At 60.1% G+C, this 57671-nt stretch carries 40 protein-coding genes, 1 tRNA gene and 1 pseudogene (1 of these 42 running past the window's edge); 28 read left to right on the forward strand and 14 right to left on the reverse strand.

Annotated elements, in window-relative coordinates; genetic code table 11:
• Window positions 1-671, reverse strand: a 671-nt coding sequence (locus tag C6366_RS02300) for a hypothetical protein (RefSeq protein WP_199221397.1), incomplete at its 3' end; no start/stop codon positions are given.
• A gap of 690 nt (window positions 672-1361) precedes the next feature.
• On the opposite strand from C6366_RS02300, the gene C6366_RS19165 reads away from it, so the two are divergent.
• On the forward strand, window positions 1362-1631 hold the full coding sequence (locus tag C6366_RS19165) for a hypothetical protein (RefSeq protein ID WP_146164743.1): 270 nt from the start codon (window positions 1362-1364) through the stop codon (window positions 1629-1631).
• 292 nt (window positions 1632-1923) lie between these two features.
• On the opposite strand, the pseudogene C6366_RS02305 reads toward C6366_RS19165, so the two are convergent.
• Window positions 1924-3303: pseudogene (locus C6366_RS02305) on the reverse strand (thiamine pyrophosphate-dependent enzyme); the annotation flags it as partial.
• Window positions 3304-3754: 451 nt separating this feature from the next.
• Between C6366_RS02305 and C6366_RS02310 the strand changes: the two are divergent.
• The 22 genes from C6366_RS02310 (at window position 3755) to pabB (ending at window position 39240) form a co-directional block, all read left to right on the forward strand.
• A complete protein-coding gene (locus tag C6366_RS02310; protein ID WP_158269603.1) occupies window positions 3755-5662 on the forward strand; it encodes an MASE3 domain-containing protein in 1908 nt (635 codons plus the stop codon).
• Window positions 5659-7068 carry a sigma-54 dependent transcriptional regulator gene (locus tag C6366_RS02315; RefSeq protein WP_107735740.1) on the forward strand — a complete coding sequence of 470 codons (1410 nt, stop codon included), beginning with the start codon at window positions 5659-5661 and terminating at the stop codon, window positions 7066-7068. The genes C6366_RS02310 and C6366_RS02315 overlap by 4 nt, the downstream gene beginning before the upstream one ends.
• A 442-nt stretch (window positions 7069-7510) precedes the next feature.
• On the forward strand, window positions 7511-7921 hold the full coding sequence (locus tag C6366_RS02320) for a response regulator (protein WP_107735741.1): 411 nt from the start codon (window positions 7511-7513) through the stop codon (window positions 7919-7921).
• Window positions 7922-7952: 31 nt separating this feature from the next.
• Window positions 7953-10007, forward strand: coding sequence for a methyl-accepting chemotaxis protein (locus C6366_RS02325; RefSeq protein ID WP_107735742.1), 2055 nt, complete (start codon window positions 7953-7955; stop codon window positions 10005-10007).
• Between the two features lie 126 nt (window positions 10008-10133).
• Complete coding sequence (locus C6366_RS02330) at window positions 10134-10637, forward strand: chemotaxis protein CheW (RefSeq protein WP_107735743.1); 504 nt, start codon at window positions 10134-10136, stop codon at window positions 10635-10637.
• A gap of 228 nt (window positions 10638-10865) precedes the next feature.
• On the forward strand, window positions 10866-11702 hold the full coding sequence (locus C6366_RS02335; protein ID WP_158269604.1) for a protein-glutamate O-methyltransferase CheR: 837 nt from the start codon (window positions 10866-10868) through the stop codon (window positions 11700-11702).
• A 16-nt stretch (window positions 11703-11718) separates the two neighbouring features.
• Window positions 11719-14343: an ATP-binding protein gene (locus C6366_RS02340; RefSeq protein ID WP_107735745.1), complete on the forward strand. Its 2625-nt coding sequence runs from the start codon at window positions 11719-11721 to the stop codon at window positions 14341-14343.
• 18 nt (window positions 14344-14361) lie between these two features.
• The gene (locus tag C6366_RS02345; RefSeq protein WP_107735746.1) at window positions 14362-16434 is read left to right on the forward strand and encodes a response regulator; all 2073 of its coding nucleotides are present in this window, start codon (window positions 14362-14364) and stop codon (window positions 16432-16434) included.
• 165 nt (window positions 16435-16599) lie between these two features.
• The gene (locus C6366_RS02350) at window positions 16600-18696 is read left to right on the forward strand and encodes a methyl-accepting chemotaxis protein (protein WP_107735747.1); all 2097 of its coding nucleotides are present in this window, start codon (window positions 16600-16602) and stop codon (window positions 18694-18696) included.
• Window positions 18697-18701: 5 nt separating this feature from the next.
• The gene (locus tag C6366_RS02355) at window positions 18702-20567 is read left to right on the forward strand and encodes a hypothetical protein (protein WP_107735748.1); all 1866 of its coding nucleotides are present in this window, start codon (window positions 18702-18704) and stop codon (window positions 20565-20567) included.
• A 25-nt stretch (window positions 20568-20592) separates the two neighbouring features.
• Window positions 20593-20952 (forward strand): STAS domain-containing protein, encoded by a 360-nt coding sequence (locus C6366_RS02360; protein WP_107735749.1) that lies wholly within the window; start codon window positions 20593-20595, stop codon window positions 20950-20952.
• On the forward strand, window positions 20924-21286 hold the full coding sequence (locus tag C6366_RS02365) for a response regulator (protein WP_107735750.1): 363 nt from the start codon (window positions 20924-20926) through the stop codon (window positions 21284-21286). Before C6366_RS02360 ends, C6366_RS02365 begins: the two co-directional genes overlap by 29 nt.
• Window positions 21287-21356: 70 nt before the next feature.
• Window positions 21357-23498 carry a chemotaxis protein CheA gene (locus C6366_RS02370; protein ID WP_107735751.1) on the forward strand — a complete coding sequence of 714 codons (2142 nt, stop codon included), beginning with the start codon at window positions 21357-21359 and terminating at the stop codon, window positions 23496-23498.
• 226 nt (window positions 23499-23724) lie between these two features.
• Entirely contained in the window at window positions 23725-24906 is a 1182-nt protein-coding gene (locus C6366_RS02375; protein WP_107735752.1) for a response regulator, read from the forward strand.
• Window positions 24907-25107: 201 nt separating this feature from the next.
• Entirely contained in the window at window positions 25108-28992 is a 3885-nt protein-coding gene (locus tag C6366_RS02380; RefSeq protein WP_107735753.1) for an ATP-binding protein, read from the forward strand.
• Complete coding sequence (locus C6366_RS02385; protein ID WP_158269605.1) at window positions 28989-29384, forward strand: PleD family two-component system response regulator; 396 nt, start codon at window positions 28989-28991, stop codon at window positions 29382-29384. The genes C6366_RS02380 and C6366_RS02385 overlap by 4 nt, the downstream gene beginning before the upstream one ends.
• Window positions 29385-29443: 59 nt before the next feature.
• Entirely contained in the window at window positions 29444-29839 is a 396-nt protein-coding gene (locus C6366_RS02390) for a response regulator (RefSeq protein WP_107735755.1), read from the forward strand.
• 164 nt (window positions 29840-30003) lie between these two features.
• Window positions 30004-33708 carry a response regulator gene (locus tag C6366_RS02395; protein ID WP_107735756.1) on the forward strand — a complete coding sequence of 1235 codons (3705 nt, stop codon included), beginning with the start codon at window positions 30004-30006 and terminating at the stop codon, window positions 33706-33708.
• Window positions 33708-34826, forward strand: coding sequence for a PotD/PotF family extracellular solute-binding protein (locus C6366_RS02400; protein WP_107735757.1), 1119 nt, complete (start codon window positions 33708-33710; stop codon window positions 34824-34826). Before C6366_RS02395 ends, C6366_RS02400 begins: the two co-directional genes overlap by 1 nt.
• A 7-nt stretch (window positions 34827-34833) precedes the next feature.
• On the forward strand, window positions 34834-37242 hold the full coding sequence (locus tag C6366_RS02405) for a response regulator (protein ID WP_107735758.1): 2409 nt from the start codon (window positions 34834-34836) through the stop codon (window positions 37240-37242).
• A gap of 31 nt (window positions 37243-37273) precedes the next feature.
• Window positions 37274-37417: a hypothetical protein gene (locus C6366_RS19470; protein WP_158269606.1), complete on the forward strand. Its 144-nt coding sequence runs from the start codon at window positions 37274-37276 to the stop codon at window positions 37415-37417.
• Window positions 37418-37419: 2 nt separating this feature from the next.
• Window positions 37420-39240, forward strand: a complete 1821-nt coding sequence (gene pabB / locus C6366_RS02410) for an aminodeoxychorismate synthase component I (RefSeq protein WP_158269607.1) — start codon at window positions 37420-37422, stop codon at window positions 39238-39240.
• Window positions 39241-39304: 64 nt separating this feature from the next.
• Here the strand turns inward: pabB and C6366_RS02415 are convergent, their stop codons facing one another.
• The gene (locus C6366_RS02415; RefSeq protein ID WP_107735760.1) at window positions 39305-39700 is read right to left on the reverse strand and encodes a type II toxin-antitoxin system VapC family toxin; all 396 of its coding nucleotides are present in this window, start codon (window positions 39698-39700) and stop codon (window positions 39305-39307) included.
• Complete coding sequence (locus C6366_RS02420; RefSeq protein WP_107735761.1) at window positions 39697-39939, reverse strand: antitoxin; 243 nt, start codon at window positions 39937-39939, stop codon at window positions 39697-39699. The genes C6366_RS02415 and C6366_RS02420 overlap by 4 nt, the downstream gene beginning before the upstream one ends.
• Window positions 39940-40096: 157 nt before the next feature.
• Here C6366_RS02420 and C6366_RS02425 point away from each other — a divergent pair, with 157 nt between their 5' ends.
• Both C6366_RS02425 and C6366_RS02430 read left to right on the forward strand, forming a co-directional pair.
• On the forward strand, window positions 40097-40456 hold the full coding sequence (locus tag C6366_RS02425) for a helix-turn-helix transcriptional regulator (RefSeq protein ID WP_107735762.1): 360 nt from the start codon (window positions 40097-40099) through the stop codon (window positions 40454-40456).
• 351 nt (window positions 40457-40807) lie between these two features.
• Window positions 40808-42061, forward strand: coding sequence for an SO_0444 family Cu/Zn efflux transporter (locus tag C6366_RS02430; protein WP_199221398.1), 1254 nt, complete (start codon window positions 40808-40810; stop codon window positions 42059-42061).
• A 387-nt stretch (window positions 42062-42448) separates the two neighbouring features.
• Here C6366_RS02430 and C6366_RS02435 read toward each other — a convergent pair whose 3' ends face one another.
• From C6366_RS02435 to C6366_RS02450, 4 genes are all read right to left on the reverse strand, one after another.
• A complete protein-coding gene (locus tag C6366_RS02435; protein ID WP_199221399.1) occupies window positions 42449-43918 on the reverse strand; it encodes a TolC family protein in 1470 nt (489 codons plus the stop codon).
• Window positions 43919-44052: 134 nt separating this feature from the next.
• Window positions 44053-44196 carry an EAL domain-containing protein gene (locus tag C6366_RS02440; RefSeq protein ID WP_107735764.1) on the reverse strand — a complete coding sequence of 48 codons (144 nt, stop codon included), beginning with the start codon at window positions 44194-44196 and terminating at the stop codon, window positions 44053-44055.
• Between the two features lie 9 nt (window positions 44197-44205).
• On the reverse strand, window positions 44206-44475 hold the full coding sequence (locus C6366_RS02445) for a hypothetical protein (RefSeq protein WP_146164744.1): 270 nt from the start codon (window positions 44473-44475) through the stop codon (window positions 44206-44208).
• A gap of 2 nt (window positions 44476-44477) precedes the next feature.
• Entirely contained in the window at window positions 44478-45596 is a 1119-nt protein-coding gene (locus tag C6366_RS02450) for a phosphate/phosphite/phosphonate ABC transporter substrate-binding protein (protein WP_107735766.1), read from the reverse strand.
• Between the two features lie 285 nt (window positions 45597-45881).
• Between C6366_RS02450 and C6366_RS02455 the strand changes: the two genes are divergently transcribed.
• Both C6366_RS02455 and tsaA read left to right on the forward strand, forming a co-directional pair.
• Window positions 45882-46388, forward strand: a complete 507-nt coding sequence (locus C6366_RS02455) for a hypothetical protein (protein WP_107735767.1) — start codon at window positions 45882-45884, stop codon at window positions 46386-46388.
• Window positions 46389-46577: 189 nt separating this feature from the next.
• On the forward strand, window positions 46578-47054 hold the full coding sequence (gene tsaA / locus C6366_RS02460) for a tRNA (N6-threonylcarbamoyladenosine(37)-N6)-methyltransferase TrmO (RefSeq protein ID WP_107735768.1): 477 nt from the start codon (window positions 46578-46580) through the stop codon (window positions 47052-47054).
• 10 nt (window positions 47055-47064) lie between these two features.
• On the opposite strand, the gene C6366_RS20530 is transcribed toward tsaA, so the two are convergent.
• The 5 genes from C6366_RS20530 to C6366_RS02485 are packed head-to-tail and all read right to left on the reverse strand — an operon-like array spanning window position 47065 to window position 56492.
• Window positions 47065-50730, reverse strand: a complete 3666-nt coding sequence (locus C6366_RS20530) for a PD-(D/E)XK nuclease family protein (protein ID WP_107735769.1) — start codon at window positions 50728-50730, stop codon at window positions 47065-47067.
• Window positions 50731-50732: 2 nt separating this feature from the next.
• On the reverse strand, window positions 50733-53417 hold the full coding sequence (locus C6366_RS02470) for an exodeoxyribonuclease V subunit beta (RefSeq protein WP_107735770.1): 2685 nt from the start codon (window positions 53415-53417) through the stop codon (window positions 50733-50735).
• Window positions 53418-53449: 32 nt separating this feature from the next.
• On the reverse strand, window positions 53450-54157 hold the full coding sequence (locus C6366_RS02475) for a hypothetical protein (RefSeq protein ID WP_146164745.1): 708 nt from the start codon (window positions 54155-54157) through the stop codon (window positions 53450-53452).
• An 18-nt stretch (window positions 54158-54175) separates the two neighbouring features.
• The gene (locus tag C6366_RS02480; protein ID WP_107735772.1) at window positions 54176-55006 is read right to left on the reverse strand and encodes a DUF362 domain-containing protein; all 831 of its coding nucleotides are present in this window, start codon (window positions 55004-55006) and stop codon (window positions 54176-54178) included.
• On the reverse strand, window positions 54999-56492 hold the full coding sequence (locus tag C6366_RS02485; RefSeq protein WP_199221400.1) for a DHA2 family efflux MFS transporter permease subunit: 1494 nt from the start codon (window positions 56490-56492) through the stop codon (window positions 54999-55001). Before C6366_RS02485 ends, C6366_RS02480 begins: the two co-directional genes overlap by 8 nt.
• A 138-nt stretch (window positions 56493-56630) precedes the next feature.
• Here C6366_RS02485 and C6366_RS02490 point away from each other — a divergent pair.
• Window positions 56631-56720, forward strand: a tRNA-Ser gene (locus tag C6366_RS02490).
• A gap of 693 nt (window positions 56721-57413) precedes the next feature.
• Here the strand turns inward: C6366_RS02490 and C6366_RS02495 are convergent.
• Window positions 57414-57671, reverse strand: the end of a protein-coding gene (locus tag C6366_RS02495) for a Uma2 family endonuclease (protein WP_107735773.1). It continues 333 nt past the right edge of the window; 258 of the gene's 591 nt are visible here — the last part of the coding sequence; the start codon falls outside the window, past its right edge — the gene reads right to left on this strand; its stop codon occupies window positions 57414-57416.

Consider the following 57671-nt stretch of genomic DNA (forward strand, 5'->3'; position numbering starts at 1 on the left):
ACCTTTTCCTTGTGGCCGTCGTAACGCGCCTCGGGATCGTGTGGGTTGTTCAAAGCGCTACCTCTGAACTCCTGGTCCAGTTTCACCTCGACGATATCGTCCTGGACCTGGATCTGCTCTCTGGCCAGCCGCTGAAGCAATTGGAAGGACTCCAGGCCTGAGACCGAGGCATGTTCGGCGAAACGATCAATCAAAAAGAGGATGTCCTTGGCCGCCTCGACCAGGATTTGCTTATACTGGCTGGGCTTGCCAGCCGTAAACCATGTATCTTTTTCTTTCTTCGGCACGTATCTTTCCCGGGTCTCCTCAGGAAGGCGGGAAAAGATGATCGGGTGGCACTTGTTCAGTTCTTTGTAGAATAATTGAATCGTGGTTCGATAAAGTTCCAGCCTGGACATCTGCTTCAAGTGCGTACCAACAAGGGTTGAGTCCTTTCGCTGGATGCCGTGTTCAAGCTTGAGCCTTTCACTGATTCGTTCCAAGACCTGCTCGAAAACCAAGTGGCCCTCACCAAGCAATTTGGCTCTGTAAGAGTAGTAGGTCCGTTGCGAAAGATAGGCGTCCCTGGGCAGATCGAGGGCATACCGGACGGTATCGTAAAAGCAGTAAGCCTCGACGGCCTCCTCGTCGGTGAAGTCCATGAGGGCTTGGATGATAAACAATCCGAGCATGGACTGAATATCTTTAGTAGGCCTCCCAGTATCGACAGAGAAATGTTTTTTGAACATAGTAACTGGGAGATGTGGCAATATTTCTTGCCTAAACGTATAATAAACAGTCTTCTTGATAGCACTTGACTGTTTACCTGGAAGCAAAAATGTATCGTCTATAAGGCTTATCCTGTTCCTATTCTTGTATCGCAACACAGCAGTGACCTCGTTTTTTCAAATTGTATATCACCACTATAGTATATAATGCAAGTAAATTTTTATGTTAAATTGAATGTCTGTCCGGACTTTTTGCAGTAACACCAATGATTAATGATATATATGTTGCTATCTGTCGCTGATATCAGTCCGGTTGATACGCCTATCAAGGTGGTGAAAAGTAGCCTTAAATTATTTCACGTCCGCCACGACAAGACGACGAACAACATCTTTGATTCCCTTCATTGCCATATGTAGGGAAAGTGCCCCAAACCTAAACCGGCTAAATCCAGACTTGATTTAGCCAAATTACGTCTCGTTTTCAGTGTATGCACCCCTTTTGATTAAAGGTGACTGATGGGGATGCCTCCAGCAGTTGCTTCAACTGGGATTGCACACTATGCTACGTTGTTGCGTAAATTTCACGTCCGATGTTTGTGAACTGTTTTTACTGGAAGATCTTAACACAAATTTTAACAAATTGGGGATAATGCGATGGATGTTAAAAAAATGTGGGGAGTAATTTTTGTCGTTCTTGGTGTTGGCCTTGTTTGTTGGGGAGGGTATTCCCTAGTTCAAGTGTCTTCTGCTTCTGCACAGATGAAGCAACTTGGAGGAAGCATGCTACTTGATGTTATGGGGGTAAATGAAGCTATTTCTGCAGCCAGGAATAGAGGAATAGTTATTCTTGTTTTAGGTCTTGCAGCAGCGGTAGGCGGCACATTGCTATTGAAAGAGAAAAATAAAGAATTATCTACAAGCTAGGCAAAAAGAGGGCAATAGCTTGATAAACATCGTACAAGAAATAGGGCTCTTAGACGCTTGATGTGGAATAGGCGTAACAGTCCGACATTGTACGCAATTTCTGAAGGGACGTAAAGAGCCTCCGGGTGCTACATGATTTTGGGCTCAATTCCCAGTCAATGTCGAAGAAACCCTTTTCTGATGACGTTATCAACCTTTTTCACCAACAAGAACGCCGGGTCCATGAAAATGGACCCGGCGTTCTTGTTGGTGAAGCCCTCCAAGACTCAGGGAGGCGGTTGTTTTATGGGGGTTACTCTCCCCGTCCGGAATCGCAGGGCTCGCCGGAGGCGTCTGGCCCGGCGTGCTCGGCGGTGTCCGTGAGCACGCAGGCCGGCAGCGGGGCCACGTTGGCCTCGTCGTATGGGTTGGCCTCGGCCATCAGGTTCAGGATCTTCCAACGTTCGTTGACCTCGTGTTCCACGGCTTCACGCAGCTTCTTGGCGTCCACGGGATTGGACTTGGCCAGGGCCGCGAAGCGGTTTTCGGTCAGCAGGAAGTCCTGGATGGTGCCGTCCGGGGCCTTGGAGTCGATGACCAGCGGGTTTTCGCCGCGCAGGGCACGACGGGGGTCGTCGCGGAACAGGGGCCAGTAGCCGGATTCCACGGCATTCTTGGTCTGCTCCTGGGTCTTGCCCATGCCCTTCTTCAGCCCCTGGTTGATGCAGGGGGCGTAGGCGATGATGATCGAGGGGCCCTTGTAGCTTTCCGCCTCGGTCAGGGCCTTGAGGAACTGGTTCTTGTTCGCGCCCATGCCCACGGCGGCCACGTAGACGTAGCCGTAGGTCATCAGCATCCGGGCCAAATCCTTCTTGCGGATTTGCTTGCCGGCCGCGGCGAACTTGGCGATGGCCCCGGTGGGCGTGGCCTTGGAGGACTGCCCGCCGGTGTTGGAGTAGACTTCGGTATCCATGACCAGGATGTTCATGTCGTCGCCCGAGGCCATGACGTGGTCCAGGCCGCCGAAGCCGATGTCATAGGCCCAGCCGTCGCCGCCAAAGGACCAGATGGACTTCTTGGTGTACAGATCGGCGCAGGTCTTGATTTCCGCGTACTTGGAATCCGCGTTGTTTGCCAGCAGGGCCTTGAGCTTGTCGCCGGCGGCCCTGGAAGCATCCGGGTCGTCCTTTCCGGCCAGCCAGGAACGCATGGCCGAGGCCAACTCGCCGTCCGCGCCGTTGTTCAGCACGGCTTCCATCAGCTGGGCCAGTCGCTCCCGGCGCTGCCGGATGCCCTGGGCAATGCCGTAGCCGAACTCCGCGCAGTCTTCGAACAGGGAGTTGCCCCAGGCCGGGCCGTGGCCGTCCTTGTTCACCGCGTACGGGGTGGACGGAGCGGACGCGCCCCAGATGGAGGAGCAGCCCGTGGCGTTGGTGATGATCATCCGCTCGCCGTAGAGCTGGGTGATGACCTTGACGTAGGGCGTCTCGCCGCATCCGGCGCAGGCCCCGGAGAACTCCATCAGGGACTTCTGGAACTGGCTGCCCTTGACCGAGGTCCGGCTCATGACGGTGTCCTTGAAGGGCACGGTCACGGCGAAGTCGTAGTTGCTGACCTGGGCAGTGGTCTGGGTGGCCAAGTACTTCATGACCAGGGCCTTTTCCTTGGACGGGCAGATGTCCGCGCAGTTGCCGAAGGTCGGTATCGATATCGGAGTCGGTAACGGAGTCGGAATCGGGACAAAATGGTTTTGGAGCGCATCCCAGCGTTTTCAATTCCGATCCCGATTCCGATAACAGCATTACTCTGTGCTGAATAGTTACTCGGTAACGTACCCATCCTGTTCCGGCCAGGGTATGTAAAGACTTTTGCCTGTGTTTCTGCTACCAGCTACTGCCTGTCATACTTCGCAATCCAGCATTCCGGCCTTCAGACCTTGAACCCGATCCCGATCCCGATCCCGACTCTGGCAACAGGATGGCATTATGGTAAGCAGTCGCGGCGAAAATTCCAATCCGAACCAGGCAAACGAGAGAGACGGGTGTAAGTCTGTATCGGCATGCCTTGCCTGCGCGTTGTCCTCGAAAGGGACAGGTACGGAATGCAGATTTTCCGAGTATCTCTGGTACATCCTCGGATGTGCGATGCTCGTACTTTTGTTCATTGTCAGCAGGTATAACGCCACGCTCTTTCAGGCCATGGCGGAGATTTTCTCCATTGCCGTGGCCTGGGCCGTGTTCATGGTGGTCTGGAACGCTCGACGCTTCATCAACAACGACGCCTTGCTCCTGTTGGGCTCGGCCTATTTGTTCATTGGCTTCACCGATCTCCTGCACGCATTGGCCTTGCTGCAAAGAGATATTTTCTTCGATGCGCCGAACGTGGACCTTCCAACCCAGCTCTGGCTTGCCGGACGGTATATGGAGGGACTGGCCATGCTGCTTTTCGCGCTTGTCCTGGGCCGCACCTTCCGTCCCTTCTTCGGGTTGTTATTTTGGGCCGGCCTGGCTCTTTTCCTGTTGGCCGCCATTTTTTACTGGCGGGTGTTTCCGGTCACGTATGTGGAAGGCGAGGGGCTGACTCCCTTCAAACTGTGGAGTGAATTCGTCGTCTGCCTGTTCCTGCTGGTCGCCCTGGCGGTGCTTTTTCGCCGTCGCGGCCTGCTCGACGTCAGGGTTTACAGGCTGATTTTTCTGGCCATGGTTACATCCCTGGCCTCTGAATCCACCTTCGTTTTTCACACCTGCGTCGACTGTCCTCCCAATGTCTTCGGCCATTTTTTGAAAATCATCTCCTGTCTGTTCATCTATCTGGCACTGATCCGGTCCGGGTTAAAACATCCTTTTGATCTGTTGTTTCGTGACCTGGAGCGGGATAAGGAGGAACTTTTGGCGACCAAACAGCATCTGAACCTGATTTTCGACACGGCTCCGGTCCTGATTTGGCAAAAAGACCGCAATGGAACCTACTTGGCGGTGAACAGGGTCTTCTGTCAGACAGTGGGTGTGGAGCCGGAGCAGGCTGTCGGCAAGACCGACCAGGACATCTTTCCGCCAAAGATCGCGCGGAAATTCGTTCTGGACGATCAGGAGGTGCTGCGCACGGGTCGCGACAAGATCGGCATGGAGGAGCAGTACGTCGGCACCACGGGGAGGCTGGGCTGGGTCGTGACGGACAAGCTGGCCTACCGTGACCGAAACGGCAACATCGCCGGAACCATCGGCTTTGCCAAGGATGTCACCGAGCGCAAGCAGGCCCAGATGCGCGAAAAGACTCAGCAGGAACAACTGACCCAGGCCGCCAAGATGACCGCGCTGGGGACCCTGGTGGCAGGCGTGGCCCACGAGGTGAACAACCCCAACAATTTCATCATCCTGAACACGCCCCTGCTGGAGGAAGTCTGGGCCGACTCCCTGCCGGTCCTGGACACGCACCATGCCGGTCATCCGGAGTTCAGGCTGGCCGGGATGCCGTATCCGCCGATGCGCGATAACGTGGCCAGGCTGTTCTCGGGCATCCATGAAGGAAGCAAGCGGATCAAGCGGATCGTCGCCGAGCTGAAGACGTTTGCGCGGCAGCTTCCCCTGGACATGGGAAGCGAGGTGCGGCTGAACGAGGTCGTTGAGGCGGCCCTGACCATGCTCCGCAAGACCATCGCCGAGCATACCAATCTGTTCGAGACGCGGTTGGACCCGAATCTTCCCTCAGTGCGCGGAGACTTTCAAAAACTGGAGCAGGTCGTCGTCAATCTGCTGATCAACGCCTGTCAGGCCTTGCCGGACAAGGACCGCCGAATCGTCCTGGAAACCTATTCCGATTTGGACGAGGAAGCCGTGGTTTTACGCATCACTGATGAAGGGGAGGGGATCGCCCCGGAAAATATTGAACGGATCTGCGATCCATTCTTCAGCACCCGACACGACATCGGCGGCACCGGCTTGGGCTTGTCCATCACCTCGTCGATCATCCAGAGTCATAAAGGCCGGATGACCTTTGATTCCGCGCCGGGCTTGGGGACCACCGTGACGATTTTTCTCAAGGCGCTATCATGAAGCCGAACACCGAATACGCATGGCCCATATTTCTCGTGGATGATGAAGAGCCACTTTTGGACAGCCTGAGCATGACTTTGCTCGCGGCCGGGTTTGAGAACCTGGAGGCCTTCACCGACGGCCAGGCCGTGCTGGACCGGCTTCCGGATGTCCGGTGCGCTCTGTTGTTGCTGGACTTGTTCATGCCGGGCAGGGTTCATGGGGAAGCGATCCTTGAGCGTTTTCGGTCCGAGGCTCCCCATGTTCCCGTAGTGATGGTCACCGGCGTGGACGAAACCGAAACGGCCGTTCGCTGCATGAAGGCCGGAGCCTTCGACTACCTGATCAAGCCGGTGGAACAGACTCTGTTGCTGGCCACGGTGCATCGCGCTCTGGCCCATGCCCGGCTGTTGCGCCAAAACATTCATCTGCGCGACAAGCTTCTTTCGGAGCGCCTGGACCAACCCGAGGCCTTCAGCGGGATCATCACCGAAAATCGCCAAATGCAGGCCATCTTCCGGTACATGGAGGTGATCGCGCCCACGGCCGAGCCGGTGCTGATCACCGGAGAGACCGGGACGGGCAAGGATCTCACGGCCACGGCTCTGCACCGACTCAGTGGGCGAAGCGGGCCGTTTGTCGCCGTCAACGTGGCCGGCCTGGACGACAACATGTTCGCGGACACGTTGTTCGGTCACGTCAAGGGGGCGTTCACCGACGCCGGGCAAGACCGGCGGGGCATAGTGGAGCAGGCCGCGGAAGGGACGCTATTCCTGGACGAGATCGGCGACTTGTCCCTTGCCTCGCAGATCAAGCTGCTCAAGTTGATCCAGGATGACGAGTTCTTTCCCCTGGGCGCGGAAAGGCCGCGCCGGAGCAGGGCGCGGATCGTGGCGGCCACCAACCAGGACCTGGAAGCTGCCGAACGCAAGGGTCTTTTTCGCAAGGACCTGTTCTACAGGATCAACACCTACCATGTGCATCTGCCTCCCCTGCGGGAGCGGGGTCGCGACGTCCTGCGTCTGGCGGAGCATTATCTGCGTCAGACCTGTGAAACCTTGAAGATCCCCTATGAACGGATCGGCCCTCCGTTGGCGGATCGGCTGCTGTCCCATCCCTTTCCGGGAAATGTCCGGGAACTGCGCTCCCTGATCTTCAACTCCATGGCCCAGGGCGGGCTTCAGGCGTTGGAGAGAAACATGTCCGCCCTGGTCAAGGCCCCCGCCCGTCACTTCGATGTTCCGGTCCCGGGAATGGCACTGGGAACGGACATCCTCTTCCCCGATCCCCTGCCGACCATGGACCAGACCGTTCAGGAACTGGTCCGGGAAGCCCTGCGTCGCTCCGGAGGCAACCAAGCGGCCGCCGCTCGAATGCTCGGCATTTCCCGGCAGGCCATGCACCAGCGGCTCAGTCAGCGGCGATAGAGCAGATCATATTTTGATATCCCGACGGGATAAAATCGAGTAGGGGCAACCCCCGTGGTTGCCCTTTTCGAGGCGTTTTCCCAAGGTCGCGAATCAGGCAGGGCAGGCACGGGGGCCTGCCCCTACAAAATCCGGGGCCTGTGCGCACACTTCCCCCCGCGTCAACCCAGCTTGACGGAAATCATCCGTCAAGCTGGGTTGACCTCACCATCTATCACGCTGCAAAAACTCTCTTTCCCCCATATCCCTCCTGACCGCCGTCAATCTGGCTTGACACTGTTGCCGATAGGGCGCGCGCCTAATTCCTGGGCAATAGATCTGTATTTCAATTGGTTGAATCGCAAATACTCCCTGGCACGGCAAATGCTTCTGGCAGGCATGGCACCATGTCGGTCAATCAGGGTCGAACATGGCGGACGGCAACCATCTGAACAGGTGAACAGTGTCCCAAAAAACGATCCTCATCGTGGACGACGAAGAAGAGGTCCTCTTTTCCCTCGGGCTTGTCCTGCGTCGGGCCGGTTACACCGTGCTGGAGGCCGGGCATGGGATCGAGGCTTTGTCGGTAATGGCTGAGGCCGTTCGAACCGGACAAGGGATCGACCTGGTGATTACGGACCTGAGGATGCCGTATATGGACGGCCCGGAACTGGTGGCCGCCATGCATCGCGGGGGATTTACCCCGAACGTCATGGTCATGACCGGGTATGCCCACGACGCGCTTGCCGCGGAGTGGCAGTGTAAAGGATGTCCCAAAATCATTTACAAACCCTTTGAAGCCGTGGAGTTGTTGCGGGAGGTCGCCGGGGTTTTGGCGGGGCCGCCCGTATGCGTCGCTATGATGGATGCGTAAGAAGTGAACACATTAACCAGGAGGGAGTCACATGAAAAATATTAAACTTGGAGTGAAGCTTATTGGCGGATTCGCTATTGTGGCCTTGATTGTCTTCATCGTGGGGGCGTTTGGTTGGTATGAAGCGCGGAATCTGGCCGGGCAGATCAACGAGGTGGGACGCGTTCGGCTGCCCAGTGTCGAGGCCTTGATGGAAATCGAAAAAAGCTACGAATCTCTGCGCGTGGCGCAGCGAACCCTGCTTGTGCCGGGCTTGAGCCGGGAGGACAACCAGCGCCAGGTCGATATCCTGACCAGATTGCGGGCTGATATCGCGAAGCTGCGGGAAACCTTCGAAGCCCTGCCGGCCACGGCCGAGGAGACGGCGCTGTGGCGGCAGGCGGCGGCATCTTTGGACCAGTGGCGGGATGTCAATGACAGGTTTATCCAAATGGCCAGGGAGCTGCATCAGACGGGAATCAATAACCCGGCCAACCTGCGGGGAAATCTGGAACAGTTTCGAGCGGATCACCATGCATTGGTGGGCCAGGCCTACGGCTTGATCACCCGTAACGTGCAGTTCGAGGGCGGGGACAACCCCGAGGCCTGTAATTTTGGGCGTTGGCTGGCCGGATTCAGGACCGAGAACCCGCGACTTCTTGACATCTTGCGGCGCATGCCCGCCTCCCATAATCCTTTCCACCAGTCCATCGGCAGGATCAAGGAGCGGATGCAGGTGGGCGACGTGGACGGGGCCAACCGGATTCTGGCTCAGGAAAGCTTGCCCATGGCCCGGCAGACCTTCGAGCTTTTTGATGAGCTGCTGGCCGTGGCCCAGGAAGCGGAAACCATGTTCGAGAACATGACCCAGACCGCCATGGTTACGGTGCGGGAGCGGCAGGCTGAGGCGCTGAGAAACCTGAGCCAAGTGCTGGAGCTCAATCAGCAGTACGCAGCCGAAGCGGTGGAAATCGCGGAAGCCGAGGCGGCCATGGCCCAATTCGTGGCCATTCTCGGGATCGTTCTTGGCGTGATTTTGGCCCTGGGCTTGGGTATCCTTTTGACCATGGCCATCACCCGACCGGTTGCCAAGGGTGTGCGCTTTTCCGAGGACCTTTCCGAAGGTGAGCTGGATGCCAAGCTGGATGTGGACCAGAAGGACGAGATCGGCGTTCTGGGTCAGGCCATGCAATCCATGCAGGCCAAGCTCCGGGAGATCGTGGGCGAGGTCAAGGCGGCGTCGGAGAACGTGGCGTCGGGAAGCGAGGAGCTTTCGGCCTCGGCCGAGCAGATGTCCCAGGGGGCCACGGAACAGGCTGCTGCCGTAGAGGAAGTTTCGTCGAGCATGGAAGAGATGACCGCGAACATCAAGCAGAACGCGGACAACGCGGCCCAGACCGAGAAGATCGCCCTGCAGGCGGCCAAGGACGCCCAGGAAGGCGGGCAGGCCGTGTCCCAGACCGTGACGGCCATGAAGCAGATCGCGGAGAAGATTTCCATCATTGAGGAAATCGCCCGCCAGACCAACCTCCTGGCCCTGAACGCGGCCATTGAGGCGGCCCGGGCCGGGGATGCGGGCAAGGGGTTCGCGGTCGTCGCCGCCGAAGTGCGCAAGCTGGCCGAGCGCAGCGGTTCCGCGGCTACGGAAATCAGCGAACTGTCCAGGTCCAGCGTGCAGGTAGCCGAGCAGGCCGGGCAAATGCTGGTCAAGATCGTCCCGGACATTCAGCGCACCGCGGAATTGATCCAGGAGATCAACGCGGCCAGCCGGGAACAGAGCATCGGCGTGGAGCAGATCAACAAGGCCATCCAGCAACTGGATCAGGTCATTCAGCAGAACGCCTCGGCCGCCGAGGAAATGGCCTCCACCTCCGAGGAACTGTCCAGTCAGGCCGAGGAACTTCAAGCCACCATGGCCTTCTTCAAGATGAGTGGTTCGGGTACATTGTCCCGATCCCGAAAGACCACCGGGCGCACCACGCACACCAACATGCTTGCCCCAACCCCACGAAAAGCCGCTCTCATTGCCGCTCAGTCGGCCAAGGCACGGGGATTGGCCTTGGACATGGGGCCGGATAAGGGCGATGACGAGTTCGAGAAGTTCTAGGGTCGAATGGGTTCAACGGTTCAACGGTTCACGGTTCAACGGTTAGGGTCGTACTATCCGCCTCATCAACCGTTGAACTGTTGAACCATGAACCCATGAACCATAAAAATCCCGGAGGCAAACGATATGGACGAAAAACAGAGTAAGAATTTGAATCAATACCTGACTTTCACCCTGGACAAGGAACTGTACGCCATGGACATTGCCAAGGTCCGGGAGGTGCTGGAGTATACGGACATCACCCGGGTACCGCGAACACCAGAATTTTTGCGCGGGGTGATCAATGTTCGGGGGCGGGCGGTGCCCGTGGTGGACATGCGCCTCAAGTTCGGCTTGAGCAGGACCGAGCAGACCGTGAACACCTGCATCATCATCACCGAAGTGGATGTGGACGGGGAGTCCACGGTCTTGGGGGCCCTGGCCGATTCGGTTCGGGAAGTGTTCGATTTGGGGCCGGACCAGATCGAACCCGCTCCAAGGCTGGGCACGAGGATCAAGACCGAGTTCATCGAGGGCATGGGCAAGCAGGGCGACGAGTTCATTATCATCCTGAACATCGACAAGATTTTTTCAGCGGATGAACTCTCCGTGGTGCTGGGGGTTGGAGAAGAGGAAACCAAGGTGGCGTAATTCTTCTCATTGGCGACGGTTCTCCGGATCGCGGATGGTCGCGGTCCGGAGAATCATTTTTACTGCTTTCCAATAGTCTTTTGTAGTTATATTTCCGTTTTCATATTGTCATTTCCCCGTCGTAATTTCCCATATATGCGCCAGTCATATATGGATCGAGAACAAATCCGCCCCGGCCCGCATCATCTTTTCCGTGACATCCGACACAAAGGCAGGATAATTACCATATTGCAAGGCATTGATCCGTCACTTGAGCAGATCCTCGCGCATCTTCTGGAGAACCGCGGGATTGATTTTTCCGGCTACCATCCGGCAATGCTGGAGCGTCGCGTCAGGCAGCGTCGGCGCGTCGCGGGATGTGGGGACATGGCCGGGTATTGCACCTATTTGCTGAACAACCCAGGTGAAATCGACAATCTCCTGGATGCGATAACCATCAATGTCAGCCTGTTTTTCCGGGACTCCCTGACCTTCGAGTTGATCGCGGATCAAATTCTGCCGGCCCTTGCCAGGGAGAAAATGAACCGAAACGAGGCCTCGCTGCGGATTTGGTCCGCCGGTTGCGCTCGGGGCGAGGAACCGTATTCCATGGCCATTTTGGTCCATGAACTGCGCGACAAGGAAGGTTGGCCCGAGCACGTGCATTTTTTCGCCACGGACATTGACCCCAAGGCTCTGGGCGCGGCGGCCAAGGCTCAGTATGCGCCGGAAAGCCTGCAAAACGTGAAATTCAGGCTGTTGAACAAATACTTTTCCCGGCACGGCGAAGTGTTTGCCCTGAATCCGGAGATCCGGGAGATGGTTACGTTCTCGCGCTACGACTTGCTGGACAAAGCGCACGGCGTTCCCCCGGAAAGCGTGTTCGGCGACTTCGACCTGGTGTTGTGCCGCAACGTGCTGATCTATTTTAACCTGCATTACCAGGCCGGGATATTCGAGCGGCTTTATCGCGCACTCAGTCCCAGGGGATTTCTCGTGTTGGGCATGGCGGAAAAGCCTCCGGAATGTTTTCGGAATCATTTCCAACGGGTGTTCGCGTTCAGCCGGATTTATGGCAGGCGATAGGAGCTAATAGGCGGATATGAAGCTCAAAGACATGCGCATCAGGACACAAATCAGGCTCGGTATGGGGGCGATCCTGCTGCTGGTAGCCACACTCGCGGCATTGGCCTGGTTCCAGACGGATCAGCTTTGGCGGCAAACCAAGGTCCTTTACGAGCACCCTCTTGAAGTTCGCCGGGCCATCGGGGAACTGAAAGCCGACGTCCTGACCATCCATTGGGCCATGGAGGAATTGGTCGCGCATGACACTCCCCGAAACGTTGAGCACATTCTTGCGCTGATTACCGCCCACGAAGCCAATGCCAGGGCGCAGTTCGATATCCTGTTCGACCGCTATTCCGGGGATCGAGTGGATGTCGAAGTTTTGTTCCTGGCCGTGGAAGGATGCCGGGCAAATCGCGAAGAAGTTCTCCGGCTGTTCCGGGCCGAGAATATTGACACGGCCCGAGCCGCGAACATTCACAAGGAGGTCGGGCCGGACACCCCCCATTTGCGGGAGGTGATGGGCCTGCTCCGGAGGGTGGACGACACCTCCCGCGATTTCGCGGACCATTACTACCTGACCGCATCGACGCATCATCGGACAATGACCGCCAACATGGTGGTTGCCGTGACCGCCATCATCTTGTTGACGGCAACCATCGGCTATTTCTTTTATACCTGGATCAGCAGCCCCTTGCGGGAGTTGACTGTCTTGGCAAGACGGTTTCGGGAAGGAGACTTCGGCGTCCGCGGCCGTAACGCACCGGCCAATGAATTCGGAACGCTTGCGGAGGCGTTCAACCAGATGGCGGAATCCATTTCCTCGCAGATGGAACTGCGGAATATCAATGAACATATTTCAGAAACCCTGTTGAGCGCCAATGAGCTTTCCGCATTCAGAAAAGATCTCCTGAACACGCTGTTGGAGGCGACGGATTCCCAGATGGGGGCGTATTTCAGGCTCAACACCACGGAAGACGTCTTTGAGCCGTTCGCCACCATGGGAGTTGACCGGGATCGGTTGAAGCCGTTTGATGCATCCACATTGGAAGGAGAATTCGGAAAGGTGCTGACCACCCGGAGAATGGCCTTCCTGCGGGACATTCCCGGTGATTCGGTTTTTCATTTCCGAACCTTCGCGGGATCTCTGCCGCCCAAGGAAATGATCAGTTTTCCCATCATTCTCGACGACGGAGTCAGGGGCGTCATTTCCCTGGCCAGCATAAAGGGGTATGCTCCGAAAGCCACCGAAATCCTGAACCTGCCGTGGGCCACTCTCGTGCATACGGTCTTTGCCAACCTCATGGCCAACGACAGGACCCGGCGGTTGTCCGAAGAGTTGTTGGAGAGCAATCAAGAACTTCAGGTTCAGCAGGAGGAATTGCATGCCCAGGCCGAAGAACTGCAAGCTCAGAACGAGGAGCTGCATTCCCAGGCCGAGGAACTGGAACTCCAGCGACAGGCCGTGGAAGAAGCCGCCCGCCTTAAAAGCCAGTTCCTGTCCAACATGAGCCACGAGTTGCGCACGCCTCTGAATTCGGTGATGGCGCTGTCCCGCGTGCTCATGATGCAGGCCAGGTCCAAGCTCAGCGAGGAAGAGGCGAGTTACCTGGAGATCATCGAGCGCAACGGAAAAAATCTGCTGGCCTTGATCAACGATATTCTGGACCTTTCCAAGATCGAGGCCGGCAGGATGGACGTCCATCCGAAGCCGTTCGCTCTTGGCCGGACCCTGGAAAACGTCGTGGAAAGCATCACCCCCCTGGCCAGGGAAAAGCGGATCGACCTGCATCATGACATCCCCGCGGACCTCCCGACCATTGAAAGCGACGAGCTTCGGGTCACCCAGGTTCTGCAAAATCTGCTCGGTAATGCCGTCAAGTTCACGGATACGGGCGGCGTCAGCGTTTCCGTGCGGGCTAAACAGGAAAAGGTTTTCCTGCGGGTCACGGATACGGGCATTGGCATCGCGAAAAGCGATCTGCCGCATATCTTTGATGAATTTCGTCAGGCAGACGGCTCCTCGTCCAGGAGACATGAAGGGACCGGCCTCGGTCTGGCTATTGCCCAAAAGGCAGCCAGGCTGCTTGGCGGCAACATCTCGGTGGAGAGCACTCCTGGCAAGGGATCGACTTTCACCCTTACCCTCCCGTTGACATGGCAGGGGGGGGCGCGAATCCATGAGCCGGTGAGCATCGAGCCGCTTTTCAAGGACGGCATTGAGCGAACCCCTGCTTTCGTCGCCATGGGCGAGCGGTCCCATCAGCCCCAAATTTTACTGGTGGAGGATAACGAGGCGGCGATCATCCAGGTCCGGTCCGTGCTGGAAACCGCCGGGTATGCGGTGGACGTGGCCAGGGACGGCCGGGAAGCCCTCGACTTCGTGGCTCAAACCATCCCGGACGGGATCGTCCTGGACCTGATGATGCCCCAGGTGGACGGATTCGCCGTGTTGGAAACAATCAGGAGCACGTCGGCCACGGCGAACATTCCGATTCTGGTGCTCACGGCCAAGGACTTGACGTCCGATGACCTCAGGCGCCTTTCCGCCAACAACATCCAGCAGTTGGTGCAGAAGGGCGATGTGGACCGGGAGAGCCTGCTGAACAAGGTGTCGGCCATGGTTGGGAGGATGTCCGGGACATCGAAATACAAGGCATAATGTCAAGGAGAGGGAATCATGCCGAAGATACTCGCCATTGACGACAAGAGAGACAATCTGATCAGCCTGAGCGCATTGCTCAGGAATCTGATGCCCGAATGCGCCGTGATCACCGCCCAGTCCGGTCATGAGGGGATTGACAAGGCGGTGCGCGAAGCACCGGATGTCATCCTGCTGGATGTTTTCATGCCCGGCATGGACGGTTTCGAGACCTGCCGCGGGCTGAAGGCCGAAGAGAAGGCCAGATCCATCCCGGTGATCATGATCACGGCCATCAGGACCGACGCGCAAAGCAGGATCAAGGGGCTGGAGATCGGCGCGGACGCTTTTCTGTCCAAGCCCATTGACGAGCAGGAGTTGGTTTCCCAGGTCAAGGTGGCCTTGCGGATCAAGGCCGCGGAGGATGCCTTGCGCAAGGAACGGGATTCTCTGGAAGAAATCGTTCTGGCGAGGACCGCGGAGCTGCGTGAGAGCGAGGCTCGATTCAGGGCCCTGCACAATGCCTCCTTTGGGGGAATAACCATCCACGACAAGGGCGTCATCCTGGAGTGCAATCGCGGCCTGTCTGATTTGACGGGATTCTCGTACGACGAACTGATCGGCATGAACGGCCTACTGCTGATATCTGAAAAGACCCGTGATGTGGTGGTGCGCAACATTCAAGCCGGATACGAACAGCCCTACGAGGCCGCCGGTGTCCGGAAGAATGGGGAAGAGTATCCGCTCCGTCTGGAAGCGCGCAACATCCCTTACAAGGGAAAAGCTGTCAGGGTTGTGGAATTCCGGGACATCACGGAGCACAAAGAAGCTGAGCAGTCTTTGGTCAAGGCCAAGGAGCAGGCCGAGGCCGCGAATCTCGCCAAGTCCGAATTTCTGGCCAACATGAGCCATGAGTTGCGCACCCCCTTCAATGGGATCATGGGCATGATGCAACTATTGCAGAGCACCCCCCTGGACGAGGAGCAGCGCGAGTTCGTCACCTTGGCCATCAAGTCATCCGAACGGTTCACCCGCCTGCTTTCGGACATCCTGGACCTTTCCAGCATTGAGGCGGGCAAGATGGTCATTTGTCCCGCCCAATTCGACCTTGGCGATTTGTTGGAGTCAATATCCGGTCTGTTCGTCGTCAGCGCCCGGCAAAAGGGAATCGCCCTGGAGTGTTCCATGGATGACGACGTGCCCAGGCATGTCATCGGCGATGCGATTCGGGTCAAGCAGATCCTGTTCAATCTGTTGGGCAACGCCCTGAAGTTCACGGAGCGGGGTTCCGTCCAAGTCAACTTGGCCACTCTTTCAGCCGCCAAGGGCAAAGACGCACGGATCATGGTTTCCATTTCCGATACGGGCATCGGCATCCCGGACGACAAATTCAAGGACTTATTCCAACCCTTCTCTCAGGTGGACGGCTCCTACACCCGGGCGCACCAGGGCGCGGGACTCGGTCTGGTCATTGTCCGCAGGCTCGTTGCGTTGATGGGCGGGAACATCGACGTGGAAAGCGTGGTCGGCCAGGGAACCACCGTCCACGTGCTTCTGCCTTTTGCCTTGCCTGAGCAAGAGTTTTTCGAGTCGATCCACGCGACCTCCATACTCGGAGAGCCCAAAAAGTGCCTGAACATCCTCCTTGCGGAAGACGAACCTCTGAACCAGTTGTTCATGCGCTCGATCCTGCAAAAGCTCGGGCATGCCGTGACCCTGGCCCAAAATGGCCAAGAGGCCGTGGAATATTGGAAATACAACGAGTTTGACTGCATCCTGATGGACATCCAGATGCCGGTGGTGACCGGGGTGGAGGCGACGAAAATGATCAGGAGCCAGGAATCAGAAGTCAGGAGCCTGAAGGGGGCGGAAAACCGGATGGCGGGCTTCGGTGAGCGGTTTTTTGACCCTCAGGTTTCAGGTCTCCTCCCTCCTCCCTCTCTTTCACCTCTCTCCCGACACACCCCGATCATCGCCGTCACCGCCCACACCCAGCCCGGGGACAGGGAGCGCTTCCTGGCCGCTGGCATGGACGACTACCTTGGCAAGCCGGTGGAAGTTAAGGATTTGGAAAAGGTGTTGGAGAGGAATGTTCGCAAAGAGGAAACTTGAAAGGTGCCAGTTGAAAGAAGCTAGGCATTGCCGTGCATCTGTCCTTCCCGTCGCTTGGTTTTTTTCGAAATTCAGCGTATCTATCGGAATCGAAAATGAACGATGACGGCTGGTGTAAGCTGCATGGAAGTCCGGGTGACTAAAAGGAGCAACAAGGTGACGGGGATGAATCAGGTGAATCCGCGAGTCATGATCTGGGGATTGAGCGTCATCGCTCTGTTATTTTTCGCCGCGGCGCAGTGGTCGGAATTCTGGTGGTTGTTCGGTTTTGGCGTTGTGGCGCTGGGCTGGGCGGCCTTTTTTGCAACCTCGTCCGCGGGCAAACCGTCGCCCCTGGCCTTGCTGGCCGTGGAGGCGGTGGCGGGCGGCAAGCCTGTCGACGCGGAGGCCATGGAGCAATCCGGCGGCGTGGACCGGTTGGTTGGTGGACTGGTTCGCGCGGTCCAGGACAACCGGCGCGATGTTTGGTTTCTGCGCCGAGGGTTGGCCGAACTCAAGGCCCCGATGCTTTTTTGCGACGCCCAGCGGCGAATCGTCTTCGCCAACGCGGCTTTTTGCGCGGTTCTGGGCATGACGGAAGATCAGGTCCGAACCAAGCTGCTGAAGGACGTGCTGTTCGGTTCGTCCGGGGGGCCGTCTGAGGCCGGGGAACTGGAAACGGCGTTGGCCGAAGGGCGTGGGCTGGACGCGGAACTCTCCTTGAAGTTGCCGAACGGGCGAGCTTGGTCCGTGCGCTGCGTACTGGCTCCTGTGCGGGACGGCGCGGAGCCCCTGAGCGGTTTTTTGCTGTTGTGCATGGACATGGGCGCCATGAAGGAGCAGCGGGATCGCCTGGAGGAACAGAACCGCAAGCGCCAGGTTTTGGGCGAGGAAATCAACGAATTGTCCCAGCGAGTAGCCTCGGCTTCGGAGGAGCTTTCGGCCTCGGCCGACGAGCAGGCCAGGGGTGCCATGCAGCAGAAGAGCCAGACTGATTCCGTGGCCACGGCCATGGAGGAGATGGCGGCCACGGTTCTGGAGGTGGCCAGGAATTCCTCCAGCGCTTCCCAGGCGGCCCATGAGGCTCGGACTTCGGCTCAGGAAGGGGTGGAGCTGGTGGAAAAGGCGGTCGCCGGGATCAACGGCGTGGCCGGTTCGGCACGGGAACTGGCTCAGGTGCTGACTCAGCTCAACGAACAGGCCGGGGCTATCGGCAAGATCATCAACGTGATCAATGACATCGCCGATCAGACCAATCTCCTGGCCCTGAACGCGGCCATCGAAGCGGCCCGGGCCGGGGATGCCGGACGGGGGTTCGCCGTGGTGGCCGACGAGGTGCGCAAGCTGGCCGAAAAGACCATGACCGCCACCAAGGAAGTGGAGCACGCCGTCTTGACCATTCAGGGCCGATCCAAGGACGCGGTGGCCTCCATGGAACAGACGGAACGCCAGGTTCACGAAAGCACTGATCTTTCCAACAAGGCCGGAGGATCCCTGCGTTTGATCATGCAACGGGTGGAAGAGGTGGTTTCCCAGGTCACCCAGATCGCCGCGGCCGCGGAACAGCAGTCCGCCGCGGCGGAAGAAATCAACCACAGCATAGAGGGGATCGCCCAAATCGCCAATGAAGCCGACGAGGGCGCGGGCCAGACCGCAGCGGCTACCCGTGATCTGGCCGAGTTGGCCCTGGAGCTGCTGTCTGCTTCTCAGAAATTCAGCGGCGCCAAGTCGGATACGAGCAAGCTGGCGGCTTCGGAAGGTCAGATGAAAGGAGTGCTGCTCAAGCTGATGCAGGAATTCGCCAAGGAAAAATTCGGTCAGGATGTTTATAAGAAGCTGCAAGAGGAGCTGGGCAATCCGGTCTTCCTGCCCACGGCCAGCTACCCGGATCAGGTTTTGCAGCAGATGGCCGAAATCGTCAGCAGGCTCACCAAGAAGAGCAAGCGGGACGTGCTCATGGGGTTGGGGATGTACACCGTGCCCCAGTTTTACAAGATGTATCGCCGCTACTTCAACGCCAAGAATCTCAAGGAATTCTACCTGAAGATGAACGACATCCACGCCCAGTTGACCAAGGAGCATCCGGGCATCAAGCCCCCCAACTTCACCTATGAGGACAAGGGCGACGTGCTGTTCATGAACTATCGCTCCAAGCGCGGGCTGTTCAACTATTTCGAGGGCATATTGAAGGGCGCGGCCGTGTTCATGAAAGAGCGGGTGGACGTGACGGTCAAGCCGCTGGACGAACATACCGCCAGGGCGGAAATCCGATTTCACAAGTAGTTGCCATGACGGACTCAACGACGCATTCCGGCTTCGACCTCGAACGGTTCTCGGAACATGCCCGGAACTGGGCTCAGCGTTTGGAAAAACTTGGCCACGAAGTGGCCAGGATTATTCCTGGCCGGGAGGATGCGTTTCTTGCCCTGGGCGGGAACATTCAGGCGTTCTCGTCCCAGGCCAGGAAAATGGCTCAAAACGCCACGTCCCTGACCGAACTGACCGCCGGAGAGGAAATCGGCCAGATCGTCGAGGCTCTGGGGGGCGAGATGGACCGAATCAGGGAGGTTCATGGTCTGTCTTCGCGTAAGGAAGATGTGGAGCGACTGAAAAACTTGTTGGAACGGATCAGCTCCCTGGAGCAGGAGACGGGGAGCTTCCGGAAGATCGTCCGTACGCTGCAAATGCTTGGCGTGACCACGCGGATCGAAAGCGCCCGGCTGGGGGAGAAGGGTCGTGGGTTCATGAATCTGGCCGGGCAGGTGGACAGCCTGGGGCAGAACATCATCGAACACTGGAAGAAGATTCAGGCCGATGCCAAGCATCTGTGCGAACAGGTTGCCTCGGCTCTGGACCGAACCGGAACCCTGGTCCGGGAGCAGCAGGCCGTAACCGACGAGGCTTTGACCAGCGGTCAGGCCAACCTTTCCAACCTTGCCCGTCTTTCCGATCACTCCGCGGAGGCATCCCTAAAGTTGTCCCAACGAACCGGAGAGATCAGCCGGCACGTTGGGTCCATTGTCGCCTCCCTTCAGTTTCACGATATCACCCGGCAGCAGGTGGAGCACGTTTGCGAGGCCGTGGATGACATGGTCCGGATGCTCGGCGAGGAGGCGGGGCATGGCAACGGCGAGGCTGAAAGAAACGGCGAGGCCGAACATCAAAGGATGCAGGAAACGGCCTGTTGGATCGCGGATGTCTGCTCCCTGCAAGCATCCCAAATGGGCTATTGCCGCAAGGCCTTTGACCAGGCCGTCAGCACCCTGATGGACGACCTGGCCAGCATCGTCGGGACCGTGGAGGGGTTGAACCAGGACTTGGGCGGAATGCTGAGTTCCGATGAGGATTCCAGCCGGAACGTGCTGGACCAGATCGGGGCCAATGTCCACCAGCTGATCGATTTCATGCGCGGATTTGGTTCCAAAAGCGAGGAACTGGGCAAAATCATGGTCCGGGTGGGAGAGACCGTGGCCCAGATGGCCGGGTTTGTCGGCAATATCGAGGAAGTGGGCTCGGAAATTGAACTGATCGCCTTGAATGCCAGTGTCCAGGCTGCCCATACCGGCGAAGAAGGACTGGCTTTGGGCGTTCTGGCCGGGGCCATTCAGCGTCTGTCCATGGACGCCAGGACCGTGACCGACCAGGTGGCCGGGGAATTACGGGCCATTTCCGACCATGCCCTGGAGCTGCGAAAACTCTCCGATGTTTCCTCGGAAACCGGGCGGATGGAGCAGATGGTGGGGCGGCTGGAGGAAATGATCAACACCCTGCGCAACCTGAACCGGCAAACCATGGACCTGTTCGGCGGGATTCAGGCTGAAGGGAACACGCTCAGCCGGGATCTTCAGGACCAGATCGACGGGATCACCTTTCATCACGGCGTACTCCAGGAACTGGACCAGGCCAGGAACACCTTCGAAGAATTGGCGGATCAGGCCATGGTCCAATCCTCGGCGGACTGTGATCCATCCAAACGGTCGGATCGATTGAAGGAACTGCTAGCCAGATACACCATGGAAGCCGAGCGCATGATTCACCTCGGTGAAGAGCACGGCGGGGCCGAGGTAAAGGAAAGCGACGACATCGAACTGTTCGGTGATGACGACGATAATGTGGAACTGTTCGACGACGACGATAATGTGGAATTATTTTGACAGGCGGACAAATCAGGAGGCTATAATGGGAGAATGGTCGATATCCGCTCCAGACCCCTCGACCCGGTTGCTGATGCTTTCCGGGCGCTGGGGGGTGGAGGGCGCGGAGGAACTGCATCGGGGCTTTACGCAAGCCCTTGCGCAGGCGGTGGAAGTCGGGGCCGCGCTCCATGTCGATCTGGGGGATATTGAGGACGGGGATGTGACCTTTTTCCAGCTCCTCGTTTCAGTGGCAAAAAGCTTGGGCCCGGATGGGCCGCGATTCATGAACATACCGGAGAGCATCATGGCCAAGGCGGAGCAGATGGGTTTCGCTCCTCGGCATGCCGACGGGATTTTTAGGAAAGGAGTCGAGGATGTCCAAGCGAATCTTGACCGTGGATGATTCCACCAGTGTTCGGCAGATGGTCAGCTTCACCCTGAAGGACGCCGGCTACGAGGTCGTCGAGGCCGTGGATGGAAAAGATGCACTAACCAAACTGTCCGGAACCGTGGACATGATCATCACGGACCTGAACATGCCGAACATGGACGGCATCGAGTTGATCCGCCAAGTCCGTGCCCTGCCCAACTACAAGTTCGTCCCCATCGTGATGCTGACCACGGAGTCCCAGGCGGAAAAAAAGCAGGCCGGCAAGGAAGTCGGGGCTACCGGATGGATCGTCAAGCCGTTCAAGCCGGATCAATTGCTGGCCGTGGTGAAAAAGGTCGTCAGATAACCATTCGTCGAGAAACTGTCGCGGGGGGAAGGTTGGAATCCGGGTGTGGAGACGGAAGGGAGATGACGCCATGAGTCGCGAAGAGCAGATGGAGCAGACCAGGAAAGCCTATTTGGAAGAGGCTCGTGAGCTGCTGGGAGATCTGGAGGACGCCCTGTTGGAGCTGGAATCCAGCCCCGAGGACCACGAGCTGATCAACCGGGTGTTCCGGTCCATGCACACCATCAAGGGGTCCGGGGCGATGTTCGGTTTTGACGACATCGCCCTGTTCACCCACGAACTGGAAACCGTGTTCGACCTGGTTCGCAACGACGAGTTGCGGGTCTCCCCAGAGCTGCTGGATTTGACTCTCAAGTCTCGGGATTTGATTCTGGAGATGCTGCACCAGGACGGATGCCACGCGTCCACTTGTCAGAGCGAGTCCGAGCGGATCGTCACGCGGTTGCGAGGGTTTCTGGAACAAGCCGGAAAAGGACCTTCCGGGTCGATCGCCGACGAGTCGGACGCCGAGAGAACAGAGGCAACCGGTTCGGTCGGTGAGGTTTCCACGGTGTACCGGGTTCGCTTCAAGCCGGATGCCCGCATTTTACTGACCGGGACCAACCCCCTGGCCTTGCTGGAGGAATTGGTCGAATTGGGCAATTGCAGGGTCGTGGCCCGGACCGAAAACATTCCCAAGCTGGATGAGATGGACCCGGTGTCCTGCTATACGTGGTGGGACATGATCCTGGTGACGTCGCGGGGCAAGGAAGCCATTCACGACGTGTTCATTTTCGTGGAGGACGACTGCGAACTGACCATCCAGGAGGTGGAGACGGTCGACCCGAACGAGGTGGCCCACGTAGGCAAGCGGCTGGGGGAGATTTTGGTGGAGCGAGGAGATGTCAAGCTCCAGGACCTGCAAGAGATTCTCAAGCAGCAGCGGCCCTTGGGCGAATTATTGACCCAGGCCGGATTGGTCAGCTCCCAGGGCCTGGAAGCCGCCCTGACCGAGCAAGAGGTGGTGCGGGAGGCTAGGGCGCCTCGGGTGGAGCACAAGGAGGCCGTGCCCAGTATCCGGGTGGAGGCCGCCAAGCTGGACAAGCTAGGGGACCTGGTGGGCGAACTGGTGATCGTCCAGGCCCGGTTGACCCAACTCGTGACCCAGCGCCATGACCCGGCCCTGGTCAGTTTGGCCGAGGAACTGGAGCGACTCAGCGATGAATTGCGGGACAACACCCTGGGTATCCGGATGTTGCCCATCGGCAGCACCTTCAACAAATTTTCGCGGCTGGTCCGGGATCTCTCCAAGGAATTGGGCAAGGAGATCGAGCTGGTCGCCCAGGGCGGTGAAACCGAACTGGACAAAAACGTGATCGAAAAGCTCAACGATCCCATGGTCCACCTTTTGCGCAATTCCATCGACCACGGGGTGGAGTCGCCAGAAGCCCGGCAGGCCAAGGGCAAGCCGCGCAAAGGCAGGATCACCCTCTCCGCCGAGCATGCCAGCGGCGAGGTCCTGATCCGGATCATGGACGACGGCGCGGGCATCGAACCGGCCAGGATACGGGCCAAGGCTCTGGAGAAAAGACTCATCTCCGCGGATTCCGCCCTTTCGGACGACGAGGTGCTGCAACTGGTCTTTCTGCCGGGGTTTTCCACCGCCGAACAGGTCAGCAACGTGTCCGGGCGGGGCGTGGGCATGGATGTGGTCAAGCGCGGCATCGACGCTTTGCGCGGGGTGATCAAGCTGGAGAGCGTCCCGAACAAGGGCACCAGCGTCCTGATCAAGCTGCCGCTGACCCTGGCGATCATCGACGGCTTGCAAGTGGAGGTGGCCCGGGAGCAATACGTCATCCCCTTGTCCGCGGTGGAGGAATGCGTCGAACTGGACCGCTTCACGTCGAATTTCGGCGAGAACGGGGAAATGATTAATCTGCGCGGAGAAGCCGTTCCGTTCATCCGCCTTCGGAATTGGTTCGACCAGCAGGGAGCGCTCCCGAGTATCGAGCAAGTGGTGATCGTCAACGTCCAGGAGCAGCGCGTCGGGCTGGTGGTGGACACGGTCATCGGCCAGCATCAGACTGTGATCAAAAGCCTGGGTTGGGTTTACCGCGAACTGGAAGGCATCTCCGGGGCGACCATCAACGGCGACGGCACCATGGCCCTGATCCTGGACGTCCAGGCCCTGGTCGGTGCCGCTGTGCGGAATGTCGTGCAAGGGGAGGGGTGAGAAGAAGGATTTCAGGAGTGCAACTACTCAGCTCTCAAAAAGACCGAGGAAGACAAGCGCCATTGTGCTTTGAACGACGACACTGCCGCCGGATGCGCTTCGCTTATCCGGTCCACATAGCGGGCTCGTTTCTGATGTAGGCCGGATAAGGCGAAAGCCGCATCCGGCACGTCAACTTTTCAATCGCTGAACCGTGAATCGCTGAACCCCCGAAGGGGCAAAGTCCATGAACAACGAAGATATTTCCACCAAACTGGCCAGGCTGGAACGGTTATACGAGCAGGCTCGGCGGGAAGCCGATGAGAACGCCAAGGCCCGGGACGTGTTGCTGGGCCGGATCAGTCATGAGTTGCGAACGCCGCTGAACGCGATCATGGGCATGTCCGAGTTGCTGTCCGAGACCGGTCTCGACTCCACCCAGGCCAACTACTTGTCCATGATCGGAACGTCCACGTCCCAGTTGCTCCGACTGGTCAACGAGATCCTGGATTTTTCCCGGTTGCGCTCCGAAGCGGAGGACGAAGAATCGGAGGATTACACCATTGCCGGGGATATCCTGCCTCGGCTGCATTCCCATGAGCAGCAAGCCCTGGAAAAAGATCTGCACTTTTTCGTGTATGTTTCGCCGGATGTCTCCGGAGTCTTGCACGGCGTTTCGGGCTGGATCGCCCAGGTGACGCAGTTGCTGGTGGATAATGCGGTCAAGTTCACGGACTCCGGCGAGGTGCTGGTGCAGTTCGGTCGGGGACAGGACAAGAATGGGGCGCCGACGTTGTGCATCAAGGTCACGGACACCGGTATCGGAATACCCAAGGAAAGCCAGGAGGCGATCTTCGACAAGCTGGTCACCGGGCCTCACTCCAGGCGTTTCGGCGGTTTGGGCATGGGGCTGGCCGTGACCCGGGAGCTTGTGGAGAAAATGGGCGGCGAGATCGTCGTGGACAGTGATTTGTACCTGGGCAGCACGTTTTCCGTTTCTCTGCCACTGCCGAGGCCAGCGATCATGCCGTCGATTTCTGACGCGCCTCGCGGTCCGTTTTCGATCCTCCTGGCCGAGGACGAGCCGGTCAACAAGTTCATGACGGAACAATTGCTGTCCAAGCATGGGCACCGGGTGCTTGCCGTGGACGACGGTGAACAAGCTCTGGAAGCCTTGTCCGAAGCGAAGTTCGATTTGATTCTAATGGATATCTCCATGCCCGTCATGGATGGTCTGGAGGCGACCAGGATCATCCGTTCCGGAGAGAGAACCGGCATCGACAAGGATATCCCCATCATCGCCCTGACCGCCATGGTCCTGCCGGTGGATCGCAAACGTTGCCTGGCCGCCGGCATGAACGCCTTCGTGACCAAGCCGGTGGAAACCTCGAAGCTGGAAGAGGTGATGCATGAGGTTTTGGCCGCATGATGGTCCAGTAGGGGGCACGGCGCGCCGTGCTCCTACTGGGAGTAATGCCGTTTGTCGACTGATTCCAACCCCTCCCTGATATGTCAATCAATCCTGAATCATCCCCCGCTTTTTCCTTGCGGTTGCCCGCGAGGTTCTCATCGTGCGATTCAGAATGCGTCCGGTGATGGACGGCGGTGCGCCGCCCCGGAGTGTTTGTCCGTGAAGACGACGTCCTGGCGCAATCTTTTCGAGGCTCGCTCTCTACTCGTCCTGGGCCTTGTGCTGACGGTCGGGCTGGCATGCAGCTGGTGGTCCGTGCGCACAGCCGACCGAGTGATGCGCGAGGACTTGCTGCGTCAGGCCTTGTTGGTGACCCAGGCGGTGAATCCGGAGTGGGTGCGAAATCTTGCCGGAGACCGGGCCGACATGGAAACGGTTCAGTATGCACGGCTCAAGGAACATCTGCGGCTGACCAAGCTGATCGACGACCGTTGGGAATGGACCTATCTGATGGGTCGTCGAGACGACGGGACGATCTTCTTTTATGTGGATTCCGAGCCGGACACGGATTGGGACGCATCGCCGCCCGGACAGGTTTACGAGGAGGTCACGGACCCGCTCCTGGAGGTCTTCAATTCCGGACGGGCCTTGGTGGAAGGCCCTGAGACGGATCGATGGGGTACCTGGGTCAGCGCTCTGGTCCCTCTGATCGACCCGGTTGACGGCACTTTGCTGGCCGTGACGGGAATCGACGTGGAGGCCGGGGACTGGCGTCGTTCGGCGTTGCGGGCCGGATTTTTCCCGGCCTTAATGACTCTGGTTCTGGCCGCCGTGCTGATGACCGGACATGTGTTACTTGCCGTTCGTCGGGAGCGGGAGGCCGAGGCGGCCAGGAAACTCGGGCTTCCCCTGGAAGCCGTGCTGACCTTGCTTCTCGGGCTGATCCTGACGGCAAGTATGGTCTGGACCCTGCACCGAGCCGAATACCGGTACCACTTCAAGACCTTCGCCTTGCTGGCCAACGTTAAATCGGCCCAGATTCTCGAGAGCTTCCGCTCTCTCGCCCAAAGTGAAATCCCCAGCTTGGCCTCCTTGCTTGAACTCAATCCAGCGCTCACGAGCGATGCGTTTTCCCGGTACACGACTTACTTGCTGGGGAATCCGGCCGTACGGGCCTGGATGTGGTTGCCTGTCGTGCCGGCGACGGAGCACGTGGGCCTGGAGCAGTGTTCTTCCCTTGTCCGGATTTGTTCCTGGATGTGTCCCCATGGGGAGACGGAAGCGGAAGGGCGTGGGGGCGAGCTTGGAAACGGGCCGAACGGAGTATCGCCATGGTTCAGTGACCATCGTGCCCCCGTGGCGCTTGTAGCGCCTCTTGCTCAAAACCGGGATCTACCGGGCCGGGATGCGACGGGTTGCTCCTTTCTGCGAGCGGCTTTGGACATGACCCGGCTGACGGGCATGGTTTCCGGAAGCGATGCCTTCATCTTGCCCGAGGGGCCAACCGAAGGCTGGACTATTTTTGTCGCCCTTTCGATCCCTTCGTCTTCCTCTGATGATTCTTCCTCCGTTGCCCTCGGTTCCGGTGCGTTTCCGGACGGGTTTGCCGCCGCCCTGGTCAACGTGGATTCACTGGTTCGAGGCTCGCTGGACGCCGATTCCTTCACCAACGGCGAGCCTCTGACCCTCATCGATTTTTATCAACTGCATCCGGAGCAGGGCAAAATACCGATGGGGACCGCGTCGGAGCAGAGCGGTTCGCGAAGATACACCTCCTTTGTCCTGGCCAGGCCGGTAATGGCCTTTGGCAAGACCTACGCCGTGGAGATTCGCCCGACCCGGGCCTTTGAGAGAGCCAATCCTGCCATGGCCGGTTGGATGGCGGCCCTGTCCGGCTTGATGGTGACCGGGGCCGTTGGATTGGTGGTCGGGGTGATGGTTCAGCGTCGCGAGCAGCTTCGGCGTCTGGTCGCCGAGCGGACCCAGGCGCTTCGGGACAGCCGGAACCAGTTTCAATCCTTGGTGGACAATATTTCAGGGGCCGTCTACCGGCGGGAGGCTGGTTCCGGGCATGCTTTGCTGTTCATCAGCGATCCGGTGGAGACGATCGTCGGTCATCCGGCCAAGGCCTTTTTGGGGCCCGAACCGTCATTGACTCACTGGGACGTCGTTCACCCCGACGACCTGGAGTATGTCCAGCGATCTGTATTCCAGGCTTTTTCCGAAGGCATTCCGTGGGAAGTGGAGTACCGGGTGCTGCATCGAGATGGAAGCGTACGCTGGGTTTACGAAAAGGGGAAACTGGTCAGGGGGGCAGATGGACGGGCCGTTTACCTGGATGGTTTCCTCCTGGATGTCACGGATCGTCGCGAAGCCGAAGAAAGACTGTTGGAATCGGCTCAGGAGATGTTCAGCAAAAATCTTGAGCTGGATGCCGCCCTGTCCCGAGCCGAGGAAGCGACCCTGGCGAAAAGTCAGTTTCTGGCCAACATGAGTCATGAAATCCGGACCCCGCTGAACGGGATCATGGGCATGGCCGAGTTGGCACAAGATCCCGGTGGCGGGGTGCATCCGACACTGGCCTTGCGGACAATTGTCACGGAAGCCGAAGCGTTGATGCGCATCATCAACGACATTTTGGACTTTTCCAAGCTCGAAGCCGGACAAGTGGTATTGGAAGCCGCGGCCTTTGATCTCAGTGACGTTTTCAACCAGTTGCGGGAGACTCTGAGCGTACTGGCCCGGCGCAAGGGGTTGCGATACGTTTCCAGCGTTTCTCCGGACATTCCCCGGTTCCTTGTGGGAGATGCCGCACGATTGCGTCAGGTTTTGCTGAACCTTGGCGGCAACGCGATCAAATTCACCCATGTCGGCGAGGTGTCGGTTTCAGCGCAGCAGATCGAACCGCGTAATGGTTCGGCGCGGATTCGCTTCGAGGTTCGGGATACGGGAATCGGGATTCCCGAACAGAAACATTCCCTGGTTTTCGAGAGTTTCACCCAGGCCGACAGCTCCACGACCCGTGAATATGGGGGGACGGGCCTGGGATTGGCCATCACCAAGCGCTTTGTGGAGCTGATGGGTGGAGACGTTGTCCTGGAAAGCCCCAAGGGGCAAGGATGTATCTTCAGCTTCGCCCTGGATCTGCCAACGGTCCTGGAGTTGGACATGCTTTTGCCCTCGATCCGGGAAGAACAGGAGACGGCGTCCAATGTCGAGTCCGGGTGGGTGCCGGGAGCCTTTCCGTGTCGGGTTCTCCTGGTGGAAGACTATCCCACGAACCGGCAAGTGGCCTTATACCATCTGTGCAGCGCCGGCTGCACCGTGGATGTGGCCACGAACGGTCTGGATGCGATCCGGGCGTTCCAGTCGAAGCGCTACGATCTGATCCTGATGGACGTCCAGATGCCGATCATGGACGGTTTCGAGGCGACGAGGGAGATCAGGAAATTGGAAAGCGGGGTTCACGGTTCACGGTTCAACGGTTCAACGGTTGGAGAAGGTGGCGATCAGCAGATTGCTCCTCAGGTTTCAGGTCTCAGCCTTCAGCCATTTCGTCGAACGCCCATCATCGCCATGACCGCCCATGCGGTGGCGGGGTATCGGGAGAAATGTCTGGCGGCGGATATGGATGATTATTTGGCCAAGCCCATGCGGCGTGTGGAATTGTTGGCCATGGTGGGCAAGTGGATCGGCAGGACGGCACCACTGGAGAACCGCGCGGAGGTTGCTTCAGTTCCGGTTCAGCCGAAGACGGCCGGTCCCGGTGAGGCGCCCATGGACTACCAGCGGGCTGTGGAGGAATTCGAGGGGGATCAGGATTTGCTGGACGAGGTGCTGCATGGCTTTCTGGGGAATCTGGAGCGGCAGATTCCGCGGATGGAAGAGGCCCTGGCCGCTGGAGACGCCCGGGGTGTTGCCGAAGAGGCCCACGCCGTCAAGGGCGGGGCGGCCAATCTGCTGGCGGAGAATTTGGCCCAGGCGGCCAATGATTTGGAATGGATCGGACGAGCGGGAGACGTTGCGGGTCTCGAGGAGCCTCTGGAACGGCTTCGAGGTGCATATCGCGCATTGTCGGCGTTTGTTCAAGGGAGGACATCATGAAGTGCCTGGTGGTGGACGATGAGTTGGTCAGTCGGCGAAAACTGAAGAGAATCATGGAATCATTCGGCCCCTGCGATGAAGTGGAAAACGGGGATCAGGCCGTTTTGGCCGTGATCAAAGCCATGAACCTGGGCGAGCCCTACGAAGTGATCATGATGGACCTGATGATGCCGGTGATGGACGGTCACGAAGCCCTGCGACGCATCCGGGCCATGGAAAAGGAACGTCGGGTTGCCCCGGGCCGAGAAGCACGGGTGGTCGTGATTTCCAGCCTGGAGGATCAGAAAAATGTCTGTCAGGCCTTTTTCAAGGGCTTGGCCAGCGCCTATGTGACCAAGCCGGTGAATCGGGAGTCCGTCCTCGCGGCGTTGCGGACTCTGAATCTGGGGTAGGTTTGCTGATAATTTGCAACCGGTCATCGGCTCACGGGGTATGTCGAAAGGAGAACGAGATGAAAAGTCTGGTGGTGGACGACGAGTTGGTCAGTCGGAGCAAGTTGAAAAAAATCATGGAAGCCTTCGGTCCGTGCGATGCCGTGGAAAACGGGGAAGAAGCGGTGGCGGCCTTTATCAACGCCCTTGATCGGGGGGAGCCCTACACGGTGATCTTGATGGATCTGATGATGCCGGTGATGGACGGTCATGAGGCGCTGCGGCGTATCCGGGACATCGAGCAGGAACGGCGGATCGTGCCGGGCGAAGAGACGCGGGTAATCGTGGTTTCCTGCCTGGAGGATCAGAAAAACGTCTGTCAGGCCTTTTTCAAAGGCTTGGCCAGCGTTTACGTGACCAAGCCGGTGAACCGGGAAGTCGTGGACACGGCGTTACGTTCGTTGACTCTGGAGTAGCAGTCCGTTGAAAAACTCCCAATTGCTGCGTTGCCGCAAAAAATTCAAACTCTCACGTATGAATAAATACGCTTCGAACTTGATTTTTTTTGCGCCTTGCACTTAGGGGTTTTTGAGCGAACTGCCGGATATGTTTTTTTTCAACATTCAGGTAGTCCGCATCCATGCCCCAGCCTTTGTTGTTTCCGCCGTCCATTTGTCCGGCGACGTCTCTGCCGGTCCGCACTCCCCCGGAATGGTCCGGGATCGCACTCTCCAACCAATACAGGGCGACCTTCAGTGTGATCGGCGAGGCCATCCTTCATGTGGCCTTGGAGGGGAAGGTCGATCCGGTAGGAACGGCCGCGGCGCTTCGGGAGCGTCGTCGGGTGTTGCTCGAGTCCGGGCTGATGGACCGGCCATTCGTGGAAATTCGGAACCACGGCGAGATTATCGGTATTCCATCCAAGGAAAGCCGGATGCTGTTGACCAATGCCCTGGTTGAGGACATCCGAGCCGGTCGGTTGGTCGGGTTTTGGGTTTATAACGCACCCGTGCTGATCCGGGCGATGATCAACGTCGGTGCCCGACTGCACGACATCACCATCCCCACCGGCGCGGTTCGGGACTACCAGACCGCGATGCGCTCGGCGCTGCGGGTTTTGCCCGTAGCCGCGTTCCTACCGGCCGGCTCGACATCAGAGCTCGTGAGGGCGGCTTGGACCTTGGAATTGGATGGCTATGGGGTTCGGATCGAACTGGTGGAGCCGGACATCCTGTACACCGTGGCCCAAGGTGCGCTGCGGGAGGAACATGTTGACCCGATTTTCGATCTCTATGCCCAGATTTTGGAAGAAAGCGGGCTGGTTGAACTGGGGTATTGCTATCGGGTGGTCAACGGCGAGCGGATCGCCGGGTTTTCCTGGAAGGCCCGCAAAAGGTTCATCCAGAGGGTTCTCGCTATGCAGGAAATGGTCTCCTGTCGGGCGTACCTGGCCTTTGGCGTGAATACCATAACCAGGGGCGTCATGGCCCTGAACAGGCCGTATGTTCCGTTTCCGGTGCTTTCAGTCCGGGACTACGACGAGGCGATGCAAACCATCGGTTCGCTCCGTGACGACAAACGAAACAAGGCCGGAGGGACCGATACGGTCTATACGGCGGCCCAGGTCCAGTCCTTTGCCGATGAACTGTTGGAGTACATCGGGAACATCAACTGGGATCAGCCCGCCCTGGAATGGAGGGAGTTGGCCTGGGATCATCCCTTCAAGCATGTGTTCGACGCCGTGACCGTGGTCAAGGGCGACGTCGTTGATCTACTGGATGAGCGCCGCCAAGCCGAGCAGGTGCTCAAGGAGAGCGAGGAGAAGTACAGGAATATTCTGGACAATATCGAAGACGGCTACTTCGAATTGGATTTAGCGGGGCGGTTTACGTTTTACAACGATTCCCTGTGTTGGATACTCGGGGCTTCCCGGGCTGAATTGCATGGCGTGAACATCCGTGATCGTCTGCGGCCAGAGTCCGTGAGCATTTTGGACAGCGCCTTGGATACGGTCCAACAAACCCAGGCGGGATTTGGCTACCTGGAACTCAGGATGTGCGTCGAAGACGAAGATCTGGTGGTGGAAACATCCATTTCCCTGCTACGGAATCGAGATGGGGCGTTGATGGGCTACTCGGGCCTGCTGCGGGACGTTACGGAGCGCAAGCAGTCCGAGCAGGCCCGGCACGAAGCCCGGCTGGCCGAGGCTTCCAGCCGGACCAAGAGCGAATTTTTGGCCAATATGAGCCATGAAATCCGCACGCCGCTCAACGCCATCATCGGGATGACCGAGTTGTCCTTGGAGGAGGCCCTGGACGACGCGCTACGAGAAGCCCTGCACGTCATCTCCCGCGAGGCCAATGCTCTTCTGGAAATCATCAATGAAATCCTGGATTTTTCCAAAATCGAGGCCGGGAAGCTGGACTTCGAACGGATCGACTTCGACTTGCGGTACGTTCTGGATCATGTGGTGGAAAGCTTCGTGATTCAAGCCGAGGCCAAGGGGCTCGAACTGATTGTTTTTCAGGCCCCGGACGTGCCTGTTCGACTTGTGGGCGATCCGGGTCGGTTGCGCCAGGTGCTGCTGAATCTGGTGGGCAATGCCCTGAAATTCACCCATGCGGGCGAGGTGGTTCTTTCCGTGGAGGTGGCCAGTGACCATGGAGAAGCGATTGTCCTCCGATTTTCGGTCAGGGATACGGGAATCGGAATCCCCCCTGATAAACAAGCTCTTGTCTTCGAGAGTTTTACCCAGGTGGACGATTCCACTACCCGGCTTTACGGAGGCACCGGCCTGGGCTTGTCCATTTGCAAGCGGTTCGTGGAGTTGATGGGCGGAGAAGTCGGCCTGGAAAGCCAGGTCGGGCAAGGCAGCTCGTTCTGGTTCACCCTCCCTCTCCACCGGCAGGTTTCCCCGGACCCGACGCCCGCGCCCAGGGTTTGCCTGCCGGGCAGCCGTATCCTGGTGGTGGACGACAATACGGCCAATCGAGGTATTCTGCTGGAGTATTTGCGTTCTTGGGAGTGCGAGGCCGTGTGGGCCGATTCCGCCGTCGCGGCCCTTCGCGTCCTGGAACGATGCCAAGCGGAGGATCGACCGGTGGACATGCTGCTCTCGGATGTCGGGATGTCCGGGGTGAACGGATTCGAGCTGGCCGCCGAGATTCGCCGACTGGAACGGGAGGGCGACGCCCGGAAAGGAAACGCCGAGGTTTTGCCGTTGCCGATAATTCTACTATCATCATCGGGGTATCGCGGGGACGGGGCATTGTGCATGAAAATCGGCATCCAGGGCTACCTGCCCAAACCCGTTCGAAGGGAGGAACTGGGCAAGGCCATGGAGACCGTCCTGGGCTTCGCATCGTTCGGAGCGACGCGGCACCGTTTGGTGACCCGACACAGTCTGGCCGAGGAACGTGATCGCCCGTGCGGTCTGGACGAGTCGGGCGCGGTGCGGTCTGATGCCCGGATTCTGCTGGCCGAAGACTACCCCACCAACCGCCAGGTGGCCCAGCGCCATCTCCAATCCGCCGGATACCGGGTGGACATTGCGGAGAACGGTCGGCAAGCCCTGGAACTGTGCGCCAAGACCGCATATGATCTGATCCTGATGGACATCCAGATGCCGGAAATGGACGGCTGGGAAGCCACGCGGCGCATTCGCGCAGCGGAGTGCAGAGGAGAGGAGTCCGACGTCGGACGTCGGACGTCGGACGTCGCAGATCGGATTTCCGGCCCTCAGGTCTCAAGTCTCAGCCCTCAGCCCACCCACCGGCGTACACCGATCATCGCCATGACCGCCCATGCGCTCAAAGGCTATCGGGAACAGTGTCTGGCTCAGGGCATGGACGACTATCTCACCAAGCCCGTGCGGAGGGTCGAATTGCTGGCCATGGTTCGGAAGTGGCTGCGACCGGAGAAGGGCGAGGTCGGCGAGGGGCAAGTCAGGGCCGGGGATGGGAACGCAAGCGATCATCTCGCGGGAGCGGACGGGCCGACGTATCGGGATGATGGCCCCCCCATGGACTTTGCCGTGGCCTTGGAGGAGTTTGAGGGAGACCGGGACCTGCTCGAAGAGGTGATCACGGGTTTTTTGGAACAGGCTCGGCACCAGCTTGATCTGCTGGACCGGGCCGCTGTCCGGGGGGACACCGGAACCTTGACCCGTGAGGCCCATGCGATCAAGGGGGGCGCGGCGAATTTGACCGCGAAGTCTCTGTCCGAGGTGGCCGCGCGCCTGGAACGCGGAGCCAGGGCCGATGACCTGGAAGAGGCCGCGCCGCTGGTGGCGCGGCTCCGGCATGAGTTGGAGCGATTGAACGGATATGTGAAAGAGAGGCAATAATGGGACGTTTCACGATCAATGGTCGGATTTGGCGAACGCTGGCCCTGGCGGCGTGCAGGCTTGTCGGACTAGGGCTGGTCGGGCTGGCGCTGGGCGGATGCACCGATTCCCCGGAGCGGGAAGCGGCGGTTCAATCCGGGAAAGATCCGGCCCGGCTGGTGCTCTACAATTGGGAGGATTATCTGGGCCGGGACACGCTGGATCTGTTTCAGCGGGCCACGGGCATCCAGGTGGAGCTGCGCACCTATGAAGACGACGAAGAAATGGTCGGTGCTTTGCTGTCCGGTTCGCTTGAAGCGGATTTGATCATCATGAGTGAAAGCGTGGCCGGTGAGCTGGTCAGAGGGCGGGTTCTGGCCCCATTGAACAGGGATATCCTGCCTAATCTGCGGCATGTTGACCCTGAAACCCTCACCAAGCTGCAAGTCGGAGGGGAAGGCTACAAGGCCCCGTATCTGATGGGCTATACCGGAGTGGTGGTGAATACTCGTCATTTTGATATGCCTCCGGACTCCTGGCGTGTACTCTGGGACCAGAGGCTCAAAGGGCGGGTGGCGATGCTCGACAATCCCTTCGAGGTCATCGGCGCGGCAAGTATGATGCTTGGCCATCCGCTCAATCCCGAACCGGAGCATCTGGAGGTCGTCCGGGATGTGCTTCTGGTGCAGCGCCCTCTGTTGTTGGGCTATCTCCATGACACTGAAATCCTAAACAGAATGGCCTCCGGAGAGCTTTGGGCCGCGCAGAGTTACAGTAACGACGCGTTGATGGCCATGGAGGAAAACCCTGACCTGGCCTTCGGTTTTCCTCAGGAAGGCTGTACGGCCTGGGTGGATGTGTTCGTGGTGCCCGTGTTGACCCGCAACCCGGAGGCGGCCCACGCCTTCATCAATTTTGTGCACGGCCCGGAAATCATGGCCGAGATCGCCAGTGAACTTTGGTCCGCCACTCCCAATCTGGCGGCCCGGGAATTCATGGACCCGGAGGTTCTGGAGTCCCCGGTGGTCCATCCGCCTCAAAGCGTTCGGGAGCGTTGCTCGTATTTCGGAGATTTTGGCTCACCGGAATCGGTGAATGCGCGGATGAAGCTCTGGGCCGAACTACTGGCTGGGATGTGAGGACAAGATGGCCCTGCGCACCAAGGTTCTGCTTCTTTTTTTGCTGGTCGGCCTGACACCCCTGGGAATTCTGGGCGGTTTTTCCTTGCTCCGGGTGGACGACGCGGTCCGTTCGTCCACCCAAATGCAAATGGCGTCCCTGGCCACGGAAGTCGGGCGGGAAATCCAGCGGGCCGTGAACGAGGCCTGCAACGCCATTTATCTGCTGGCGGAGCATCCCGTGCTCGTCTCGGAGCGGGCGACCATGGCCGAACTGACGGCGGAACTGGGCAAGGCGGATCGATTTTATCCCATGATCCTGGATTTGACGTTGCTGGACCTGAACGGCGATGTGCGGGCCTCGGTTCACCACTCGTATCGGGGCGCCTGGGCCGCCACGTCGTGGTTTCAGGGAGCCCTGGAAGGGGACCGTTTGGTTTCCAACGTCCATGCCCAGCTTCATCCCTATCAGGTGGTGATGACCGTGGCGGTGCCGGTCAGGGAGATCGAGGACGGTCCGGTCCGAGGCGTTTTGGTCGGCCAGATCGCCATGGAGCGGATCGGGGAGATCGTGAGCCAGGTGGCCTTTGGTCTGGAAGGGCGGACCCGGCTGGTGGACCATCGCGGATTGGTGGTGGCTTCCAGCTTCTCGGACGAAGAAGTGCTGCGGCTGTTGCCGCTGATGGACTTGATCGGTCCACTGGGTGAAAATGACAGTTGGGTGGGGCATATCGTCACGGACCAGGAAAAGGTGGCCGTGGTCTCGCCCGTGGATGTCGTTTCCCAAGGGGTGGTTCAGACCGGCTGGAGCATCGTGCTGACCCAGCCGACGGCCCAGGCCTATCCCGCCTTGTCCCGGCTGCGCCTGGGGCTGGGCGTCAGCGTCTTGCTCTCCCTGCTCATGGTGGCGGTGCTGGCCGCGTTGCTCAGCGGACATCTCAATCGCCGGATATCGACCCTGGTCCAGGCCACCCGGAGGCTGGGTCAGGGAGTGTTCGACGTTCCGTTGCCCGATCTGGGCCGCGATGAAATCGGGGAGCTGGGCCGGGCCCTGAATCGAACCGCGGACGATCTGGCCGCTTCGGAGCGGGAAATTAAGCATTATCAGGCTCACTTGCAGGAACTGGTGGACAGCCGGACCGCCGATCTTCAGGCGGCCAACGAGTTTTTGCGACGGGAAGTGGAGGAACGGCGTCGAGTGGAGACGGAGCGGGAGAGGCTGGGAGAGCAGTTGCGCCAATCCCAGAAAATGGAGGCCGTGGGCACCCTGGCCGGCGGTATTGCCCACGACTTCAACAACATGCTCCAAGCCATTTCCAGCCATGTCCAACTGTTGCGCATGACCTGCGGCGACGACTGTCCGGGTCGGCGTCGCGAATCCGTCCGAACGGGACTGAATCGCATCGTCCAGACCGTAAACAGGGCCACGGAACTGGTGCAACGGTTGCTGACCTTCAGTCGTCGGGGAGAGTCGCGGCGGATACGGCATAATCTGAACGACGAGGTCCGGGACGTGGTGGCGTTGCTCGAGCGCACCCTGCCGCACACGATTCGGATCGAGGTCGATACCGACCCACAATTGGCCGACGTGTCCGCGGATCCGGTACAGATGGAGCAAGTCCTGGTCAACCTGGCCAACAACGCCCGGGACGCCATGCCCGAGGGAGGAAAACTGCTTCTGGAAACCCGGAACGTGGATTTGAGTCCGGAACAGGCCGCCGCGTACCTGGGATTGTCGCCGGGACCGCATGTCCGGTTGGCCGTGTCCGACTCCGGGGCTGGAATGGATGAAACGACGCTGCGACACATTTTCGAACCCTTTTTCACCACCAAGGACGTGGGCAAGGGGACCGGCCTGGGACTGTCCATGGTTTATGGGATCGTGTGGGATCACGAGGGCATGATTACCTGCGTCAGCCAAGCGGGTAAGGGGACGACCTTCATCATGCTGCTGCCCGCCTTGGGACCTGTTCGGGGTGACGTATCAGATAATTCGGAGATTTCTTCGGGAAGTGCCGGAGCGGATCCGTACGCCGTGTCCGACGCGTTCCGAACGCCCTCCGCGGGTGCGAAGATACTGATGGTGGACGACGAAGAGATGATCCGGGAAGTGACCGCGGAGTTACTGGCCGCCCACGGCTACGAGGTCTTCCAGGCCGCGGACGGCCAGGAGGCTCTGGAGGTGCATGCACGGGAAGGGATCGACCTGGTGATCACGGACGTGGGCATGCCGGGCATGGGCGGCGAGGCCCTGCTGCTGGCCTTGCGGGAGCGGGATCCGGAGGCCAGGGTCATCGTATCCAGCGGCTATGCCGGGATTCGGGAAAATGAGGAACTGCGAAAAGCCTCGGGAATGCTTACCAAGCCGTACAAGCTGGAGGATCTGTTGGAGCTGGTGCGAACTCTTTTGCAAGAAAAGCATGAAGAGGGGGCCTAACTGTCTACGAGTGTACAGGGGTGAATGCCGAATGAACGTGAAGAAGCAACTGATCCGGCGACGGGCATGGCAGGCCGGGATTGGTGTGATCGTGATGAAATACAGCCGGATTGTTGAAGAAATGCAGGATCAGGAGCCCGGCGCGGACGAGGGAAGCGAGTCGCCAGGGCGGTGATGATGGTAAGAGGTAGCTATTCGGGAACACCAGCCGATGGCCAGAACCGCGTCCTGATCTGGGACGCGGCTTCCAAGTTTTGGCTGGCGTTTCACGACACGTGCGAGGTGGTCCGGGCTGAAAACGTGGAACAGGTCGGGCCATGCCTGGAGCGGATCGAAGGTTTGGCGAAACAGGGTCTGTACGCCGCCGGGTTCGTGTCCTACGAGGCCGCTCCGGCCTTTGATCCGGCGTTGAGGGTCCGCCTGAGATCCGAGGACGGCCCTCCGTCGCTCTGGTTTGGGATATTTGAGCGTGTCGAACGGATCGCTGCCCGCGATCTTCTGAAGGGAGCGGACCCTGAGTTTGCGCGGCTAAACTGGTCGCCGTCCATTTCCGAATCCCGCTACCGGGAGGCCCTCGGGCGCATTCGGGAGCATCTGCGGGTGGGAGACTGCTACCAGGTCAACTTCACCTTCCGGCTGCGAACCGCCTTTCCTGGCGATCCCTGGGACTTTTTCCTGTCCGTTTGCCGGGACCGGCCTCCGACCCACGCGGCCTACGTCGGCTCGCCGGACTGGGCGGTATGCAGCTTCTCGCCGGAGCGGTTTTTTGTCTTGGACGGCGAGGAGATCGTTTCCGAGCCGATGAAGGGCACCCGGCCTCGGGGGCGGACTTTGGAGCAGGATCAGGCTCTGGCCGAGGAACTTCGTCAATCCGCCAAGGACCGGGCCGAGAACGTGATGATCACGGACATGGTCCGCAACGATCTGGGCCGGATCGCTGAAACCGGCAGCGTTGTGGTGGACGACCTGTGCCGGGTGGAGAAGCACGCCACGGTCTGGCAGATGGTCTCCACGGTCCGAGCGCGGACAAGACGTTCGTTGACGGAGATCTTCGCGGCACTTTTCCCTCCGGCCTCCATCACCGGTGCGCCCAAAGCCGCCAGCATGGGGATCATCGCGGATTTGGAATCCGCTCCGCGCGGCCTGTATACCGGCTGCGTCGGATACGTGGGGCCGCGGGCGACCCGTTCAACCTCCGGCGCCAAACCGGAACTCCGGGCCGCGTTCAACGTGGCCATCCGCACCGTGCTGGTGGACCAGCGTCGAAACCGGGCCGAATACGGGGTCGGCGGGGGGATCGTCTGGGATTCGGAAGCCCGGGGCGAGTACGCGGAATGCCGGACCAAGGCCGAGGTGTTGCATCGGCGGATGCCGGAATTCCGGCTCCTGGAAACCATGCTCTGGACCCCTCGGCAAGGGTACGTGCTGTTGGAACGGCACCTGACCCGGCTGGGCGCTTCGGCCGAGTATTTTGATTTTCACCTGGACGTGCAGCTGGTCCGTGATCGACTGGACGGGCTGTCCGCGGGATTTGGCCAAAAATCACAAATGGTCCGCCTGCTTCTGGACAAGGACGGGGCCGTTGCCCTGGAACACCTGCCCCCGCCATCGCCGTCCTCCGTCCCCCTTCGCGTGACCCTGGCCACGTCGGCGGTGGATTCCTCGGACATCTTCCTTTACCACAAGACCACCCATCGCCATATCTACGCCCAGGCCCTGGCCGTGAATCCCGGCTTCGGCGACGTCCTGCTGCAAAACGAGCGCGGCGAACTCACCGAATCCACCCGGGCCAACCTGGCCGTCAGCCAGGACGGCGTTCTCTGGACCCCGCCGATCCGGTGCGGTTTGCTGAGCGGGACGATGCGGGCCGAAATGGTGGAGCGGGGCGAGTTGAAGGAACGAATACTCCGACCGGAGGACCTGCACGGGGCCGAGCGGGTCATGCTGCTCAATTCAGTGCGGGGGACGTATGATGTGGTGGTTTCGGGCGGTATTTGAACCAACACCGAGATATTCAGGGTAGATGGGTTGATGAGGGTTCGTTTTTTCAGAAGCAAGGCGGTTATTCATTCAGCCAGTCTTCGATCCGTAACCCATGCACCCTGTCGAACTCTCGTCGATTGTTCGTTATCAACGCCAGTCCACGAGCCATGGCTTGTCCGGCAATGAGTACGTCGTATGGTCCGATGGGCGATCCTTGCGCCGAAAGCGCGGCACGGATTTCACCCGCACGGCGGGCGTCTTCCGAGTCGAATGAAAGGATATTGAAGCGCAGGGAGGAGATTCTTTCCCGATTCTCGACCACGCGTCGGCTCTTGAACGCTCCGTAATACAACTCGTGGATGACAATGGCAGGAACGCCAAAATCCGGCGGGCGATGACGTCGCATACGTTCCAAAAAGACCGGTTCGCCTTTGAACAGAGTGATAATCGCGTTGGTATCCAGAAGGTATTTCATGTGAAATACTCCAACTCATCCCGGCGTTGCTCTTCGGATTGTTCCCGTAGAGCACCCTCGAAATCCGCGTCCACCGGGCCGACGACCTGCGTCAACCATGACCAATCGTCGGCAATGGGCTCCAGGATGACCGCGTTGCCGCTTCGGCGAATCCGCACTTCCCCGCCTTCAAAGCGAAATTGTTTGGGCAAGCGAATTGCCTGTGATCGACCGGACCAGAAAATTTTTGCCGTTTCCATGGGAGACCTCCAAGTTGATATATGGCAAAAAGATATATCCTGGCCTTCGGTAATGCAAGCAGGTGACGGGTGAGCCGGGGTTTTGCCGGAGGGACATGAGGAACATGAGCAAGGAACCGAGAAAACTGACGATTGAGAACGTCTTGTCGAGGTAGACATGGATCAGCGGTCGGATGATGTTTGCGGCGAGGTATGCGTCCATGATGACGCGGTGCGGCGGGTGGCGGGGCGGATGGTTCCGGATGAGACTCTTCAGCGGATGGCCGAGCTGTTCAAAGCCATGGGCGAGCCCGCCCGTGTGCGCATCCTGGAGGCCTTGAGCATTTCCGAATTGTGCGTCTGCGACTTGGCCGAGCTGCTGTCCATGAGTTCATCGGCGGTGTCTCACCAACTGCGCGTGCTGCGCACGGCCCGCATCGTCAAATATCGCAAGGACGGCAAGAACGTGATCTACAGCCTGGACGACGCGCACATCGTGGGATTGCTCAAGCAGGCCGAGGAGCATGTGGCGGAGTAGCGGGTTGCATTGATGGTCCAGTCTGCTGAAGCAGGGCCCAGGGCAATTTTGATCTCTGTGGAACATCAAAATTCCCAGTATAGTAGACGATTGAGTGTTCAGGGCGTGTCCCCAGGGTGGGCCGGCATCAGTCGAAATCGAAATCGCTATCGAAATCGGAAAGTTATCAGAAATCGATTTTGATCACGATTTCGATTTCGATACCGATCCGGATAGCGCCAGAGGATCGGGATCAAATCCGCCCTGAAGCAGGACAACTTTTTCCTTGAACATCTGAACATATTGTCATATGTTCACTTCGAAAGCTTTTCAGCGGCCCGGACGTTTTTGGGGACGCTTATGGAGGTGAACATGGATTGGGTGTTGCAAGTGGCCCTGGCCGGGTGGGACGTGCTCGTGGCCTCGGCGCCGTACATGCTTTTGGGGTTTTTCTTCGCGGGAGTGCTCAAGGCCTTTTTGCCGGACGACCTGGTGGCCAGACATCTGGGCACATCGTCATTTTCGGGATTGATCAAAGCCGCGGCTGTGGGCGTGCCCATCCCGCTGTGCAGTTGCGGGGTGCTGCCCACCGCAGCGGGCCTGCGTCGCCAGGGAGCGGCCAAGGGGCCTACCGCGGCCTTTCTGATCTCCACGCCCGAGACGGGCGTGGATTCGATAGCAGTGACCTGGGCCCTGCTGGACCCTTTCATGACCATTGTCCGCCCGCTGTCCGCATTTTTCACGGCCCTGGTCACCGGGACCATGGTTCAGGCCCTGGATCGGAGCAACGAACCGCCGGCACTGCCTCCTTCCAAGCCTCAGTTTTCTCCTTCCCCCAGTCCGTCCCCGTTCCCGTCCTCGTCTCCGTGCTTGACCGGGGCAGGATGCGGTTGCGCTACAGTGCAGTCTCAAGGGCAGTCTCAAGACCACAAGCCTGACCAGCCTCCGGCTAAAACCTCGGCTCTGCTCCGCCTGCGTGCGGGCATGGCCTTTGCCTTCGGCGATCTGTTCCGGGACATCGCTCCATGGTTTCTGCTGGGCGTGCTCATAGCCGGCGGAATCTCCGTTTGGCTCACACCGGAGATGGTCTCTAGGTGGCTGGGAAATCCCGTGCTGGCCATGGTGGTCATGCTGGTGATTTCCGTGCCGCTGTACGTCTGCGCCACGGCTTCCACGCCCATTGCCGCGGCCTTGGTGCTCAAGGGCCTGAACCCGGGAGCGGCCCTGGTCTTTCTGCTGGCTGGCCCGGCGGTCAACGCCGTGGCTCTGACCGTAATCACCAAAATTCTGGGCCGACGGGCCACGGTGATCTACGTTTCCGGGATCGTGATCTGCACCCTGGGCCTGGGCCTAATGGTGGACTGGATCTACGGACAAACGGACTTTATGGTCGGCGCGTTGGGGAACTGGCGCATCGGCGCGGACGAAGAAGAGGCAAGGCTTGTGGGTGTGGCTTCCGCCGTAGTGCTCTTGGGGGTGTTCGCTTGGAGCTGGACGGCGGCATTCACTTCACACAACCAGGTTGAGCACGTCGACCTTGACCAGATCGGCCAGTTCCAGCAGGGCCTCGAACCTCGATTGGCCGATGAAGTTGTCCGGAGCCAGGTACAAAGCCCTCGGTCTTGAGATGGACGCAAGAACTCCAAATTGTAGCAATCATTCAGCATTTTAACAAATCAGCATTCAGCGATCCCGAAGGGATCTCGTCGTATAGTCGGTGTTTTTAACTACCTGTCGTGGAAAACTCCAAAGTAGTGAAATGCGGGTCAGGTTTTCCTGGGCAATGCCTATACCGTTGTCGGTAACCTGAAAGAGCAACCGGTCCGGGCCAGGGCGAGACAGCCGCAGGATGATGTTTTTTTTCTTCATTAATTAATGACCATCAGGACGAAGATGCCCAGGGTGGCCAGGGTTGTCAGCCAGGACAGCAGGGCCGTGCTCAGGGCGATGCCCAGACCGCGGCGATGTATGTGTTCGGGTGGGGACATGGTTGGTCTCTCCTCCTCGGAGAGGCTATTCTTCCAGCTTCTTGAGCACCTCGGTCCCAACCACCAAATTCATCCGGGACTGCAGGGCGATGTGATCGTAGCGCGCCCGATAGTGCTGGGCGGACATCAGGGCTTCCATCAACTGGGCGCGGATGACCTCTTCCGTCTCCACCAGCGAGTGCTGGTAGGCCCTGGTGTTCAGATCGCGGTTCTCCACGGCGGCGTCCATGGCCTCCAGCGTGGCCTGGTGGGACTTTTCAGCCGCACCCAAGGACAGGAAAATATCCCGGAGCTGGAGGCCGATACCTTCCTGGAGCAGGAACTGCTCTTCTTTGATCTTGGCGACCCGGGCTCGGGCCTCGGCCACCCTGCCCTGGGTCAGAAACCCGCTGAAAATCGGGATCTCCATGCCCACGCCCACGGACCAGCCCTTCTTGTTGCGGTCCGTGGCCATGCCCGCGTCGTAGTCGTTCCACCACCTGAACAGTTCCCCTGTCACGGCAAGCTTGGGAAGATGTCCGCTGTGCGCCGTGCGCAGGGAGCCCTCCGCGGCCCGGATCCCGGCCTCGATCTTGGCCCAGTCCGGATTGAATCGGTAAGCTGTCCCAACCAGTCCGTCCAGTTGTTCCGCGAACGGCGTAAAGGGCATTTCCTGGTCCACCGGCCGGACGCTGGCATGCCAGGGCAGCCCCATGGTATTGGCCAGGGCGGCCTGGGCCATTAATTCGTTCTTTTCCAGTGAGGCAACCATGGAGCGCAAGGACTCGACCATTACCTTGTTGCCCAGCCAGTCCGTCTTTTTGACCGTGCCGGAGCCTTCCTTGTACATGGTTTCCGTGAGGTTCAGGGTGGCCTCCATCCGGGCCAGGGTATCCTTGCCAACCTGGTGGAGCTGGGCGGCCAGGACCGCGCCGTGGTAGAGCCGTTTGACGCTGTCCATGATCTCCAGGTCCGTACGCCGAACCTCCTGCTGCATCATGTCCACCAGGCCCTCGGTCTGTTCCCGCAGGCCCTTGCGCATCCCGCCGTCATAGAGCAGCCAGGAGCCCTGGACCGAAGCCCTGAACGACTCCTTGTCCATCAGCTTGATGTCCTGTTCGGGAATGGTGATGGCGTTGGTGGGCACGGTCCCCACTCCCGGAATGGTGATCGGGATGGTTCCGCCCATGGGCAGGGTGAAATTGTAGGCCGGAAAGATGTAGTTCGGGTCCTGGTCCAGGAGTTGGTAGCCGCCCTGGAGGCTGATCTGCGGCCAGTAGCCGGCCAGGGCTTGGCGATGTTGGGCCTCGGCCATTTCCACGGCGTAGCGGGAAGCTGGACGACGGCGGTTGTTCTCCAGGGCAGCCTCAAGGCATGTCTCGAGATCGGCCGTATGAACGACCATTTCCCCATCCGGCGAACCCGTTGCAGCCGCCGTGGGGTCTGGCGGCGCGGCCAGAACGACCAGACAGAACAGGATTGTCATTGCCGGAAACGAAAGGGGACGTATCTTCATCTTTTGCTCCTAAATTGAGGGTTGCGTGTCGTGATAGTTTGGAAAACACCTCTTCCTGTGGAAGAGGGCCAAGTTGAGGGGGGCGCAGACTACTCATCTCTCCCCGTGGGAGAGTGACAGGGTAAGGGTATGCTTTATTCACGCGGAAACGTCTCGGCCTGGGGCACGGACAGAGGGCGGCTGAACAGATAACTCTGGACTTCCGGGCAGTGGTTGGCACGTAGAAAGTCGGCCTCCCTGACGGTTTCCACGCCTTCGGCGACTACCCGCGGGTTCATGCCCGCGAGTTACCGGGCACTCTCGAAGGTGCTCACCGTGACCGAGATATCGTATCCCATGTTGCGCCCGATGGTCCGGGTAAAAGTCTTGAAGGCGGCTTCCGCGTCCAGGCGATGGATTCCGAAAAAGGCACTCTCGATGAAGCCCACGTTCAGCTGGGCAGGCTCCAAAGGTTGGTTGGTCCCGACCGGGGCGGAGGAGAACAACAGCATGGCCTTGTGGATCAATACGGCTACAACCGGTAAACCATGACCAGGCAAGAAACGGACGACGGGCATGTTCACTGATCGTCCTCCATAACGATTTGTCGGTGCAGGGCGATCAACTCCAGGGCCGTATTCAAGGCGCTTTCCGGATAATCCCCGATTCGTTCACTGTTGAAGACTAGCAGTACCTGCCCCCCGGCCGGGGTTTCGTGCAGGTCGCGAATCCCGGCGAGCAGCTGCTCCAGGAAGGACGGGGCGTAGTCGCGTCGAAAGGCGAAAACAGCCGGGACCATCGGCTCCGAGGCGGCCAGGATATGGAGCTGGGCGCCGAGTTGGGGATTGAGTTCAACCATGGTTTCAAAGCCATGGCGTGTGACCAGGCAGGCATCCGCCTGGCGAAAAAAAACCGGCAGGAGCGTCTGCGAGAGGCTGGGCAGGGTAGTGACCCGTCCGGCCAGTTCGGCAAGAGGCTCAAGCTTTTCCTGAACCAGTAGCGCATCCAGCCAGAGCGGAGCCAGGGAGGCCCGCAGGGCCTGATGCACGTGAACATGACGGCCCGCCAGGTCGGCCAATGTTTCCAGGGGGCCGTCGCGGTGCGCCAGCAGGACAAATTCCTCGGCGGTTTCACCGTCGTGATAGGTAAGAAAGATCGGGGAGAATTCCACTTCGTGGCGAAGCAGGTCGTATTCCATGCTCGTGACGGCCGCGACATCCATCTGGCCGTCAAGCAGGTCCGGGAGCATGTCCTGGACTGCCTTGTAAACCAAAACTTCCGGCTCGACGGGAATCCCGCGTTCTCGAGCTACGGTCTGGCCCCAGACGGTCATCGCGGCCCGGGCGTCGTTTTCGTTGACCTCGGTGAACATGTTGTTGGTGAACCCGATGCGGAAGTTGCTGTCAGCGGCCTGCGCCAGGGCGGTTGTCGGGATCGTCCAGAGCGTCAGCAAGGTTACCAGCAGGTAAAGGAGATTGGCTGCGGGCTTTGCTTGGGAAAGGGGCTGAATGCAAGAGGAAGTGCCGATGTTCCGCGTACTGAGGGGAGCCTGCTCGCTGCGTTGCTTGTCAGACGGGTGATGCAGGCTCGTCGCGTGGTCCGCTGTCTTGGACTGGGCGTCGCAATGGCAAAGATAATTCAGCCGGTTGCCGAAGCCGCGCAGGATGGCGGAAGGCTGGTCATACTTGTGCATCGTCATATCGAGGTGCTGTTCCGTGGGGTGCGAGCAGGGAGTGTTGTGATGTAACTGTTTGATACTGAATGTAAAATGCGAAATAAAACTTTGGTACTATGGCCCATGTTCGACATGTTGTAAATGTCTTCAGGTGTCATGTTTGCGTATCTGTACCCGTGTTATCCCTAGCCTCGTTAGATCACCGTTTGACTTTCGGTCCTGTTTTGGTACGGGTGAAGGGTCGATAGCAGAGGCAAAAATATCTCACATTCGCATATCAACAGCGGACAGGTTCATGGGAGCGAAGAAATGAAGAAATGTTTTATCTTTTTGTTTTTTTTAATTTTATTGGCCGGGTGTTCCCATCTCAGCGCCACGCATTTGCCGCGAAACCAACTCGTCGCGGATCAAACCGAGGTCATTTCCCTGGATTTCTGGGATTTTCACTATGTGGCTCGAACGGAGGGCGATGGGTTCCTTGTTTCCGGAAAGGCCCTGCCGAATACCAGGGTCTGGCCCGGCCTGGCGGAGTGGTTCCAGGAGTTGGTTTTGTTCGGGTACATCACGGATGCGCAAGGAATCGTCCTGGGGGGGGATCGCAGGTTGTATCCGGTTCAGCGGATGGTCCCCGAAGGGGTGGAGTTTGCTTTCAGGATTCCGCTTGAAGCCGTTCCCGCGGATACGGATGCCCATGTGACGTTTGGATACCGCATGAGCCTGACGGAAAGCGAATTTCAAGCGGTTCCCCGCCGGGGTGAGTCGTTTTCCAGCGATGTTGATGTGTTTTCGGCGCAGCAAGGGCCGGTGCCCAGGTAGCTTCTTTAGGGAATTGGCTGGTCTCAATGTGCCGTTTCTGCTCCACCAGCGCTTCATGCTCCTCGAGTGCGGCAGGAGGCATGTCAAAATGGTGAGACAGGCATCTTGCCTGCACCACCCAATCCACAAACGGTAATTCAGTCAAAGCTGTATCCCCTACACCATTTTTTTCTTTCGGGAGACGAACCAATGATCGAAATGCATCCCATTGGAGTGATCCACAGTCCGTTCAAGGAACTGAGCGGCATGCCGATTCAGCCCGCCGGAGCGGCGGGAGTACTGGGAACGGTGGAGATATCGGAGGAATACCAGGCCGGGGTGAAGGATTTGGATGGCTTTTCCCATCTCATTTTACTGTACCACTTTCATGGCAGCCAAGGATTCAACCTCAAGGTCGTCCCGTTCATGGACACCGTACCCCGGGGCCTGTTCGCCACTCGTGCGCCCAAGCGGCCGAACCCCATCGGCCTGTCCATCGTGGAACTGGACCGGATCGAAGGCGGTGTGCTGCATATCCGCAACGTCGACGTCCTGGACGGCACTCCGCTTCTGGACATCAAGCCCTATGTGCCGAAATTCGACGCCCACACGCAAGCCCGGGTCGGCTGGCTGGAGACGCCTGGAGAGACCGTGGCCGAGCAAAGATCGGACGATCGGTTCATGTAGGCAACGGGGATTATTCCGCCAAGGCCCACGGGCAAGTAACCCGCCAGGGGCAGGAGGGGCAGGTTCCTGGTTGGGTGGTGGGGGAGAACAGGGGGGCTTCCAGGATGTGGCGGCCGAGCCATTCCAGGATCACGGGCAGGCCTTGCGTCTGCCAGTCCAGGAAATGATGCGTCAGGCGTTCGGCCTCGTTTTTTTTGCCGGGTTTGGTCAGCGGGACGAAGCGGTTTTTGGCCTGCCATTCGCCGAGATGCACGTAGCCGCACAGGGCCGGAGCGGCGTGGAGATAGAGGTAGCCGGGCAGTTGCGGATCAGAGAGGTGGGTGTTGACCAGGGTCAGTCCTTCGTGGGCCGCTGTTTCGTCGCCCGGAGACAGGTCTGTCAGGTCATTCGCCAGTTCTTCCAGGCGAAGGATGTCCAGCGGCTTGCGCCGGGACGCGCCGCCGGTCTTGTAGTCCAGAATCATGGGGATGTTCAGCGAAGGGTCCAGGTCGATCCTGTCCAGCCTGCCGCGCAGGACGATCCTGGCGGCGGCTCCGGGCAGGGGACGTTGGGCTGACTGTTCCACGGCCAGCAGGTGGACCGGCTGGTCGGACTGGCGCAGGTACGCGCGCAGCAGTTCTTGCAGCAGCCGGGCCTGGAAGAACCGGGCCGCCGGGGCCAGGGGGGCCTCCCGCAAATGGCCTGGGGCCAACTCGGACCAAATGTCGTCAAATCCGGATAGCAGATCCATGGGCACCACGGTGGATTGCTCGTGGGGCCGGAACAGCCGCTCCAGGATGTCGTGGGCCAGACGGCCCATGACCGCGGCACCGGGGTCGTCGCGCGGGTCGGGCCGAGGCGGGAAGGCGGCCACCTCTTCCTTGAAGAAGCGCAGCGGGCAGCGCAGATAGGTGCGCAGCGCGGACAGGGACAGGCCCCGTTCCAAGCGCCGGGCCAGACGGTCCGCCTGGGCCGCCTTTTCCGGCGGACGCCCGGGCGACAGGCTCAGGTCCAGTTCCAGCGCCACTCGGGAAACGCTTCCATGCAGGAGCCTGCCCGCGGCCTTTTCCAGGCCCCAGAGTTCCCGCTCCCAATACCGGCTGGGCATGGTCCGGCCTTCCAGTGGATTGGGGGACGCGCCCTGGCGGCTGTAGAGGCGGACCTCCCCGGTCGAGGCCATCAATCGCTGGAGATGGTAGTGGATGATCCGCTCCTCGGCATAGCCCGGCGACAGTCCCAGGGCCGGGCGCAGGGCCTCGGGCAGCAGGGGGTTGGGCGCGGCGGTCCGGGGCAGAACCCCTTCTACGCATTCCAGCACGATCACCTTGTCGAAGCATAACAGCCGACTTTCCAGTAATCCCATCACCTGCCAGGACGTGAGCGGCTCCCCGCTGAACGGGATGCGCTCCAGACCGAGGCAATTCCAGAACACGCTCCACAAGGCCGCCGGAGGAAGCGCCCGGTCCCGGCTCAAGGTCTGCTCCAGGCCTGGAAGAACCGTGGAATACAGCGCATGGACCGCGTGCATTTCCAGCACCGAGGGAGCTCGTTCCCGCACCTGGAGGGCGTCCAGGAGGCGCGGCAGGAATCCGCCCAGTTCATTCAGGGTGGTCAGGCCCAGGGCCTCATGAAAAAGAACCGCCAGCCCGGCCATGCCCGATGCCGTGAAGGGGGCGGGATCGGTTCCCTCCTGCCCTCCTATCTTCTCGTGCTCGGCCTCACCCACATTCTCAACGTCCACCGCGACGCACTCCCGAAGCAGTTCCACCAGGGCCGGGGGATCCAGAAACGCGTGCCCTTGCCCCTGGATCAGGCGGCGCAGGCGGGCCAGGCCTCCGCTGGGCAACAGCCGCCGCACCCAGGGATTTTGCCAGAGATCCAGGTAATCCCGACTGGCTGGCCCCACGCCGGTGAGCCGTTCGTCCCGGGCCATGCGGGTCAGGGTGTGCAGGAGCAGGCCCAGGGCCGAGCGCTCCAGGGGCAGGCCCAGGGTGACGTTGACCTCCTTGTCCATGGGCAGGTGGGCCAGCACGGGGCGCAGCAGGGCCGGGTCGGGCAGGATCACGGCAACTTTCTCTTCTTGTCCCCAGGATGCGGCGTCCTCGGCCAGACGGCGCAATTCGGAGTGCAGGTCATGGGCCAGGATGAAGGTCGGGGCCAAACCCTGGGCCAAACCCTGGGGCTGGCCCAGGGATTGGCCTTCATCCTGGTCACTGGGGGCGAATTCCCAGTCCAGATCAGCCTTCCAGGCCGAGGCCCAGCGTTGCAAAGGTTCGGGCAGGGGCTGGTCGGCCTGCCACCAGAGTTCCGCTCCAGCCTGGCGCAGGGACTGGACCAGATCGGCCTCGGTCCGGGTCAGGGCGAACAGGCCGCAAAGGTAGGTCGGACCGTGAAGCGGTGAGTGGTCCCGGTGGAGGCGTTCCGGTGGGATTCGGGCGGCCAGGGTCGCCGGGGTGGCCAGGTTGCGGGCCGCGAGTTGTTCGTGAAACGCGGCCTGGACCGCTCCCAGGTCGGCCAGCAGCCGTGCGGCCGCTTCCGGTAGGTCGTCCGGAGGATGGTCCAGGGCCCGGGCCGTGATCCGCTCCCGGTCCAGTTCGTCCAGAACCTGGGTCAGGCGCAGACCCCAGGGCAGAAACCGATGCCAGGGCGTCGCCTCTTGATCGTCCTTCAGGCCGCCTTTCAGACCGTCCTTCAGGTCGGCGTCGATCTCGTGCAACAGCCAGGCCTGATCCAATGGGGTGGCCAGGGCCGGGGGATCATCCGAAGCCAGGCAGGTCTGGCGCAGAATCCAGTCTTCCAGGCTGGAGCAGCGCGGAGGCAGAAAGGGCGCGCCCAGGGAGCGGGCCAGGGCCTGATGCAGATAGATGCGCGGCCGACGATGGGGGAAGATGACCTGGATGTTGCCCATGGCCAGGAATGGGGCATCGGCGCATCGGGCCCTGAGGTGGTCGTGGAGCAGGGCGATGGGGTCGGCATGCAGGGAGAGGACGCGGATGGGGTGTGTGTGATCCTCCGGGGGGCTCGGGAGCAGGGCTTCTGGAAACGGGCAGGTCGATGATCCTGACTTCTCAAAGGCCGAAGCCGGGTGATGTCGTGGTTGTACGGGCGGGAGCGTGACCACCTCGGCTCGCTCCAGGTTGACCAGCGCGCCATGGCATTCCCGGCCCAGCAGGTCGGCCAGGAGGCGTTGATAGGAGCGGACCTGGGCCCGGTCCGCGTCCGGGTCGCCCGCGCCCAGCTTGAAGTCCAGCACCCAGGCCGTGCCGTCCGGCAGCAGGACCAGGCGGTCCACCCGGACCAGGGCGTGCGGCGCAGTGGAGGACGGTCCGTGGGGATGGGCCGAGGCCTGGGCCGAAACCTGGGCCGGAATCACGATTTCCTGTTCCGCCAGGGCCAGGGCCGTTTCGGAAAAGAGTTCGGCCATCAAGGGGTGGGCCAGGGTTCGGACCATGGCCGAGGCCAGCGGGGCCAGGTCCAGCCGGGCCGGGTGCACGCCCAGCAGGGCCCGGGCCTGATGCAGACGACGGGTCACCGCGGCCAAAGAGGTCTCGTCTGGTCCGGTCTCGCCGGGGCCGAGCAGGGCCAGGGCTTGATGGGCCACGTCGCCGTGCAGTCGCCGCGAGGTCGCGGACGGGTCGGTCCAGGACGAGGCGTCGGGTGGGGCCAGGAGCAGGTGGGGAAACAGGGGGTCGCGCATTGTTAGGGTGTTGTTGGGTTGTCGGCCATCAAGGCCCGCAGCCAGTCCGCTGCCCGGGAGCCCTTGGAAGTCTTGCCCTCGGGCAGGAACAGGCGAAGGCTTTCCCGGGCCCTGGTCAGGGCCACGTAGAGCAGGTTCAGTTCCTCGGCCATGGAGTGGACCTGCTCCTGGTCCATGATCAGGGCCACCTCGTCGGCCCGGGGCTTGGTCGTGGAGACCAGCCCCGGTCGGCCATCCTCGGTGGGCAGGAGCAGATGAGCCGGACGGTTTTTCTCGCCATAGCCCAGCAGGGGCAGAAAGACATGGGGAAATTCCAGGCCCTTGGCCTTATGCACGGTCATCACCCGAACCGCGGCCAGCCCCTCGGGCAGTCCGACCACGCAGGATCCGGCGTTTTCCTCCCAGAAGGCCAGAAAGGCGGACAGGGTGGCCTGGCCCTGGTTCTCGGCCTGGAAAGCCGTTTCCAGGAGTTTTTCCACCCAGGCCCACTGGCCCAGAGGCAGCTCGCGAAGCCGGAAATGGACCACCGCGGCCAGCAGCAGTTCATAGGCCCCGGAAAGTCCGGTCCGTTCCCAGAAGGGCTGAAGGTGTTCGGCCCAGAATCCCGGATGCTCTTTTTGGAGTCGCAGGGAGAGGGAGCGGGCGGTCGCGACGTCCTGGTCCTGGTCGTCGATTGTCCGGAGCAGCGCGTCCATGCCCGGCGGGAGGCCATGGATTCCTTCGCGGAAAAGCAGGGGGTTGCGACACAGGGCGTACAGCGCGGCGTCGTCGCCGGGGTGGTCCAACCAGGTCAGCAGGGCCAGCAGGCCGCGGACCGCGGGATGCGCGGAGATGACCAGGCTTTGTTCGGTGATGGTCGGGATGTCCGCGGTCAGCAGGCTGGCGGCGCATGACCTGGCTTCCTTGTTGGTCCGCACGAGAACCGCGATGTCGCCCAGATCCGTTGCATCCCCGCGCAGCGCCAGGATCTGGGCGACCAGGGTTTCCAGGGCCAGAGCCATGTAGGCCTCGGTTCCGCTTTCCAGGTCGTCCAACGGGATGTCGGTGATCCGGACCGCGCCGACGCAGTCCTTCCAGGGGGTCTGGGCCGCTTCGGCGTAAAGGGCCGCCGCGGTGGCGGCCAGCAGGGCCCGAGACTCGTCCTTGTCCTTGGCCGTGATCATGGCCCGGGCCAGATTCGCGCTGGGCTCCGGCTGTTCCAGGGGCGCGAATCGGGCATTGATCCAGTCCACCACCTCCGGGCAGGATCGGCGGTTGAAGGGCAGAACCGCGCGTTGCCGGTTTTCTTGGGCCACGTTGGGCAGCACCGCCGGGTCAAGCGGTTCGAAGAACAGCCGCCAATCCCCGCCGCGCCAGCGGTAGATGGCCTGCTTCACGTCGCCGACGCAGAACAGGCTTCCGCCTTCGGCCAGGGCCTCCAGGGCCAGTTCCCGGAGCACGTCCCATTGCTCCCGGCTGGTGTCCTGGAATTCGTCGATGAGCAGATGGTTCCAGCGCAGGCCGAGGATCAGGGCCGCTTCCTGGAGCAGGTCGCCCTGGGCGAGGTGGAGGCGGATCAGTCGGGTCCACCAGCCGCCCGGCAACAGCCCCTGGGTGCGGCCCAGCCGGTCCAGTTCCAGGTTCACCACGTGATGCAATTTGGCCAGAGGGGCCACGGACAGTCTGGCCCGGGTCAAAAGAAAGGCGTTCCTGGCCCGGCGCACCGCCTGGTAGGCGTCCCAGGCCTGGGGCAGGTCCGGGTTGGTCAGGGCGGGCTTGTTGAAAAGGTCTTCGGGCGTGGTTTTGTCGAAAAAGGCGCTTTCCAGCTTGCCGAGGGGGTCGTCCAGGAGTTCCCCGAGTTTCGGGGGCTTGAATCGGGAGACGTGATCGGACAGGCCAAACTGATCCAGGGTGGCGGTTAGATCCCGGCAGGCGTTCTGGAACGTGGCCCCGGCCTGGCGCAGGTCGTCCAGGGAGGTGACGGCCAGGGGCTCGAAGATCTGGTTCAGGTCGCGGACCACTCCGGTGACCTGCTCTTCCAGCCAGGGCAGGAAGCGCAGCCCGGTGCGCGCTTCCTGGTGCAGGTAGACCTGGAAGATGCCTTCCCAGAGCGCGGAGAGGGACTGGGCGGCTTCTGGGTCGTGGTCAACCGGTTCGCCCGGGTTTTCGGTGGAGTCTGATGGCTGGATCGGGGCCTGGACCGGGGCCAGGACCAGAGCCTGATCCCAACCCGTGCGGGCCAGCAGGCCTTCCAGGACCACCTTGGCCCAGGCTTCGGAATTGAATCCGGCTTCCAACTCCGGCCAGAGATCCATGCGTCGGGCCAGGGTCTGGACCAGTTGAAAGTTCAGGCTGTCGATGGTCTTGACCTGAAAGCGCTGGTATTGATCCAGGATCCGCTCCAGCCAGGCCCCGGCGGCTTCCGGGTCCAGCCCGCTTTGGGCGCGCAGCAGTTGGCCGGATGGGGTTTGCAGGGCGATTTCCTTGAGAAAGGCCACGATCCGGGACTTCATCTCCTGGGCCGCGGCCACGGTGAAGGTCAGGGCCAGGATGTGCCCCAGCCCGGCGACGGACGGTTTGCCGACCCTGGCCAGGAGCTGCAGAAACCGCAGCCCCAGGCTGTAGGTCTTCCCGGCCCCGGCTGAGGCCTGGACCACCAGGACGTGAGGAAATGTCTCGGGAAGGGGGATGTCGGAGTCGGTGGTCATGGCTGGGATTTCAGATGAGCAACGGTGATGGGTCAGAAGTTGTAGCGCAGGCCGATGGTGTTGGCGTTGTGGCCGCCCTTGAGGTTGCCGAAGGTGCGGAAGGCCCCGGAGCGGTGGTGCAGCCGGTAGAAGATCGCCCACTGGGGGTACTGGGGAAGAGAGAAGGCCAGTTCCGGGCCGAGGTAGACCAGCCAGGTCGCGTCACCGTCCTGGGTTTCTTCCCGGTTCCGCTCAATGCCGATGGAGTTGTGGATCCAGCTCAGGCCGAGGGTGAAGGCCGGTTCGAGGCGCAGGCGATTGAACAGCACGACGCCCCGGTGCCGCAGAGCCGCCCCGGCCCAGATTTCCGCGGACCAGCGGCAACCGAACCGCGCGGCGACCCCGATCTCCGGACCCAGGCGCAGATCGTAGGCCAGATCGAGCATGTCCCGGGCGTAGGCCAGGGCCACGAGATGGTTTTCCTCGAAGTCCACGGACCAAAAGGTGGCCGTGTCCCCCATGCTTTGCGTGGTGTATTTCCCGGCATACAGGCTGACGCGCTGCGTGAAGTCCGGCGTGGCGGGGAAGGAAAACCAGGCAGGGGAGGGTGGCGTGGGTTCGGCTTCGATGCCGTGTTCGTCCGCAAACAAACTTGGATTATCAATGCTTGCGTGGGAAAAAAGGGGGGAGAACAGCGGTGCAAGGAGAAAAACCACCAGGAAAAGGCTCTGAGCGGCGAAGAGTAGGCTATGGCGGGGCACGTTTCTTTCTCGGCGCGGTTATGGTGAAGACGAAACCGGAGCTTCGGCCAAGCCAAGCCGACCGTGGGCCATCCGGATGTGTCCGATGGATCGCCAGTCCAGGCCCAGCAGAGCGGCCCCTGCCGCGTCCACGGCCACGGGGTCGAACCCGGCCACGAGCTTGTTCACGGGCGGGGAGCAGGTGGCTCCGCCCAGGTGATATTCGGCCAGGCCGACGCTGGCGTCGATGATCGCCAGGTCCGGGGCGCGGTAGCGGTTCAACTCGTAAATGGAGCGCTGCATGTCCGCGTGCAGGGCCGATTTTTTCCAGGAGCCGCCGCGCTGGTAGTGGCTGGGTGGAAGCAAGCCGAGCATGTTTTTCATGGTCAGAGTGACCTGGGCCAGGCTGTGCCGCTTGAGCACGGCCACGGAGATCAACAGGCCGCTCATGGCAGCTTTGGGCAGAAAGATTTCCGGAAAAAAACGGTACGTCGGATCCTTGCGGCGGGTCATGCGAGTCAGGGGGGCCTGGTTCAGGTCCACCAACTCCAGGTCCAGTTCCTCGGCCAAGGCGGCATAGCCCAGGTCCGCGAAGATTTGGCCGGTATCCAGGCAGGCGTCCCCGCAGCCTTCGGCCAGGATGATCCGGGCCTTGGAGTGTCGGCGGGCATATTCCACCAAGGTCCGGACCATCTCAGGGTGGGTGGTCACGGGAAAGGGCGAGGTGTTGACCAGATTGGGCTTGATGATCACCCGCCTGCGCCGCTTGAGCACACCGGGCGCACCCAGGTCGTCCAGCAGAGCAGCCAGGGTGGTCGGGTAGTCCTGGAATTCGTGAACGAGGCAGGGGAGGTGGCGAGGTTCAGGCATAGCGCGACGTTTTGTCTCGGGTTCGACGGTGGTCGATGATCCAGGCCGCGACGCCCAGGCCCAAGGCCACCAGGAGCAGCAGGGCCAGGAATTGGTAGGCCCCGGCGATGCCCGCGGACAAGGCTTCGGGCGGGACCGCGGCGAAGTCCGTGCGCACGGGTTCCAGGGTAGCGGAGACCACGGAGAGGGTAAAGATGGAGCCGATCAACGGCAGGCCGGTGGTCTGACCAAAGACCCGTGAATAGTTCAGCAGCCCGGAGGCCACGCCCAACCGCTCCAGGGGCACCGCGCCCATGATCGCACTGTTGTTCGGGGCCTGGAACAGCCCGACCCCCAGGCCCACGGGCAGCACCCGCAGCACGAAGCCCCACCACGGCGTATCCAGGCTGAGGGTGCTCACGGCCAGGCAGCCGCTGATCAGGATCAGCAGGCCCAGGAGGCTGAGACCCCGTGGGCCGAAGCGGTCCGACAGAGCACCGGCGAAAGGGGCCACCAGGCCCATGCTCAAGGGAATGGCCATCATCAGCAAGCCCACTTCGCTGGGCGGATGGCCTTGGGCGTACTGCAGGAAAAACGGCATGATGAATCCGGCGGACAGGGAAATGAAGACCAGGAGGGACATGACCAGGTTTATGCTGAACAACGGGTTGCGAAACAGCTTCATGTCGATCATGGGCTGCTGGACGCGGCGTTCCACCAGGATGAAGGCGATCAGCCCAATGGACGCCACGGCGAGTAGCGTCACGCTCATCGGGGCGGAGAAGCCGGTTTTCTGGCCCAGGGTCATGCCCATGGAGTAGGCGGCAAGGGAGAAGGCCGCGAGAATCGCGCCGGGGATGTCGAAGCGTTGTCCGCCTTGCCTGGGAGGCAGGGCGGGCATGTACTTGGCAATGATCCACTGGGCCAGAATGCCTAGGGGGACATTGATCAGAAAAATCCAGCGCCAGCCGATGAATTCGATGATCAGCCCGCCCAGGGAGGGTCCCAGGGCCAGCCCCATGGCCACGGTGGCCCCGATCAGACCGATGGCCCGGCCCCGCCGGGCGGGCGGGGCGAGTTCCGTGACGATGGCGATGCCCAGGGCCTGACTCATGGCCGCGCCCACGCCCTGCAAGGCCCGAAAAAAGATCAGCCAGCCCACGCTGGGCGCGAGCCCGCAAAGCAGGGATGCCAGGGTGAACAGCCCCAGCCCCAGGCTGAAGATTTTCTTTTTTCCGCGCATGTCGCCCAGGCGCGAGACCAGCAGCAGCAGGGAGGCCACCACCAGCACGTAGCTGAGGATGACCCATTGCACCGTGGCGAAGTCCGTGTCCAACTGCTTGGCGAGGCTTGGCAGGGCCACGTTGACGATGCTCATGTCCAAGGTGGCCATGAATACCATCATGTTCACCCCGATCATGCTCAAAAACGTATACTTCGGAGGCTCATGGAATGAAGGGACAAAGGGAGCGGCTTGGCCCTGGGTGTTTTTTGGAGGGTTGGACATAAAGAGAGCGTCTCTACCAGAGATGCCGCGCAACCTCCAGTGGGGCTATCCACTTGTCGTGCATGCCCGAAGCTGTCTTCGTAGCTGTCTTGATACTGGACAGAATCCATGACTCGGTTTACATCGAAAAACCCTTACGGAGGGATGGCCGAGTGGTTGAAGGCGGCGGTCTTGAAAACCGCTGACGGGGAAACTCGTCCGGGGGTTCAAATCCCTCTCCCTCCGCCAGCACATGATCCGGCGCTGTCCGGTAAAATACAATAAGCCCCGAGAAATCAGGGCTTTTTTGTTTTATCGGACAGATTCGGACAGGACTGGACAAACCTGTAGCAAGACTCAAAAGGGACCTTGACTGGTACTCAAGGTGCCAGTGGAAAATCTCAAGGATAGCAGTTCTGGCTTTTGTAGTGGTACCTGGCGAATCCGAGGTATCACGTCGAGGCATGGAGGAAGAAGTGGCGCTGTCTGACAAATCTATTCAGGCTTTGAAACCCAAGGGGTCTTGGTCCTACTTTGTAGCTGCTGGGATTAATGGGCTTTAGTCGAGGTGACGCCAAGCGGGGATAAAAAATTGAGGGTGAAATATACCCACCAGGGGGTAAGGCAGAAAACCTCCGTTGGCAGCTATCCGGCCATGTCGTTAAAAATCAGCCAGAGAGAAAGCGTTTGGAGTTCGCGAGCTGATTGAGAAGGGAGCTGATCCCAATGAAGATCGGGCTGAGAAAGAACGCCTGGAACAGGCCAAGGCTTGCAACAAGGCCAAGCATCTGCCTGAACGTGTTGAATGATGCAAAGCTGGGCAGATACGCGCATCGTACCTGCGAAGCAGGGTTTCACTGAGGCTGGAATGCTGGGATGTGATGACGACTCTTCGTCCAGTTGCGGCGACGGAGATGCTTCGGGCATGACCGTTCTTGCCGTTCACTCCCGTACGGGTTGCGGCTGGGTTTCGAGTCGTTCCCGTTCGAAGATTTCCCATAAATTGAAGGTGATGGGGAACGTGCGTAATTCGAGGGTGTCGTCCCAGTTGAAGCGCTCCGGCATCTGGTAGCGCCCTTTGTCCAGGACATAGCGTTCCGCCAGATCCAGGTCCGGAAAAAACAGGAGGTATTCGGATACGCCGAAATCCTCGTAAAGCTGTTTTTTGATCGCCGTGTCCTTGAAGGCTGAGGATTTGGA

It is taken from the genome of Desulfonatronum sp. SC1 (assembly GCF_003046795.1).
Taxonomy (GTDB): Bacteria; Desulfobacterota; Desulfovibrionia; order Desulfovibrionales; family Desulfonatronaceae; genus Desulfonatronum.

Excerpts from the sequence above, each read along its gene's own strand:
- C6366_RS02385 (WP_158269605.1), top strand. The coding sequence starts at position 28,989 with ATGAAGTGCCTGGTGGTGGACGATGAGTTGGTCAGTCGGCGAAAACTG.
- C6366_RS02470 (WP_107735770.1), bottom strand. The coding sequence starts at position 53,417 with ATGACCACCGACTCCGACATCCCCCTTCCCGAGACATTTCCTCACGTC.
- C6366_RS02365 (WP_107735750.1), top strand. The coding sequence starts at position 20,924 with ATGTCCAAGCGAATCTTGACCGTGGATGATTCCACCAGTGTTCGGCAG.
- C6366_RS02390 (WP_107735755.1), top strand. The coding sequence starts at position 29,444 with ATGAAAAGTCTGGTGGTGGACGACGAGTTGGTCAGTCGGAGCAAGTTG.
- C6366_RS02415 (WP_107735760.1), bottom strand. The coding sequence starts at position 39,700 with ATGAAATACCTTCTGGATACCAACGCGATTATCACTCTGTTCAAAGGC.
- C6366_RS02330 (WP_107735743.1), top strand. The coding sequence starts at position 10,134 with ATGGACGAAAAACAGAGTAAGAATTTGAATCAATACCTGACTTTCACC.
- C6366_RS02485 (WP_199221400.1), bottom strand. The coding sequence starts at position 56,492 with ATGTCCAACCCTCCAAAAAACACCCAGGGCCAAGCCGCTCCCTTTGTC.
- C6366_RS02440 (WP_107735764.1), bottom strand. The coding sequence starts at position 44,196 with ATGAACCCGCGGGTAGTCGCCGAAGGCGTGGAAACCGTCAGGGAGGCC.
- C6366_RS02395 (WP_107735756.1), top strand. The coding sequence starts at position 30,004 with ATGCCCCAGCCTTTGTTGTTTCCGCCGTCCATTTGTCCGGCGACGTCT.
- C6366_RS02425 (WP_107735762.1), top strand. The coding sequence starts at position 40,097 with ATGGATCAGCGGTCGGATGATGTTTGCGGCGAGGTATGCGTCCATGAT.
- C6366_RS02310 (WP_158269603.1), top strand. The coding sequence starts at position 3,755 with ATGCTCGTACTTTTGTTCATTGTCAGCAGGTATAACGCCACGCTCTTT.
- C6366_RS02370 (WP_107735751.1), top strand. The coding sequence starts at position 21,357 with ATGAGTCGCGAAGAGCAGATGGAGCAGACCAGGAAAGCCTATTTGGAA.
- C6366_RS02405 (WP_107735758.1), top strand. The coding sequence starts at position 34,834 with ATGGCCCTGCGCACCAAGGTTCTGCTTCTTTTTTTGCTGGTCGGCCTG.
- C6366_RS19165 (WP_146164743.1), top strand. The coding sequence starts at position 1,362 with ATGGATGTTAAAAAAATGTGGGGAGTAATTTTTGTCGTTCTTGGTGTT.
- C6366_RS02340 (WP_107735745.1), top strand. The coding sequence starts at position 11,719 with ATGAAGCTCAAAGACATGCGCATCAGGACACAAATCAGGCTCGGTATG.
- C6366_RS02435 (WP_199221399.1), bottom strand. The coding sequence starts at position 43,918 with ATGAAGATACGTCCCCTTTCGTTTCCGGCAATGACAATCCTGTTCTGT.
- C6366_RS02375 (WP_107735752.1), top strand. The coding sequence starts at position 23,725 with ATGAACAACGAAGATATTTCCACCAAACTGGCCAGGCTGGAACGGTTA.
- C6366_RS02430 (WP_199221398.1), top strand. The coding sequence starts at position 40,808 with ATGGATTGGGTGTTGCAAGTGGCCCTGGCCGGGTGGGACGTGCTCGTG.
- tsaA (WP_107735768.1), top strand. The coding sequence starts at position 46,578 with ATGATCGAAATGCATCCCATTGGAGTGATCCACAGTCCGTTCAAGGAA.
- C6366_RS02445 (WP_146164744.1), bottom strand. The coding sequence starts at position 44,475 with ATGCCCGTCGTCCGTTTCTTGCCTGGTCATGGTTTACCGGTTGTAGCC.
- C6366_RS20530 (WP_107735769.1), bottom strand. The coding sequence starts at position 50,730 with ATGCGCGACCCCCTGTTTCCCCACCTGCTCCTGGCCCCACCCGACGCC.
- C6366_RS02400 (WP_107735757.1), top strand. The coding sequence starts at position 33,708 with ATGGGACGTTTCACGATCAATGGTCGGATTTGGCGAACGCTGGCCCTG.
- C6366_RS02450 (WP_107735766.1), bottom strand. The coding sequence starts at position 45,596 with ATGACGATGCACAAGTATGACCAGCCTTCCGCCATCCTGCGCGGCTTC.
- C6366_RS02455 (WP_107735767.1), top strand. The coding sequence starts at position 45,882 with ATGAAGAAATGTTTTATCTTTTTGTTTTTTTTAATTTTATTGGCCGGG.
- C6366_RS02325 (WP_107735742.1), top strand. The coding sequence starts at position 7,953 with ATGAAAAATATTAAACTTGGAGTGAAGCTTATTGGCGGATTCGCTATT.
- C6366_RS19470 (WP_158269606.1), top strand. The coding sequence starts at position 37,274 with ATGAACGTGAAGAAGCAACTGATCCGGCGACGGGCATGGCAGGCCGGG.
- C6366_RS02360 (WP_107735749.1), top strand. The coding sequence starts at position 20,593 with ATGGGAGAATGGTCGATATCCGCTCCAGACCCCTCGACCCGGTTGCTG.
- C6366_RS02355 (WP_107735748.1), top strand. The coding sequence starts at position 18,702 with ATGACGGACTCAACGACGCATTCCGGCTTCGACCTCGAACGGTTCTCG.
- C6366_RS02345 (WP_107735746.1), top strand. The coding sequence starts at position 14,362 with ATGCCGAAGATACTCGCCATTGACGACAAGAGAGACAATCTGATCAGC.
- pabB (WP_158269607.1), top strand. The coding sequence starts at position 37,420 with ATGGTAAGAGGTAGCTATTCGGGAACACCAGCCGATGGCCAGAACCGC.
- C6366_RS02350 (WP_107735747.1), top strand. The coding sequence starts at position 16,600 with ATGAATCAGGTGAATCCGCGAGTCATGATCTGGGGATTGAGCGTCATC.
- C6366_RS02480 (WP_107735772.1), bottom strand. The coding sequence starts at position 55,006 with ATGCCTGAACCTCGCCACCTCCCCTGCCTCGTTCACGAATTCCAGGAC.
- C6366_RS02420 (WP_107735761.1), bottom strand. The coding sequence starts at position 39,939 with ATGGAAACGGCAAAAATTTTCTGGTCCGGTCGATCACAGGCAATTCGC.
- C6366_RS02315 (WP_107735740.1), top strand. The coding sequence starts at position 5,659 with ATGAAGCCGAACACCGAATACGCATGGCCCATATTTCTCGTGGATGAT.